The organism is Streptomyces sp. NPDC003697, from assembly GCF_053587115.1.
On sequence record NZ_JBSFNN010000015.1, the window covers coordinates 54,409 to 110,016 of the forward strand.

Annotated in this window: 47 protein-coding genes and 6 pseudogenes (1 of these 53 only partly in view); 24 read left to right on the plus strand and 29 right to left on the minus strand. The window is 71.5% G+C overall.

The window, feature by feature from the left end:
• The 4 genes from ACWDNY_RS08935 to ACWDNY_RS08950 all read right to left on the minus strand — a co-directional run.
• Positions 1–100, minus strand: the 5' portion of a protein-coding gene (locus ACWDNY_RS08935; RefSeq protein WP_451645047.1) for a CGNR zinc finger domain-containing protein. 551 nt of this gene lie to the left of the window's left edge; 100 of the gene's 651 nt are visible here — the first part of the coding sequence; its start codon is at positions 98–100; its stop codon lies beyond the left edge, outside the window.
• Between the two features lie 345 nt (positions 101–445).
• Positions 446–1,249, minus strand: coding sequence for an amino acid ABC transporter ATP-binding protein (locus ACWDNY_RS08940; RefSeq protein WP_451645048.1), 804 nt, complete (start codon positions 1,247–1,249; stop codon positions 446–448).
• Positions 1,246–2,175, minus strand: a complete 930-nt coding sequence (locus ACWDNY_RS08945) for an amino acid ABC transporter permease (RefSeq protein WP_451645049.1) — start codon at positions 2,173–2,175, stop codon at positions 1,246–1,248. The genes ACWDNY_RS08940 and ACWDNY_RS08945 overlap by 4 nt, the downstream gene beginning before the upstream one ends.
• A gap of 27 nt (positions 2,176–2,202) precedes the next feature.
• Entirely contained in the window at positions 2,203–3,168 is a 966-nt protein-coding gene (locus tag ACWDNY_RS08950; RefSeq protein WP_451645050.1) for an ABC transporter substrate-binding protein, read from the minus strand.
• 551 nt (positions 3,169–3,719) lie between these two features.
• On the opposite strand from ACWDNY_RS08950, the gene ACWDNY_RS08955 reads away from it, so the two are divergent.
• From ACWDNY_RS08955 to ACWDNY_RS08970, 4 genes are all read left to right on the plus strand, one after another.
• Positions 3,720–4,943 carry an NAD(P)-dependent malic enzyme gene (locus ACWDNY_RS08955; RefSeq protein WP_451645051.1) on the plus strand — a complete coding sequence of 408 codons (1,224 nt, stop codon included), beginning with the start codon at positions 3,720–3,722 and terminating at the stop codon, positions 4,941–4,943.
• Positions 4,944–5,153: 210 nt separating this feature from the next.
• Positions 5,154–6,119 (plus strand): zinc-binding dehydrogenase, encoded by a 966-nt coding sequence (locus tag ACWDNY_RS08960; RefSeq protein WP_451645052.1) that lies wholly within the window; start codon positions 5,154–5,156, stop codon positions 6,117–6,119.
• Between the two features lie 111 nt (positions 6,120–6,230).
• Positions 6,231–6,440 carry a helix-turn-helix domain-containing protein gene (locus ACWDNY_RS08965; RefSeq protein ID WP_360973430.1) on the plus strand — a complete coding sequence of 70 codons (210 nt, stop codon included), beginning with the start codon at positions 6,231–6,233 and terminating at the stop codon, positions 6,438–6,440.
• Positions 6,440–7,003 carry a Clp protease N-terminal domain-containing protein gene (locus tag ACWDNY_RS08970; RefSeq protein ID WP_451645053.1) on the plus strand — a complete coding sequence of 188 codons (564 nt, stop codon included), beginning with the start codon at positions 6,440–6,442 and terminating at the stop codon, positions 7,001–7,003. The genes ACWDNY_RS08965 and ACWDNY_RS08970 overlap by 1 nt, the downstream gene beginning before the upstream one ends.
• Positions 7,004–7,040: 37 nt before the next feature.
• On the opposite strand, the gene ACWDNY_RS08975 is transcribed toward ACWDNY_RS08970, so the two are convergent.
• Together ACWDNY_RS08975 and ACWDNY_RS08980 are read right to left on the minus strand one after the other, a co-directional pair.
• The gene (locus ACWDNY_RS08975; protein WP_451645054.1) at positions 7,041–8,021 is read right to left on the minus strand and encodes a helix-turn-helix transcriptional regulator; all 981 of its coding nucleotides are present in this window, start codon (positions 8,019–8,021) and stop codon (positions 7,041–7,043) included.
• A gap of 1 nt (position 8,022) precedes the next feature.
• Positions 8,023–8,934 (minus strand): DUF4097 family beta strand repeat-containing protein, encoded by a 912-nt coding sequence (locus ACWDNY_RS08980; RefSeq protein WP_451645055.1) that lies wholly within the window; start codon positions 8,932–8,934, stop codon positions 8,023–8,025.
• A gap of 252 nt (positions 8,935–9,186) precedes the next feature.
• Here ACWDNY_RS08980 and ACWDNY_RS08985 point away from each other — a divergent pair, with 252 nt between their 5' ends.
• A complete protein-coding gene (locus ACWDNY_RS08985) occupies positions 9,187–9,369 on the plus strand; it encodes a DUF6104 family protein (protein ID WP_019075209.1) in 183 nt (60 codons plus the stop codon).
• Positions 9,370–9,535: 166 nt separating this feature from the next.
• On the opposite strand, the gene ACWDNY_RS08990 is transcribed toward ACWDNY_RS08985, so the two are convergent.
• The 4 genes from ACWDNY_RS08990 to ACWDNY_RS09005 form a co-directional block, all read right to left on the minus strand.
• The gene (locus ACWDNY_RS08990) at positions 9,536–13,369 is read right to left on the minus strand and encodes a multifunctional oxoglutarate decarboxylase/oxoglutarate dehydrogenase thiamine pyrophosphate-binding subunit/dihydrolipoyllysine-residue succinyltransferase subunit (protein WP_451645056.1); all 3,834 of its coding nucleotides are present in this window, start codon (positions 13,367–13,369) and stop codon (positions 9,536–9,538) included.
• Positions 13,370–13,650: 281 nt separating this feature from the next.
• Entirely contained in the window at positions 13,651–14,757 is a 1,107-nt protein-coding gene (locus ACWDNY_RS08995; protein ID WP_451645057.1) for a sensor histidine kinase, read from the minus strand.
• Positions 14,754–15,491 (minus strand): response regulator transcription factor, encoded by a 738-nt coding sequence (locus ACWDNY_RS09000; protein ID WP_451645058.1) that lies wholly within the window; start codon positions 15,489–15,491, stop codon positions 14,754–14,756. The genes ACWDNY_RS08995 and ACWDNY_RS09000 overlap by 4 nt, the downstream gene beginning before the upstream one ends.
• Positions 15,492–15,612: 121 nt before the next feature.
• On the minus strand, positions 15,613–16,326 hold the full coding sequence (locus tag ACWDNY_RS09005; RefSeq protein WP_451645059.1) for a spermidine synthase: 714 nt from the start codon (positions 16,324–16,326) through the stop codon (positions 15,613–15,615).
• Between the two features lie 143 nt (positions 16,327–16,469).
• Here ACWDNY_RS09005 and ACWDNY_RS09010 point away from each other — a divergent pair, with 143 nt between their 5' ends.
• Both ACWDNY_RS09010 and lon read left to right on the plus strand, forming a co-directional pair.
• The gene (locus ACWDNY_RS09010) at positions 16,470–16,823 is read left to right on the plus strand and encodes a DoxX family protein (RefSeq protein ID WP_451645060.1); all 354 of its coding nucleotides are present in this window, start codon (positions 16,470–16,472) and stop codon (positions 16,821–16,823) included.
• Between the two features lie 295 nt (positions 16,824–17,118).
• Positions 17,119–19,560, plus strand: a complete 2,442-nt coding sequence (lon, locus tag ACWDNY_RS09015) for an endopeptidase La (protein ID WP_451645061.1) — start codon at positions 17,119–17,121, stop codon at positions 19,558–19,560.
• Between the two features lie 206 nt (positions 19,561–19,766).
• On the opposite strand, the gene ACWDNY_RS09020 is transcribed toward lon, so the two are convergent.
• Entirely contained in the window at positions 19,767–20,585 is an 819-nt protein-coding gene (locus tag ACWDNY_RS09020; protein WP_451645062.1) for a lysozyme, read from the minus strand.
• A gap of 282 nt (positions 20,586–20,867) precedes the next feature.
• On the opposite strand from ACWDNY_RS09020, the gene ACWDNY_RS09025 reads away from it, so the two are divergent.
• On the plus strand, positions 20,868–21,359 hold the full coding sequence (locus tag ACWDNY_RS09025; protein WP_451645091.1) for a MarR family winged helix-turn-helix transcriptional regulator: 492 nt from the start codon (positions 20,868–20,870) through the stop codon (positions 21,357–21,359).
• A 26-nt stretch (positions 21,360–21,385) separates the two neighbouring features.
• On the opposite strand, the gene ACWDNY_RS09030 is transcribed toward ACWDNY_RS09025, so the two are convergent.
• Entirely contained in the window at positions 21,386–22,174 is a 789-nt protein-coding gene (locus ACWDNY_RS09030) for a hypothetical protein (protein ID WP_451645063.1), read from the minus strand.
• Between the two features lie 422 nt (positions 22,175–22,596).
• On the opposite strand from ACWDNY_RS09030, the gene ACWDNY_RS09035 reads away from it, so the two are divergent.
• The 5 genes from ACWDNY_RS09035 to ACWDNY_RS09055 are packed head-to-tail and all read left to right on the plus strand — an operon-like array spanning position 22,597 to position 28,300.
• On the plus strand, positions 22,597–25,476 hold the full coding sequence (locus ACWDNY_RS09035; protein ID WP_451645064.1) for a sensor histidine kinase: 2,880 nt from the start codon (positions 22,597–22,599) through the stop codon (positions 25,474–25,476).
• Complete coding sequence (locus ACWDNY_RS09040; protein WP_451645065.1) at positions 25,473–25,979, plus strand: roadblock/LC7 domain-containing protein; 507 nt, start codon at positions 25,473–25,475, stop codon at positions 25,977–25,979. Before ACWDNY_RS09035 ends, ACWDNY_RS09040 begins: the two co-directional genes overlap by 4 nt.
• Entirely contained in the window at positions 25,976–26,389 is a 414-nt protein-coding gene (locus ACWDNY_RS09045; RefSeq protein ID WP_451645066.1) for a DUF742 domain-containing protein, read from the plus strand. The genes ACWDNY_RS09040 and ACWDNY_RS09045 overlap by 4 nt, the downstream gene beginning before the upstream one ends.
• On the plus strand, positions 26,370–27,008 hold the full coding sequence (locus ACWDNY_RS09050; RefSeq protein WP_451645067.1) for a GTP-binding protein: 639 nt from the start codon (positions 26,370–26,372) through the stop codon (positions 27,006–27,008). The genes ACWDNY_RS09045 and ACWDNY_RS09050 overlap by 20 nt, the downstream gene beginning before the upstream one ends.
• A gap of 29 nt (positions 27,009–27,037) precedes the next feature.
• Positions 27,038–28,300: a styrene monooxygenase/indole monooxygenase family protein gene (locus ACWDNY_RS09055; protein WP_451645068.1), complete on the plus strand. Its 1,263-nt coding sequence runs from the start codon at positions 27,038–27,040 to the stop codon at positions 28,298–28,300.
• A gap of 858 nt (positions 28,301–29,158) precedes the next feature.
• Here the strand turns inward: ACWDNY_RS09055 and ACWDNY_RS09060 are convergent.
• From ACWDNY_RS09060 to ACWDNY_RS09095, 8 genes and pseudogenes are all read right to left on the minus strand, one after another.
• Positions 29,159–29,791: pseudogene (locus ACWDNY_RS09060) on the minus strand (coiled-coil domain-containing protein); the annotation flags it as partial.
• A 102-nt stretch (positions 29,792–29,893) separates the two neighbouring features.
• The gene (locus ACWDNY_RS09065) at positions 29,894–30,232 is read right to left on the minus strand and encodes a hypothetical protein (RefSeq protein WP_451645069.1); all 339 of its coding nucleotides are present in this window, start codon (positions 30,230–30,232) and stop codon (positions 29,894–29,896) included.
• A 10-nt stretch (positions 30,233–30,242) separates the two neighbouring features.
• Complete coding sequence (locus ACWDNY_RS09070; RefSeq protein WP_451645070.1) at positions 30,243–30,899, minus strand: TetR/AcrR family transcriptional regulator; 657 nt, start codon at positions 30,897–30,899, stop codon at positions 30,243–30,245.
• Between the two features lie 294 nt (positions 30,900–31,193).
• Positions 31,194–32,132: an AurF N-oxygenase family protein gene (locus ACWDNY_RS09075; protein WP_451645071.1), complete on the minus strand. Its 939-nt coding sequence runs from the start codon at positions 32,130–32,132 to the stop codon at positions 31,194–31,196.
• Positions 32,133–32,397: 265 nt separating this feature from the next.
• Positions 32,398–33,855: a penicillin-binding transpeptidase domain-containing protein gene (locus ACWDNY_RS09080; protein WP_451645072.1), complete on the minus strand. Its 1,458-nt coding sequence runs from the start codon at positions 33,853–33,855 to the stop codon at positions 32,398–32,400.
• A gap of 199 nt (positions 33,856–34,054) precedes the next feature.
• Complete coding sequence (locus ACWDNY_RS09085; protein WP_451645073.1) at positions 34,055–35,428, minus strand: FtsW/RodA/SpoVE family cell cycle protein; 1,374 nt, start codon at positions 35,426–35,428, stop codon at positions 34,055–34,057.
• Positions 35,425–35,592 (minus strand): hypothetical protein, encoded by a 168-nt coding sequence (locus ACWDNY_RS09090; RefSeq protein WP_451645074.1) that lies wholly within the window; start codon positions 35,590–35,592, stop codon positions 35,425–35,427. The genes ACWDNY_RS09085 and ACWDNY_RS09090 overlap by 4 nt, the downstream gene beginning before the upstream one ends.
• A 217-nt stretch (positions 35,593–35,809) precedes the next feature.
• Positions 35,810–36,316, minus strand: coding sequence for a protein-tyrosine phosphatase family protein (locus ACWDNY_RS09095; RefSeq protein ID WP_451645075.1), 507 nt, complete (start codon positions 36,314–36,316; stop codon positions 35,810–35,812).
• A gap of 99 nt (positions 36,317–36,415) precedes the next feature.
• On the opposite strand from ACWDNY_RS09095, the gene ACWDNY_RS09100 reads away from it, so the two are divergent.
• A complete protein-coding gene (locus ACWDNY_RS09100) occupies positions 36,416–37,219 on the plus strand; it encodes a nuclease-related domain-containing protein (protein WP_451645076.1) in 804 nt (267 codons plus the stop codon).
• Positions 37,220–37,716: 497 nt separating this feature from the next.
• On the opposite strand, the gene ligD is transcribed toward ACWDNY_RS09100, so the two are convergent.
• The gene (ligD, locus tag ACWDNY_RS09105) at positions 37,717–38,598 is read right to left on the minus strand and encodes a non-homologous end-joining DNA ligase (protein ID WP_451645077.1); all 882 of its coding nucleotides are present in this window, start codon (positions 38,596–38,598) and stop codon (positions 37,717–37,719) included.
• Positions 38,599–38,667: 69 nt separating this feature from the next.
• Here ligD and ku point away from each other — a divergent pair, with 69 nt between their 5' ends.
• Together ku and ACWDNY_RS09115 are read left to right on the plus strand one after the other, a co-directional pair.
• The gene (ku, locus tag ACWDNY_RS09110) at positions 38,668–39,717 is read left to right on the plus strand and encodes a non-homologous end joining protein Ku (protein ID WP_451645078.1); all 1,050 of its coding nucleotides are present in this window, start codon (positions 38,668–38,670) and stop codon (positions 39,715–39,717) included.
• Between the two features lie 150 nt (positions 39,718–39,867).
• Positions 39,868–40,143 (plus strand): hypothetical protein, encoded by a 276-nt coding sequence (locus tag ACWDNY_RS09115; RefSeq protein WP_451645079.1) that lies wholly within the window; start codon positions 39,868–39,870, stop codon positions 40,141–40,143.
• 113 nt (positions 40,144–40,256) lie between these two features.
• Here the strand turns inward: ACWDNY_RS09115 and ACWDNY_RS09120 are convergent, their stop codons facing one another.
• Entirely contained in the window at positions 40,257–40,958 is a 702-nt protein-coding gene (locus ACWDNY_RS09120) for a TetR/AcrR family transcriptional regulator (RefSeq protein WP_451645080.1), read from the minus strand.
• 233 nt (positions 40,959–41,191) lie between these two features.
• Between ACWDNY_RS09120 and ACWDNY_RS09125 the strand changes: the two genes are divergently transcribed.
• Both ACWDNY_RS09125 and ACWDNY_RS09130 read left to right on the plus strand, forming a co-directional pair.
• A complete protein-coding gene (locus ACWDNY_RS09125) occupies positions 41,192–42,670 on the plus strand; it encodes an APC family permease (RefSeq protein ID WP_451645092.1) in 1,479 nt (492 codons plus the stop codon).
• Positions 42,671–42,753: 83 nt separating this feature from the next.
• Positions 42,754–44,403 (plus strand): amidohydrolase, encoded by a 1,650-nt coding sequence (locus tag ACWDNY_RS09130; RefSeq protein ID WP_451645093.1) that lies wholly within the window; start codon positions 42,754–42,756, stop codon positions 44,401–44,403.
• 18 nt (positions 44,404–44,421) lie between these two features.
• Here ACWDNY_RS09130 and ACWDNY_RS09135 read toward each other — a convergent pair.
• Positions 44,422–44,755 (minus strand): annotated as a pseudogene (locus tag ACWDNY_RS09135) (helix-turn-helix domain-containing protein); the annotation flags it as partial.
• Between the two features lie 274 nt (positions 44,756–45,029).
• Between ACWDNY_RS09135 and ACWDNY_RS09140 the strand changes: the two are divergent.
• Complete coding sequence (locus ACWDNY_RS09140; protein WP_451645081.1) at positions 45,030–45,836, plus strand: SCO2400 family protein; 807 nt, start codon at positions 45,030–45,032, stop codon at positions 45,834–45,836.
• Between the two features lie 371 nt (positions 45,837–46,207).
• On the opposite strand, the gene ACWDNY_RS09145 is transcribed toward ACWDNY_RS09140, so the two are convergent.
• The 3 genes from ACWDNY_RS09145 to ACWDNY_RS09155 form a co-directional block, all read right to left on the minus strand.
• Positions 46,208–47,473, minus strand: a complete 1,266-nt coding sequence (locus ACWDNY_RS09145) for an MFS transporter (protein ID WP_451645082.1) — start codon at positions 47,471–47,473, stop codon at positions 46,208–46,210.
• Between the two features lie 191 nt (positions 47,474–47,664).
• A complete protein-coding gene (locus tag ACWDNY_RS09150) occupies positions 47,665–49,455 on the minus strand; it encodes a caspase family protein (protein ID WP_451645083.1) in 1,791 nt (596 codons plus the stop codon).
• A 3-nt stretch (positions 49,456–49,458) separates the two neighbouring features.
• Positions 49,459–49,800: an effector-associated constant component EACC1 gene (locus tag ACWDNY_RS09155; RefSeq protein ID WP_451645084.1), complete on the minus strand. Its 342-nt coding sequence runs from the start codon at positions 49,798–49,800 to the stop codon at positions 49,459–49,461.
• A gap of 553 nt (positions 49,801–50,353) precedes the next feature.
• Between ACWDNY_RS09155 and ACWDNY_RS09160 the strand changes: the two genes are divergently transcribed.
• The 3 genes from ACWDNY_RS09160 (at position 50,354) to ACWDNY_RS09170 (ending at position 52,776) form a co-directional block, all read left to right on the plus strand.
• A complete protein-coding gene (locus tag ACWDNY_RS09160; protein WP_451645085.1) occupies positions 50,354–51,124 on the plus strand; it encodes a hypothetical protein in 771 nt (256 codons plus the stop codon).
• 33 nt (positions 51,125–51,157) lie between these two features.
• Positions 51,158–52,221, plus strand: a protein-coding gene (locus tag ACWDNY_RS09165; protein WP_451645086.1) for an IS630 family transposase whose coding sequence is annotated in 2 segments (ribosomal slippage) — positions 51,158–51,614 and positions 51,614–52,221 — 1,065 coding nt in all. Because the reading frame shifts where the segments join, the coding sequence is not laid out codon by codon here.
• 87 nt (positions 52,222–52,308) lie between these two features.
• Positions 52,309–52,776 (plus strand): hypothetical protein, encoded by a 468-nt coding sequence (locus tag ACWDNY_RS09170; RefSeq protein WP_451645087.1) that lies wholly within the window; start codon positions 52,309–52,311, stop codon positions 52,774–52,776.
• A 142-nt stretch (positions 52,777–52,918) separates the two neighbouring features.
• Here ACWDNY_RS09170 and ACWDNY_RS09175 read toward each other — a convergent pair whose 3' ends face one another.
• Complete coding sequence (locus ACWDNY_RS09175) at positions 52,919–53,434, minus strand: VUT family protein (RefSeq protein ID WP_451645088.1); 516 nt, start codon at positions 53,432–53,434, stop codon at positions 52,919–52,921.
• Positions 53,435–53,904: 470 nt separating this feature from the next.
• On the opposite strand from ACWDNY_RS09175, the pseudogene ACWDNY_RS09180 reads away from it, so the two are divergent.
• Both ACWDNY_RS09180 and ACWDNY_RS09185 read left to right on the plus strand, forming a co-directional pair.
• A pseudogene (locus ACWDNY_RS09180) lies at positions 53,905–54,042 on the plus strand (transposase); the annotation flags it as partial.
• A 54-nt stretch (positions 54,043–54,096) separates the two neighbouring features.
• Positions 54,097–54,222, plus strand: a pseudogene (locus tag ACWDNY_RS09185) (transposase); the annotation flags it as partial.
• A gap of 17 nt (positions 54,223–54,239) precedes the next feature.
• On the opposite strand, the pseudogene ACWDNY_RS09190 reads toward ACWDNY_RS09185, so the two are convergent.
• A pseudogene (locus tag ACWDNY_RS09190) lies at positions 54,240–54,577 on the minus strand (transposase); the annotation flags it as partial.
• Between the two features lie 59 nt (positions 54,578–54,636).
• Positions 54,637–55,470: pseudogene (locus ACWDNY_RS09195) on the minus strand (IS5 family transposase).
• Positions 55,471–55,608: the final 138 nt, after the last annotated feature.

Here is a 55,608-nt window from a genome sequence, read left to right on the forward strand (position 1 = left end):
CGCGGACGGCCTCGACCGAGGTCAGCGCGTCCTTGCCGCGCGCCGGTTCCTCGCTGTTGACGAGACGTACCGCGTAATCCGAGTAATAGGCCAGTTCCACTTGTAATCCTTACGGAGGCGCTCTGTGGTCAGGGATGCGGTCGGTAACAGCCGGTCATTGCTCCAGCCTATTACGTGTGACGTGACACCCTGCTGTGCCGGCCCTGAAGGAGACCGGGCGCCGACCGTGAGGCGGGCCGGGGGCCGACTGCGAGGCAGGCCGGACGCAGGCCCTCGGGCGGTTCGGGTGCAGGCCCTGAGCCAGGCCGGGGGCCGATCCTGAGGCGGCCGGCGCCCGGACACGGCGCGCGAAAGGGGCGGTACGGGTCCTCCGTACCGCCCCTCCCGCTGTCATCCGGTGCCGCCGGGACGCCGGCTGCATCCCGCCAGGTGCTGACGACGGGGCCTAGAGCACCTTGGACAGGAACGACTTCGTCCGCTCGTGCTGCGGGTTCGTCAGGACCTCGCGCGGATGGCCGGACTCGACCACCACACCGTCGTCCATGAACACCAGCGAGTCGCCGACCTCGCGGGCGAAGCCCATCTCGTGGGTGACGACGATCATCGTCATGCCGTCCTCCGCCAGGTCCCGCATGACGTCGAGGACCTCGCCGACGAGCTCCGGGTCGAGAGCCGAGGTCGGCTCGTCGAAGAGCATCAGCTTCGGCTGCATCGCCAGCGCGCGGGCGATGGCGACACGCTGCTGCTGACCGCCGGAGAGCTGGGCGGGGTAGTGGCCCGTGCGGTCGCCGAGGCCGACCCGGTCCAGCAGGGTCTGCGCGCGCTCGCGGGCCACCGCCTTCGACTCGCGCTTGACCTGGACCGGCGCCTCCATGACGTTCTCCAGCGCCGTCATGTGCGGGAAGAGGTTGAAGCGCTGGAACACCATGCCGATGTCCCGCCGCTGCGCCGCGACCTCCTTCTCCTTCAGCTCGTGGAGCCGGTCGCCCTTCTGCCGGTAGCCGACCAGTTCGCCGTCGACCCACAGCCGGCCGGCGCTGATCTTCTCCAGGTGGTTGATGCACCGCAGGAAGGTGGACTTGCCGGAACCGGACGGGCCGATCAGACAGAACACCTCACGCGGGTTCACCTCCAGGTCGATGCCCTTGAGGATGTGCGCGAGCCCGAAGGACTTGTGCACCCCCTCGGCCCTGACCATGGGCCCGCCGCCGGTGCCGCCGACGACGTCCTTGCTGAGGCTGCTGCTCATCGGGCCACCTCCGGGCGGCGGAACGAACCGAACAGGCGGAGGTTCCTCTTCAGGCGCTGGAACGGGGTCGGCGGCAGGTTGCGCGTCGAACCGCGGGCGTAGCGGCGCTCCAGGTAGTACTGGCCCACGGAGAAGACGCTGGTGAGGACCAGGTACCAGATCGACGCCACGAAGTAGAGCTCCACCACCGCCAGCGAGGTGCTGGAGATGTCCGTGGACCGCTTGATCAGTTCGTTGAACTGCACCGCGGACGCCAGCGACGAGGTCTTCAGCATGTTGATGAACTCGTTGCCGGTCGGCGGCACGATGACCCGCATGGCCTGCGGGAGGACCACGCGCCGCAGCGTCTTGCCCTGGGTCATGCCCAGCGCGTGCGAGGCCTCCGTCTGCCCCAGGTCGACGGACTGGATGCCCGCCCGGACGATCTCCGACATGTACGCGGCCTCGTTCAGGCCGAGACCGAGCAGAGCCGCCAGGAACGGGGTCATCACCTGGTTCATCTCGTCCTTGTAGAACCCCAGGTTGAGGATGGGGAAGACGAGGGAGATGTTGTACCAGAGCAGGAGCTGCACCAGTACCGGCGTGCCGCGGAAGAACCAGATGTACAGCCAGGCCACGCTGCTGGTGACCGGGTTCGACGACATCCGCATCACGGCGAGGACCACACCCAGGGCGAGACCCAGCACCATGGCGAGCACGGAGATGTACAGCGTGTGCCAGAGGCCGGACAGGATGGTCCCGTCGGTGAGGTAGTCCGGGATGATGCCGTAGTTGATCTCCGCGTTGGAGAACGCGAGCACGATCAGCGCCAGGATCGCGACGACCGCGGCTCCGGCCATCCAGCGGCCGTAGTGGCGCACGGGGACGGCCTTGATCTGCTCGGGCGGCACCGGCGGTGCCGGCACCTTGTCGACAGTGTCAGTCACGGTGACTGCCCTTCCGTTGCGCGAGGCTCAGGAGCCGCCGTTGATCTTGACCTCGGTGACGCCGCCGTCCGTGACGTTCCACTTCTGCAGGATCTTCTGGTACTCGCCGTTCTTGATGATCGCGGTCATCGCGGCCTGCAGCGCGTCGCGGAGCTGGGTGTTCTCCTTGGAGACGGCGATGCCGTAGGGACCGGCCTCGATCTGCTCGCCGACGACCTGGAAGTCCTTGCCGCCGCCGGAGGTCTTGGCGTTGTAGGCCGCGACCGGGAAGTCGTTGAGGTCCGCGACGGACGCGCCCTGCTTGAGGCGGAGCAGCGCCTCGGGGTCGGTGCCGAAGGTCTGCAGCGTGATGGCCTTCTTGCCGTCCTTGGTGCACTTCTGGCTCTGCGCCTTGGCGACGCCCTCGGACGTGGTGCCCTTCTGCAGGGCCACGACCTTGCCGCACAGGTCGTCCAGCGAGGCGATGCCCTTGGGGTTGCCCTTCTGGACGAGGATCGACGTACCGGCCGTGAAGTAGTCGACGAAGTCGACGCCCTTGCCGACCTTCTTGCCGTTGCTGGAGTCGATGCCGTTCTGGCGGTCCTTCGTGTCGTTCATCGCCGACATGACGACGTTGAACCGCTTGGACTGCAGACCGACGATGAGCTGGTCGAACTTGCCGTTCTGGAAGTCGAACCGGACACCGAGCTGCTTGCCCAGGGCCGCCGCAACATCCGGATCGATGCCGGCGGGCTTGCCGCTCTGCATGAACTCGACGGGCGCGTAGGAGATGTCGGAGCCCACCTTGACGACGCCGGCGTCGCGGATGTCCTTGGGCAGCTTGCCGGCGAGCGGCGCGGAGGCCGAGGACGCGTTCGCGCCGCCGGTGTCGCCACCCTTGTCCGTCTGGTCACCGCAGCCGGTGAGTATCAGGGCGCCTGCGACCGCGAGCGCACCCACCGCAGCTAGCCGGGAGTGCGCAGCGGTCGGACGACGGGTGGAGCGTGCGGTCATGGTGGTTCCTCCGGCGGATGGGTGGCGTGCCGATGGGTCGACGAGTACACACACCTTCGGGTGTCGCGACCTCGTGTGAATGACCGCATCTTGCCATTTGCGCTGCGCCATTCAGGGCGCTGCCTATGTCAAAATCGGATAACGGGTGAACCCCGAACCGCGGTGAAGTGACCCTTGAGGGCCGGACCATCTGCGGGAATGCTCGCTCGACGCCGGAAGATCTTCGGCGAATCCCACGACGCGGTCGGCGACGGCGCGTTTTTTGCCTCCTCTTGGCGTGTTTCTCAGGGCTTGCCGACGGCGTGTCCCCATATTGAGCTACTTGTCGGGTGGTCGTCATGTGACCTTGGCGTTATGGACTCGTCGTCGGTGCTGTCCGTCGGGTAAGAAGGTTCTTTACACCCCTCATCCGGGGCTCAGGGCGCGTGTGCGGCGCGCCCGTCGCGTAGGTGCCCGTCACGATCACCGACCTGGGCCGTACGCGGTGCCCGCCCACCCCTCAACCAGGAGTGGCCACCCTCAAACCATGAACACTTAAGGGGTAAAACCAAGTGGCAGCGGAGATCGTCAATCCTCGCAGCGACAGCGGCACGGACGGGGAGAGCGGGGCCGAGCCCCTCGATTCCTTCGATCCGGCGTTCGCGCTGCACCGCGGCGGCAAGATGGCCGTGCAGGCCACCGTGCCCGTCCGCGACAAGGACGACCTGTCCCTGGCGTACACGCCCGGCGTCGCGCGGGTGTGCACCGCCATCGCCGAGCAGCCGGAGCTGGTCGACGAGTACACGTGGAAGTCGTCCGTCGTCGCCGTCGTGACCGACGGCACGGCCGTCCTCGGCCTCGGGGACATCGGACCCCAGGCATCCCTCCCGGTGATGGAGGGGAAGGCCATCCTGTTCAAGCAGTTCGGAGGCGTCGACGCGGTGCCGATCGCGCTCGACTGCACGGACGTCGACGACATCGTCGAGACCGTGGTGCGGCTGGCGCCGTCCTTCGGCGGCGTGAACCTGGAGGACATCTCGGCGCCCCGGTGCTTCGAGATCGAGCGCCGGCTGCAGGAGCGGCTGGACATCCCCGTCTTCCACGACGACCAGCACGGCACGGCGGTCGTCACGCTCGCGGCGCTGCGGAACGCGGCGCGGCTGAGCGGCAGGGCGCTCGGCGATCTGCGGGCGGTCATCTCCGGGGCGGGCGCGGCGGGTGTCGCGATCGCCAGGATGCTGGTGGAGGCCGGCATCGGCGACGTCGCGGTGGCCGACCGCAAGGGCGTCGTCTCGGCGGACCGGGACGACCTGACGCCGGTCAAGCGCGAGCTGGCCTCCTTCACGAACAAGGCGGGCGTCGGCGGTTCCCTGGAGGATGCGCTGGCCGGCGCCGACGTGTTCATCGGCGTCTCCGGCGGCACGGTCGCCGAGGCGGCGGTGGCGTCGATGGCCGAGGGCGCGTTCGTCTTCGCCATGGCCAACCCGAACCCGGAGGTGCACCCCGACGTCGCGCACAAGTACGCGGCCGTCGTGGCGACCGGGCGGTCGGACTTCCCGAACCAGATCAACAACGTGCTCGCCTTCCCCGGCATCTTCGCGGGAGCCCTGCAGGTGAGGGCCTCGCGGATCACCGAGGGGATGAAGATCGCGGCCGCGGAGGCGCTGGCCGGGGTCGTCGGTGACGACCTGGCCGCGGACTACGTGATCCCGTCGCCGTTCGACGAGCGGGTCGCCCCCGCGGTCACCGCCGCGGTGGCCGCCGCGGCCCGCGCGGAGGGCGTCGCCCGCCGCTGACCCCGGCACCCGGACTGTCGTAAGGGCCCCGCCCGGGCGGGGCCCTTACGCTGCCGGTGGGCGCCCCGGGCGGGCCCGGCGGCTTCGCCCGGTGGGTGGCGCCGGGTGTGTTTCCGGTGGTCGCCCCCGCCGCGCGCCCGTTGGCAAGAAGACGTGTGTCACAGGTGCCCCTGGTTCCGCCGGCCGGGCGCCCGGCCTATCGTCAAGGTCATGTTCGCTGTCTACGCCGCCCGAATCGACCGCGACCAGCCGCTGACCGGCCTTGAGTCGGGGGAGCGCCCGGCCCCGCAGGCCCGTCCCGGCTGGAGCACGATCAACGTCAAGGCCGCTTCCCTGAACCACCACGACCTCTGGTCGCTGCGGGGCGTGGGACTGCCCGAGGACGCCCTGCCCATGATCCTCGGCTGCGACGCCGCCGGCGTCGACGAGGACGGCAACGAGGTCGTCCTGCACTCCGTCATCGGCCAGACCGGCCACGGCGTCGGCCCGAAGGAGCCCCGCTCCATCCTCACCGAGCGCTACCAGGGCACCTTCGCCGAGCAGGTCGCCGTGCCGACGTGGAACGTCCTGCCCAAGCCCAGGGAGCTCTCCTTCGAGGAGGCCGCCTGTCTGCCCACGGCCTGGCTCACCGCGTACCGCATGCTGTTCACCAACGCGGGTGTGCGCCCCGGTGACTCGGTGCTGGTGCAGGGCGCCGGCGGCGGTGTCGCCACGGCCGCCATCGTGCTCGGCAAGGCGGCCGGCCTGCGCGTCTTCGCCACCAGCCGCGACGAGGCCAAGCGCAAGCGGGCCCTGGAGCTCGGTGCCGTGGAGGCGCTGGAGTCCGGTGCGCGGCTGCCGCAGCGGGTGGACGCCGTCATCGAGACCGTGGGCGCGGCGACCTGGTCGCACTCGGTCAAGTCGCTCAGGCCCGGCGGGACGCTCGTCATCTCCGGCGCGACGAGCGGTGACCGGCCCTCCCACGCCGAGCTCACCCGGATCTTCTTCCTCGAACTGAAGGTCGTCGGCTCGACGATGGGCACCAAGGACGAACTGGAGGACCTGCTGTCCTTCTGCGCGGCCACCGGCGTCCGTCCCGTCATCGACGAGGTGCTGCCGCTGGACCGTGCGCGCGACGGCTTCGAACGTCTCGCGGCGGGCGACCAGTTCGGGAAGATCGTGCTCACCACCTCCTGATCGTTCCCCGTCCTGCGGCGGGTCTGGCTGCCGGTGCCAGGCCCGCCGTTCGCGTGTCCGGCATGTCAACAAGGGTTGACAGAGGCGCCGACGTCAACATAGGTTGACACCATGACCAAAGCAACGGATCTCGCCGAGCGCGCGGGCGACCGCGATCCGCGGGTCGGGCTGCGGGCCGTCGCCGCGCTGCGCCGGCTGCTGGAGCAGCTGGAGGCGGTGCAGGTGCGCAGCGCGCGCAACCAGGGCTGGTCGTGGCAGGAGATCGCCGCTGAACTCGGCGTCAGCAGGCAGGCCGTGCACAAGAAGTACGGGAGGCAGTGATGTTCGAACGGTTCACCAAGGACGCCCGGGCGGTCGTGCAGGAGGCGGCCCGGCACGCGGAGCAGGCGGGCGCGCAGTCCGTGGACGCCGGGCACCTGCTGCTCGCGCTGCTCGACCGCAGGGCGAGCCGGGCCTCGTTCGCGCTGGCGGCGCTCGGCCTCGACGAGCGCAGGGAGTCCGTACGGCGGGAGCTGGCCGAGGCGCGGCGGCGCGCGGGCCTCTCCCGGGCCGATGCCGAAGCCCTCGCCGGTCTGGGCATCGACGTCTGCGAGATCGTCTCCCGCGTGGAGGAGGCGCACGGACCCGGGGCGATGTCCGAGGACCGCAACGGCGGGGGGCCGCCGCCCGGCCGACGCCCGTTCAGGCGCGGTGCGAAGGAGATCCTGCAGCGGGCGCTGCGCACCGCCGTGGGCCGCCGTGACCGCCGCATCGGTGACGAGCACCTCCTGCTCGCGCTGACGGCCCGTCCCGGTGTGATCGCCGAGATCCTCGCCGATCACGGGGTGACCTACGCGTCGGTGACCCGTGTGCTGCACGGCGGGGCCGGGACGCAGGCCGGCTGACGGCCCCGCGGCTCATCTCTTCCGCCGATGAGCCCCCTCACCCCTTCGGTCCGCGCAGGACCGCCCCGATGTGGGCCGCCGCCGTCGACAGATGACGGCGGGCGTCGCGGAGCTGGCCGGCCGTGACGCCGTGGTCGCGGGCCGCGTCGCGGATGTCGTCGCGGAAACGGTCGAGGAGCCGGTCCAGGTCGCGGGCCGGGTCGCCGGTGAAGTCCTCGTGGGCCCAGGCCGGCTCGTAGTCGGCGGGGAAGTCCTGCGGAGTCTGTGTGTACTCGGCGCCCGCCCCGGGCGTGCCGGCCGCACGGCCGAAGGCGTCCTTGCCGAAGTCGCCGAACTCCTTGGCCAGCTCGGTCAGCCCCTCGCGGACACCCGTCGGCCAGTCGCCGCGGGTGAAGTGGTCCTGCACCTGCTCCTGGACCCGCCGGGCGATGCGCTGCAGCTCCTCCTGGGCCCGGTCCTGGGCCTCCTTCGCCTGCCGCCGGGCCCGCTGTGCCTCTTCCCGGGCCCGCCGGCTCTCGTCCTTGGCCCGCCGGGCCTGCTCCTTCCACTCCAGCTTGACCCGGCGCAACTCCTCCTTGGCCGCGCGCCAGCCCTCCCTGTCACCGGCCTCGCCCTGCTCCCCGGCGCCCTGACGCGTCTGGGACGCGGCGGCCCGCATCTCGCGCCGCAGGTCGCCGGCGGCACCGCGCACGTCGGCGCGGATCTCGGCGGCGAGCTCGGCGACCGACTCCCGGATCTCCAGCTCGAGATCGGCCAGCTCACCGCTGCGGTCGGCCAGCTCGGCGCGGCCCGCGTCCGTGATGGCGTACACCTTGCGGCCGCCCTCGGTGGTGTGCGTGACCAGGCCCTCGGCCTCCAGCTTGGCCAGCCGGGGGTAGACGGTGCCCGCCGAAGGCGCGTAGAGCCCGTGGAAGCGCTCCTCCAGCAGCCGGATCACCTCGTAGCCGTGGCGCGGCGCCTCGTCGAGCAGCTTCAGCAGGTACAGGCGGAGACGGCCGTGGGCGAAGACGGGGGGCATGTCAGAGCACCTTCTTGTCGGTCGTGCCGTCGGCCGGGGCGCCGGAGGAGGGGCCCTCGCCCGGACCGGGAACGGAATGGCCCCCGACGTCCCAGGGCCCGTCCTCGGCCGGTGGGCGGCGCAGCAGGGCGATCGAGCCGGAGACGGTCGTGGCCTTCAGGCGGCCGCTGCCTGTGCCGAGCCGGCCCGTGATCCGCTTGGCGCCCCACTGCCCGCCGACCCGGAGGTCCTCGAAGGCGTTGGACACCGTCCCGCTGGCCGTGTTCGCCTCGACCTCCGCGTCCGCCGGATGGGGTAGCCGGATGGCGATCTCACCCGAGACGCTCGTCAGGGCGACGTCGGTGGGGCCGTCGGCCGGGTCGAGGTCGACGATCATCGCCCCGCTCACCGAGTCCGCCCGCACCGAGGAGCCCGTGCCCTCGACGACCGTGAGGTCGCCCGAGACCGACTGGAAGCGCAGGTCGCCGGAGAGGGCCTGCGCCTCGAGGCTCCCGGACACGGTGTCCGCGCGGACCGGCCCCGTGAGTCGCACCAGGGTGGTGTCCCCGGAGACGCCCCTCACCTCCGTGCGTCCGTCGATCCCGGAGACCGTCGCCGCGGCGCCGACCACCCCCAGTTCGACGCGGGTGTGCGCCGGGACGGCCAGGGACACCACGGCGCCGCGCCGCCAGCCCTTGCGGTCGAGCCATTTGAGGAAGCCCTTCCAGGGCAGGTCGTCGTAGGCCACCGTCAGAGTGCCCCCGTGCTGGGTGACCACCAGGGGCGGGCCGTCGATCTCGGAGACCTCCAGACGCGCCGGACCCTTGTCCGTGCCCACGACGTTCACCGTGCCGTTGACGATGCGGACGTGGAGTTCGGTCACGGGCTCGTCGAAGGTGAGCTTCGCGGGCTCGGCGACGGACCACTCGGGCATGGTGGGGACCTCCTGGGGGAGCCGGACGCGCGGGACCACGGGACGGGGTACGGGCCGGACGGCCGACGCACACGCCATATCGCGTCTTTATGAGATTCACGATATATCGCAGGCGGCGGAAGTCAAGGCACCCGATCGGGTGGCCGGCCGCCGCCAGGGCTGCCCGCCCGGGCCCTACGGCGCCACCGGTCACTCCGTAGGCTTGTGGGCACGGCCGCACGGCCACCCGTACGAACGCAGGAGAACAACCCCATGTACTTCACCGACCGCGGCATCGAGGAGCTGGAGAAGCGGCGAGGCGAGGAGGAGGTCACCTTCGAGTGGCTCGCCGAGCAGCTGCGGACGTTCGTCGATCTGAACCCGGACTTCGAGGTGCCGGTGGAGCGGCTGGCTACCTGGCTGGCCCGCCTCGACGACGAGGACGACGACGAGTAGGCCGAGCGGGCCGGCCGGGCGAGTAGCGAGCAGCCGGGCAGGCCGAGGGGGACACGGTGGGTCGAGCCTCCGCGCATCGGCCTCGCGCACGCGCGCAGACGGCAAGGGCCCGGCCCCGGAGATCTCCGGGGCCGGGCCCTTGCCGTCGGGCGGGTCGGTCAGAGGCTCAGGCCTCGAACACCTCGCGCACCAGCTGCTCCTGCTCCGCCTGGTGCCGCTTGGCGGAACCGACGGCCGGCGACGAGCCGTGCGGGCGGGAGATGCGGCGCAGACGCTCGCCCGCCGGGATGTCCGCACCGACCGCCAGGTCCAGGTGGTCGATGAGGTTCAGGGCGATGAACGGCCAGGCGCCCTGGTTGGCCGGCTCCTCCTGGGCCCACAGGTACTTCTCGGCGTTGGGGTACTTCTTGATCTCCGCCTGGAGCTCGGCACCCGCCAGCGGGTACAGGCGCTCGATGCGGATGATCGCGGTGTCCGTCGCGCCGCGCTTCCTCCGCTCGGCGTCGAGGTCGTAGTACACCTTGCCGGCGCAGAAGACGACCTTGCGCACCGCGGCCGGGTCCACCGACGCGTCGCCGATGACCGGGCGGAACTGGCCCGTGGTGAACTCCTCCGCCTTCGACGCCGCGGCCTTCAGACGCAGCATCGACTTCGGCGTGAAGACCACCAGCGGCTTGTGGTGCGGGTTGTGCACCTGCCACCGCAGGAGGTGGAAGTAGTTCGCCGGCGAGGTCGGCATGGCGACCGTCATGTTGTTCTGGGCGCAGAGCTGGAGGAACCGCTCCGGGCGGGCCGAGGAGTGGTCCGGGCCCTGGCCCTCGTAGCCGTGCGGCAGGAGCAGTGTGACGCCGGACGTCTGGCCCCACTTCTGCTCGGCGGAGGACACGAACTCGTCCACGACCGTCTGCGCGCCGTTGACGAAGTCGCCGAACTGGGCCTCCCACATCACCAGCGCGTCCGGCCGGGCCAGCGAGTAGCCGTACTCGAAGCCCATCGCCGCGTACTCACTGAGCAGCGAGTCGTAGACGTTGTAGCGGGCCTGGTCCTCGGACAGGTACAGCAGCGGCGTGAAGTCCTCGCCGGTGTTCCGGTCGATGATCACCGCGTGGCGCTGGCCGAAGGTGCCGCGGCGGGAGTCCTGGCCGGACAGCCGCACCGGGACGCCCTCCAGGAGCAGCGAGCCGATGGCGAGGGTCTCGCCCATGCCCCAGTCGATGGTGCCGTCCTCGACCATGGCCGCCCGGCGCTGCAGCTGCGGCAGCAGACGCGGGTGGACGGTGATGTGGTCGGGGATGTTGACCTGGGACTCGGCGATCCGCTTGACGACCTCGGTGGAGACGGCCGTGCCGACGCTGACCGGGAAGTCCTCCTGCGTGTCGGGGGACTGGCCGGCGGCAGGCTGCGAGGTGGCCTCGCGGACCTCGGTGAAGACCTTCTCCAGCTGGCCCTGGTAGTCCTGCAGGGCCTGCTCGGCCTCCTCCAGGGTGATGTCACCGCGACCGATCAGCGACTCGGTGTACAGCTTGCGCACCGAGCGCTTCTTGTCGATCAGGTCGTACATCAGCGGCTGGGTGAAGGCCGGGTTGTCCGACTCGTTGTGACCGCGGCGGCGGTAGCAGATGAGGTCGATCACCACGTCCTTGTTGAACGCCTGGCGGAACTCGAAGGCGAGCCGCGCGACGCGGACGACGGCCTCGGGGTCGTCGCCGTTGACGTGGAAGATCGGGGCCTCGATCATGCGGGCCACGTCCGTCGCGTACATCGACGAACGCGAGGACTCGGGGGCCGCGGTGAAGCCGACCTGGTTGTTGATGACGACGTGGACCGTGCCGCCGGTGCGGTAGCCGCGCAGTTGCGACATGTTCAGGGTCTCGGCGACCACGCCCTGGCCCGCGAAGGCCGCGTCGCCGTGGATCGCCACCGGCAGGACCGTGAAGTCCGTGCCGCCCTTGTTGATGATGTCCTGCTTGGCGCGGGCGACGCCCTCGAGGACCGGGTCGACGGCCTCCAGGTGGGAGGGGTTGGCGACCAGCGAGACCTTGATCTGCTCGCCGTCCAGGCCGGTGAAGGTGCCCTCGGCGCCCAGGTGGTACTTCACGTCGCCGGAGCCGTGCATCGACTTCGGGTCGAGGTTGCCCTCGAACTCCCGGAAGATCTGCGCGTAGGACTTGCCGACGATGTTGGCGAGGACGTTCAGGCGGCCGCGGTGGGCCATGCCGACGACGACCTCGTCCAGGCGGGACTCGGCCGCGGAGTCGAGCACCGCGTCCAGCAGCGGGATGACGGACTCGCCGCCCTCCAGGGAGAACCGCTTCTGGCCGACGTACTTCGTCTGCAGGAAGGTCTCGAAGGCCTCCGCCGCGTTCAGACGGCGCAGGATGCGCAGCTGCTCCTCGCGCTCCGGCTTGGAGTGCGGGCGCTCCACCCGGTCCTGGATCCACTTGCGCTGCTTGGGGTCCTGGATGTGCATGTACTCGATGCCGGTGGTGCGGCAGTACGAGTCGCGCAGCACGCCGAGGATGTCGCGCAGCTTCATCATCGCCTTGCCGGCGAAGCCGCCGACGGCGAACTCGCGCTCCAGGTCCCACAGGGTGAGGCCGTGCTCGGTGATGTCCAGGTCGGGGTGCTTGCGCTGCTGGTACTCCAGCGGGTCGGTGTCGGCCATGACGTGGCCGCGGACCCGGTAGGAGTGGATCAGCTCGAAGACGCGGGCGGCCTTGGTGACGTCGTCGTCGTGGCTGGCGTCGATGTCCCGCAGCCAGCGAACCGGCTCGTAGGGGATGCGCAGCGCCTCGAAGATGTCGTCGTAGAAGCCGTTCTCGCCGAGCAGCAGGTTGGCGACCTGGCGCAGGAACTCGCCGGAGGCGGCGCCCTGGATGACCCGGTGGTCGTAGGTCGACGTGAGCGTCATGACCTTCGAGACGCCGAGCTTGTTCAGGGTGTCCTGGCTGGTGCCCTGGAACTCCGCCGGGTAGTCCATGGAGCCGACGCCCATGATCACCGACTGGCCGGGCATCAGACGCGGCACCGAGTGGACGGTGCCGAGGCCGCCGGGGTTGGTCAGGGAGACGGTGACGCCGGTGAAGTCGTCCATCGTCAGCTTGCCGTCGCGGGCGCGGCGGACGATGTCCTCGTAGGCCTGCCAGAACTCGAAGAAGTTCAGCGTCTCGGCCTTCTTGATGGCCGCGACGACCAGCTGGCGGTCGCCGTTGGGCTTCACCAGGTCGATGGCCAGGCCGAGGTTGACGTGGTCCGGCTTGACCAGGGTCGGCTTGCCGTCCTTCTTGGCGTAGTGCCAGTTCATCGACGGCATCGCCTTGATGGCCTGGACCATCGCGTAGCCGATGATGTGCGTGAAGGAGATCTTCCCGCCGCGCGCCCGCTTCAGGTGGTTGTTGATGACGATGCGGTTGTCGAACAGCAGCTTCACCGGGACCGCGCGCACGGACGTGGCCGTGGGCAGCTCCAGGGAGGCGTCCATGTTCTTCGCGACCGCGGCGGACGGACCACGCAGCGTGACGAGCTCGGGACCCTCCTTCGCCGCGGCGGCGGGCTCCGTCTTCGCGGCGGCCGGCTTGGCGGCGGCCGGCTTCGCGGGCGCCGCGGCCGGGGCGGCGGCGGGCTTCGCGGGCGCCGGGGCGGGCGCGGCGGCGGGCTGCGCGGGCGCGGGCTGCGCGGGCGCGGCGGGGGCCGCCGGGGCGGCCTGAGCCGGGGCGGCCTGGGCCGCCGGAGCCGTGGTGGTGGTGGTCTCTGCGGCCCCCGCGGCCGAAGTGCCCGCCGGAGCCGAGGCTGCGGCCCCGGGCTTGTAGTCGGCGAAGAAGTCCCACCAGGCCCGGTCCACGGAGTTCGGGTCCTGGAGGTACTGCTGGTAGATCTCGTCGACGAGCCACTCGTTCGGACCGAACGCGGCTGCGGGGTTCTTCCCGGCTTGGTCGTCGGTCGTAGGGGCGCCTCCCGGCCGAAGGCTGGGAGAGCTCGAGTTACTGGACTGTGGCGACACGGCGGCAACCGCCCTCTTCCGCTTCACAAGGCAATGGACAGCGGGGATACAGGCTACGCCTCCCCAGGGGGGAAGGTCAGGTCGGGCCCGTTCATCGTCGTGTAAGTCACATTGGGAGTTGTGTTTTGGGGCCTGGAATGGCGGGAAACAAGCGTGGATGCCCAGCGGAAGGTAAGCCTCGGCAGGGGCCTGGCCTGAGAAAACGGCGGTCCCGTGCCTGATCACACGTGTCCGCCTGCGGGAACGCTCGTGGATCTTGTGGCTCCGATTCGAACCCTACGTCAATCAGACGTAGAGGAAGACCCCGGCAGGGTGATGAGGATCCGGCAACCGCGCTCGGATTCGGCCACGCCGATCCGGCCGCCGTGCAGGTCCACCGCCCAGCGGGCGATCGCCAGACCCAGACCGGTGCCGCCGTCGCTGCCGGGGCCGTGCGGACGCCGTACCGCGCCCCGGTTGAACCGCTCGAACACGCGGTGCCACTCCGACTTCGGGATGCCGGGCCCTTCGTCCAGGACCTCCAGCTCCAGGGAGTCCGGCTGCGGCCCGCGCCGCGCCTTCACCGTCACCCGGCCGTGCGGCGGGCTGTGCTTGACCGCGTTGTCGATGAGGTTGGCGACCACCTGGTGGATGCGCTCGGGGTCCGCGTGCGCGGTCAGCTCCGGCGGGGAGACGTCGAGGTGCAGATGGACGTCGGTGCGCGTGTGGCTGCCGGACCCGGAGGCGATGCCGGCGCGCGCCGAGGCGACCATGTTGGCCTCCTTCAGCACGCCCGACAGATACGGCCACACCTCGAAGCGCCGCATCTTCAGCGGCACGACGCCGTTGTCCAGCCGGGACAGGTCCAGCAGCGTCTCCACCAGCCGGCCGAGCCGCTCGGTCTGCTTCAGGGCGGTGCGCATGGTCTCCGGGTCGGCCTCGGTGAACCCGTCGACGATGTTCTCCAGCACCGCGCGCAGGCCCGCGATGGGGGTGCGCAGCTCGTGCGAGACGTTCGCGACCAGTTCCTTGCGCTGGCGGTCCTGCGCCTCCAGCTCGTCGGCCATGACGTTGATCGTCTGGGCGAGGTCGCCGAGCTCGTCACGGCGCCTCTCGCTCACCCGGCGCGTGTAGTCGCCGTGCGAGATGGACCGGGCCACCGTGTTCATCTCGTCCAGCGGCGCGGTCAGCGAGTGGGCGACGAACTGCGTGATGAGCAGGGTGGCGATCATCGAGAAGACCGTGATGAACCGCAGCTCGGTGTCGGTCCGCACCGCGATCATCAGCAGACCCGTGGTGATCAGAACCGAGATGACGACGAGCGCGCCCAGCTTCGTCTTGATCGAGAACGGGCGGACACCACCCCAGGGCTCGCCCGGGTCCCTCCGTGTGGCCTGCCCCTCGCTCATGGCGTCGGGGTCTCCAGGGCGTACCCGACGCCGTGCACCGTGCGGATCCGCTCGGCGCCGATCTTCCGGCGCAGTGCCTTGATGTGGCTGTCGACGGTCCGGGTCCCGGAGGCGTCCGCCCAGTCCCACACCTCCGCCAGCAGCTGCTCGCGGGAGAGCACCGCGCGCGGGGTGTTCGCCAGGCAGACCAGCAGGTCGAACTCGGTGGGCGTGAGGTGGACGTCCTCGCTGCGCACCCGCACCCGCCGCTGCGCGTGGTCGATCTCCAGCTCGCCCAGGCGCAGGATGCCCGAGCGCGGGGTGGCCGCGGCCAGCGCGGCCCGCTCCACGCGGCGCAGCAGCACGTGCACCCGCGCGGCCAGCTCCCGCATCGAGAACGGCTTGGTCATGTAGTCGTCGGCGCCGACCCCGAGCCCGACCAGCATGTCGGTCTCGTCGTCCCGCGCGGTGAGCATCAGCACCGGCACCGGCCGCTGCGCCTGGACCCGGCGGCAGACCTCCAGGCCGTCGAAGCCGGGCAGCATGATGTCGAGGATCAGCAGGTCGGGCTGCCAGGCCTCGGCGGTGTCCACGGCGGACGGCCCGTCCCCGGCCGTCTGCACGAGGAATCCCTCGGCGCGCAGGCGGGTGGCGATGGCCTCCACGATGGTCGGGTCGTCCTCGACCACCAGGACCCGGCGCTGCGCGCCCGGGCTGGCCGTCGTACCGCTGTGGGAGGTGTGTGTCTGCTCCATCGCCCGCCCCTGAAGTGCTCTCCGGAATCCGTGGGGTGATCCCTTGACTGCGCATGACTGCGATTGACGCTTGAATGATCGGCGTCAGGCAAGCAGGGTACGGGGAGTGGCCGCGCCTTTGCTATCCAGGTCGAACGCCGAGGTGCACGACGTCGGGTACGCCCCGGGCAACGGGGATCTCATCGGTGCGGACCTGCTGGAATCCGACATTCCGCAAGGTTCCTTCGAATACCGGAGACGGCTGCGCCGACCACACCGCGAGGACTCCGCCCGGCCTCAACACCCTTGCGCAGCTTGCCAGTCCGGCCGGCGTGTAGAGGCTCTCGTTGTCCTCGGTGACCGTCCAGCCAGGCCCGTTGTCGATGTCGAGGCACAGGGCGTCGTACGTGTCGGATGTCTCATTGACGTGGGCGACCAGGTCGGCCTCGACGATGCGGGTGCGCGGATCGGCGAGGGCCGCGGCGGTCAACTCGCCGAGCGGGCCGGTCAGATGCCAGTCGATGACGGCGGGCTCGCGCTCGACGACCGTGATGCGTCCCCAGCGCGGATCGGCCGCAGCGTGGGCGAGCGAGAAGCCGACGCCCAGGCCGCCGATCAGCAGGTCCGGCGCCGTACGTCCGGGCGGCGCGCCGAGCGTGGCGAGTGCGGCGGCCGCCGCGGCCGCGGCGGCCGCGGCGTCGATGAGGTGGCGTTCCGAGCGGCCGTCGGAGGTGTCCATCAGGAAACAGCCGTTGGCGATGATCTGCAGCAGCGGCCCGTGCCGGCGCAGCGCGACCTCGCCGTAGGGCCCCTCGCGACGGTCCAGCACCACAGGAGTGTCGTAGGAGGCGGTCATGAGGGCATCCTGCCGCAACGGAGCGGGACCGCCACGTGTAATACGGGTGACGGACCGGGCGGGGGGATGTCACGTCGCGGGATCCCGATCCGTCCGGTGTGTGAAGGGACAGTCGTCGCCCACCCGAGGAGGAGGGGATCCCCATGCGCGCCGCCTACGTCACCGTCACGCTCCTCGCCGCGCTCGCCACCGGCCTGGCCGCCGCCGCGGACTTCGCCGGCCACCCCTGTGCCGCGGGCCAGGCCGACCGGCTCGGCGTGCCCCGGTCCTGGATGCGTCCGCTGGGCGCGTGCCTGGCGGCCGGCGCGCTGGGCCTGCTCGCCGGTCCGGTGGCGCCGGTGCTGGGGGCACTGGCCGCGGCCGGCCTCGTGCTGTACTTCCTCGGCGCCCTCGCCGTGCACCTGCGGGCCGGTGATCGCCACCTGGGCGCGTGGTGCGTGTTCTTCGTCCTGGCGGTGGCCGCGCTGGGCCTGAACCCGGTCTGCCACGCCGGCTGAGCGGGCCGGCGGGCGGCCCGGCGAGGCCCGCCGGAGCGCGGACGCGTGCGGGAACAGACCCGCGGCGCCGGTGGCTGAGCCGGGCGACGGGATCGGGCCGGCGCCCACCTCCCGGGGTGGCCCGGCGGCCTCCCAGGGGGTCCCGGCCGGCCCTTCCCCCGCCTTGTGGCCTTCTCGGGCCCTGTGTGCTCGATGTCCGCGCCCGATCGCTCAGAGCGAACACCGGTCTGGGAACATCGGAGGACTCCGGAGCATTGAGTCGGCATAACTCAACTTGACTGCTGAAGGGGAGATCATGGCTGCTGAGTCCGCAGCGTTCACATCGCTCACCCTGCCCGTGCTGCCGCTCGACGACGAGGTCGTGCTGCCCGGGATGGTCGTCCCGCTGGACCTGAGCGACTCCGAGGTGCGGGCCGCGGTGGAGGCCGCCCAGGCCGCCGCCCGCTCGGAACCCGGCAAGCCCAAGGTGCTGCTGGTGCCACGGGTCGAGGGAACCTATGCGAAGACCGGTGTGCTGGGCACCGTCGAGCAGGTCGGCCGGCTCGCCGACGGCGACCCGGGCGCCCTGGTCCGCGGCCGCGGCCGCGTCCGGATCGGCGCGGGGACCACCGGCCCGGGCGCGGCGCTGTGGGTCGAGGGGACGACGATCGACGCGAGCGTGCCCGACCCGCTGCCCGGCCAGGTCGTGGAGCTGGTCAAGGAGTACAAGGCCCTCGCGACCAGCTGGCTGAAGAAGCGCGGCGCCTGGCAGGTCGTCGACCGCGTGCAGGCCATCGACGACGTCTCCGCACTCGCCGACAACTCCGGCTACTCGCCGTTCCTGACCACAGAGCAGAAGGTGGAGCTGCTGGAGACCGCCGACCCGGTGGCCCGCCTCAGGCTCGCCACCCAGCAGCTGCGGGACCACCTCGCCGAGCAGGAGGTGGCCGAGACGATCGCCAAGGACGTCCAGGAGGGCGTCGACAAGCAGCAGCGCGAGTTCCTGCTCCGCCGCCAGCTGGAGGCGGTCCGCAAGGAGCTCCGCGACCTCAACGGCGACCAGGACGGCGAGGAGTCCGACGACTACCGGGCCCGCGTCGAGGCCGCCGACCTGCCCGAGAAGGTCCGCGAGGCGGCCCTGAAGGAGGTCGACAAGCTGGAGCGCGCCTCCGACCAGTCGCCGGAGGGCTCCTGGATCCGCACCTGGCTGGACACGGTCCTGGAGATGCCGTGGAACGAGCGGACCGAGGACGCCTACGACATCCGGGGCGCGAAGGCGGTCCTGGACGCCGACCACGCCGGCCTGGACGACGTGAAGGAACGGATCACCGAGTACCTGGCGGTGCGCAAGCGCCGCAGCGACCGCGGCCTCGGGGCGGTCGGCGGGCGTGACGGCGGCGGGCGACGAGGAGGCGGCGCCGTGCTCGCGCTCGTCGGCCCGCCCGGCGTCGGCAAGACCTCGCTCGGCGAGTCCGTGGCGCACGCCATGGGCCGCAAGTTCGTCCGCGTCGCCCTCGGCGGCGTCCGCGACGAGGCGGAGATCCGCGGCCACCGGCGCACCTACGTCGGCGCGCTGCCCGGCCGCATCGTGCGCGCCGTCAAGGAGGCCGGGTCCATGAACCCGGTCGTGCTCCTCGACGAGATCGACAAGGTCGGCTCCGACTTCCGCGGCGACCCGGCCGCTGCCCTGCTGGAGGTCCTGGACCCCGCGCAGAACCACACCTTCCGCGACCACTACCTGGAGGTCGAGCTCGACCTCTCGGACGTGGTCTTCCTCGCTACGGCCAACGTGCTGGAGGCGATCCCGGAGGCGCTGGCCGACCGCATGGACGTCGTCCGCCTGGACGGCTACACGGAGGACGAGAAGGTCGTCATCGCCCGTGACCACCTGCTCCCGCGCCAGCTGGAGCGGGCGGGCCTGAGCGCGGACGAGGTCGTGATCGAGGAGGGCGCGCTGCGCCGGCTCGCCGGCGAGTACACGCGTGAGGCGGGCGTCCGCACCCTGGAGCGGTCCATCACGCGGGTGCTGCGCAAGGTGGCGGCCCAGCACGAGCTGGGGGAGCGGGAGCTTCCGCTCACCGTCACCGCGGGCGACCTGCGCGACCTGATCGGGCGGCCGCACCACGTGCCCGAGTCCGCGCAGGACCCGGCCGAGCGGCGCACGGCGGTGCCGGGCGTGGCGACGGGCCTCGCGGTCACCGGAGCCGGGGGCGACGTGCTCTTCGTGGAGGCGTCGCTGGCCGACCCGGAGACGGGCGCGGCCGGGCTGACCCTGACCGGCCAGCTGGGCGACGTGATGAAGGAGTCGGCGCAGATCGCGCTGAGCTTCCTGCGCAGCCACGGCGCCGAGCTGGAGCTGCCGGTCGGCGACCTGAAGGACCGGGGCGTGCACATCCACTTCCCGGCGGGCGCGGTGCCCAAGGACGGGCCGAGCGCGGGCATCACGATGACGACGGCGCTCGCCTCGCTGCTCTCGGGCCGCCCGGTGCGCACGGACGTGGCGATGACCGGCGAGGTGTCGCTGACCGGCCGGGTGCTGCCCATCGGCGGTGTGAAGCAGAAGCTGCTGGCGGCCCACCGTGCCGGGGTGACGACCGTGATCATCCCCAAGCGCAACGAGCCCGACCTGGACGACGTCCCGGCGGAGGTGCTGGACAAGCTCGACGTCCACCCCGTCACCGACGTCCGCCAGGTCCTCCAGCTGGCGCTCGCGCCCGCCACGAGCGGCGCGGCGCCGGAGGTTCCCGTGGCGGCGTGACGGACGCCGTGGACGGCGCGAGGGCCCGGTTCCCCGAAAGGGGGGCCGGGCCCCGTCCTGTGCGCCTGACACCGCGCGGCCGGCCGGCGGACGGCACGCCCTCGCGGTGCGGGCGCCCGCACCCGGCCGGGCGCGGGGGCTCCGTCGCCGCGCCGGTCCGGGGCGACCCTCCAAGCTCCCGGCCGGCGGAGGCCACGGGAGGGCCCTCAGCCGAGGGCGAGCGCCTGCACCCGGTCGAGCGCTCCGTTGAACTTGTCGTGGTCACCGACCGTCGGGCCCGACGAGGTGTACTGCCACATCGTGTAGAAGCCCCAGCCCGCCGGCAGGGTCCCCGGATCGGTGGAGTAGCGGGCGATCCACAGCGGGTTGTTCGCGGCGAAGCCGCCGTAGTCGCCGGTGCACTGGGTCCACCAGCTGGTGGCCGTGTAGATGACCGCGTCCCGGCCCGTGCGCGCCCGGTAGGTGTTCAGGAAGTCGGCGATCCAGCCGACCATGGCGCTCTGCGTCTTGCCGTAGCAGGCGGCGCCGTAGGGGTTCCACTCGATGTCGAGCGTGCCCGGCAGCGTCCTGCCGTCGCGGGACCAGCCGCCGCCGTGGTCGACGAAGTAGTTGGCCTGGGCGGCTCCGCCGGCGGTGTCCGGGGTCGCGAAGTGGTACGCGCCGCGGATCATGCCGACGTCGTACGAGCCGTTGTACTGCTGGGCGAAGTAGGGGTTCGTGTAGTACGTCCCCTCGGTCGCCTTCGTGTACGCCCACCGCACGCCGCTGTTCCACAGCGTCGGCCAGGCCACGTCGCCCTGGTGGCCACTGACGTCGACCCCCTCGGTCTGGGTGGCGGCACCGCCGGCGAGCGTGCCGCCGCCGCCGTCGTGCGCCACGACGCCCATGCCCATGGAGGCGGTGCCGCGGGCGGGAGCGGTGGCTGCGGAGGAGGGGAGCGCGGAGAGGAGGGAGAGCGCGGCGAGCAGGGTCCCCGTGACGGCGGGGCGTCGTACGCGGGCCGTTCCGGATCTGTGCACGGGCATGACGTGCCTCCGATGGCTCGGTGGTGCTCGGTGGGGGAAACGCGCGGGCGTGCCCGGTGCGGGGAGAGCGGCCGGCGCGGACCGGCCGGCGTGCTGGGCGTGGGCATGCCATTCAGTGCCTGGGCATGAAGCTACGCACGTAGACATCGCCGTGGGAAGAGGGTCCGGAGGCTGCCGTTGGTCTAAGCCTGCGAAATACTGACGGAGCTGCGGCGATGGCGGCGCAGGGCGGAAACTTTCAGCACCGGGAAACCGGACGACGACATGCAGGGGCTGACTGACGTGCGGGAAGACGGAAACGGCGAGGGGCGCCGAGTCGCGTCCGGGGCGTCGCCGCACGGGACGGACCCGGAGTTCCTGTCCCTGGAGCGCGAGCTGACCGTGCTGCTGCGGCGGGCCCGCGCCAACCAGGGAGAGATGGCCCGGGAGGTCCACCCGGACCTGGAGTCCGCCGCGTACGGACTGCTCGTCCGGCTGGAGGAGCACGGCGGCCAGCGCGCCACGGACCTCGCCGCGTACATCGGCGTCGGCAAGGCCACGATGTCCCGGCAGTTGCGTGCCCTGGAGGAACTCGGCCTGGTCGCCCGGGAACCCGACCCCGCGGACGGCAGGGCCTGGCTGGTGGCCCTCACCGAGGACGGACGCCGCCGCGTCGGCCAGGTGCGCGACGCCCGCCGGGCCCGGTACGTCAGCCAGCTGGCCCACTGGGACCGCCGCGAGGTGGCCGAACTGGCCCGCCTGCTGCACGAGCTGAACCTCGGCATGGAGAAGTGACCGCCCGGCCCGGCGGCCGGCCCACGTCACGGCTCCACGAACACCACCGTCGCGTCGTCGTGCGTCTTCGCCCGGCCCAGGTACCGGCGCTCCTCGCGGTCGGCCCGCTCCAGGGCCCGCACCCGCTCCACCAGTGACCGCGCCCCCCGCGCGCGGACGAGAGCGGCACAGTCCGCCCAGTCGCCCGCGCCGAACGTCTCCACCCAGCGCGCGGCCCCGTCCGTGAGGGCGGTCAGGGAGCGGACCTCCTGGCGCGGGACGCTGCCCGTCACCGCGCGGGCCGCCACCGAGGGGTCCGCCGCGGCGGTGAAGAAGCCGCCCTCCCGGTTGCGGAGCGTGGTGTCGACGAGTGCCACGTCGGCGAGCGAGGCCCGCGGGATGCGGGCGAGCCGGTCGTCGAGGACGGCGGTGACCGCTCCGCCGGGTGCCTCCACCAGCAGCGCCGTGTCCGACAGCACCAGGTACTCCACCGTCGTGGCCGACCAGCGGGCGAGTGCCACCGTCGCCTGAGGGGTGCGCGGGTGAGAAAGGTCACAAGTGATCATATGGGCCTCGGCGGTTCGCGCGACCGCTCGCTCCAGGACCTCCGTCAGCGTCAGATCTCCACCGGAAACGGTCAGTTCGGTCAGGGCGCCACCGAGTCGCGCGGTGAACCAGGGGACCGTATGCAGACACCCCGTGCCGGCCCGCGGCGGCGTCACCCCGTCCAGCACGACAAGGCAACCACCCTGCCCACAGGCCGGTAGCGCGACGCTCGCGAAGTCCTCGTTGGGGCGCTTTTCGCCGCCGGGATCGGAAACAGCCTCAGTGCGCATCCAGCCAGTCTGCACGAGCCCTTCACAAACACCTCGAAAGGCTGGCGACGGTCGGCGAATTGATGCAGCCGCGCAGGTCAGACGCCTGGTTTGGGAGTAATTGGCGGGCTCCGGGAAAGCGTGGCGGCGAATATTGCCAAAGGCTGCCCGCCGTCGTCCAACCGGCGCCCCGGGCAAGGCCGTCGCGGGTGCCAGGAGAACTTGCCCGCCAACTCCCCTCCGATGTTCACTCCTTCGGGTGGCGGCTCCGATGATGCGGGGCCACCGCCCACCGACACTGGGAGGGTCGGGAACCGATGATGGGGGTCGCCCCTGCTCGAGCAGTGGTCGAGTGCTGGGGGAGGGCCAACGCACCAGTCGGCACCAGTTGACGGGGCGCCGCCCGGGCCCATGAGTACACGAGTACAGGAATGCGAGCACCGGTGCAGATGACGCGGCCTCGGCGCACAGGCAAGCAGACGGCCTCCGTGGGGGGTTCGGAGCACACGCCCGTCCCGCCCCCCGTCGGCAAGGGCCGTCCCACCCACGTCCGCAACCGGCTCGTCGCCGCCGTCGCGGTCGTGGCCGCGGCCATAGCCGGGGCCGGCGCGCCCTCGGTGCTCGCCGCCTCCGGGCAGTTGAGCGACTCCCAGGAGCTGGTGACGCTCGCCGAGCAGACCCAGAGCGCCCTCGCCCTCGCCCACGCGCTGGCCGACGAGCGCGACGAGGTCACCTCCTACGTCGCCGCCGGCCGTCCCAAGTCCAAGGCGCCCAGCGAGCAGCGCGGCACCCGCGTCGACCGCGAGGTCGAGGAGCTGCGCGCCGACACCGGCACCCCGGCCTGGCTGCGGACGGACCTCGACGGCATCGCGTCCGTGCGCCGGTCGGCGCTCACCGGCAAGAGCACCGCCCTGCAGACCCACCAGGCGTACTCGCAGACCATCGCCGAACTGCACCGGCTCGCCGAACAGCTGGCCGAACGGATGCCCCCGCGCGCGGGCTCCGGCGCCCACGCCCTCGCGGAGCTGGACACCGCCGTCCAGCAGGCGGCGGCGGCCCGTGGACTGCTCCTCGCGGCCCTCAGCGTGCCGGGCTCGGCAGGGACGGCCGTCGACCCCGTCACCGGCCTGCCCACCTCCTCGGACGACGGCGCCGAGGAGCGCGACGCCCTCAGCGCCGCCGCGCAGCAGGCCCGGGTGCGCTCCGACGCCGCCCTCGCCGGCTTCCGCGACTCCGCCCCGGAGGCGGCCCGCACGTCCTACGACTCCACCGTCACCGGACCGGAGACCGACGCGGCGCAGAAGTACCTCTCCTCGCTCACCGACGAGCCGACGCTCTCCGGCAAGGACCAGCGCACCAGCACCAAGAAGGCCGACGCCGCGCTCACCGCCCGCGTCGAGCTCATGCGCGGCGTGGAGTCCTCCCTCTACGACCACCGCACCAAGGACCTCGCCGCGCTCCGCGACGACGACGTCACCGCACTGGAGATCCGCGTCGCCCTCCTCGGCGGGCTGCTGCTCGTCGCCGTCGGCATCGCCACGGCGATGGCCCGCACGCTGACCCGCCCGCTCGCCGTGCTGCGCATCGGCTCCGCCCGGCTGGCCGGCGCCGAGGACCCGGCCGCGCAGGAGCCGGTCACCTTCACGGGCCGCAACGACGAGTTCGCGCAGGTCGTGCGATCCGTCAACGCCCTGCACGCGCACGCCGCCGCCCTGGCCGAACGTGTCGCCACCCTGGAGGCCGACCGCAAGCACCTGGTCGGCCAGCGCCAGAAGATGGCGGACGCCCGCGAGGAACTGCGCGCCCAGCTCGCGGAGTCCACCGCCCATCTGGACCGGCTGCGCACCAGCATCGGCGGGACCTTCGTCAACCTCGCGCTGCGCACCCTCGGCCTGGTCGAGCGGCAGCTGTCCGTCATCGAGGGCCTGGAGGAGCGCGAGCAGGACCCGGACCGCCTGTCCACCCTGTTCAAGCTCGACCACTTCGCCACGGTCATGCGCCGGCACAGCGAGAACCTCCTCGTCCTCGCCGGCACCGCGCACGTCCAGCAGAGCGCCGGCCCCGTCCCGCTCGTGGACGTCGTCCGCGCCGCGGTCAGCGAGATCGAGCGGTACGAGCGGGTCCGCATCGCCGCCCTGCCGCCGCACGTGCACGTGGCCGGATTCGTCGCGGACGACCTCAGCCACCTGCTGGCGGAGCTGATGGAGAACGCGACCGCCTTCTCGCCGCCCGAGCAGCCCGTCGAGGTCTCCGGCTGGCTGCTGGAGAGCGGCGAGGTCATGCTGTCCGTCCAGGACGAGGGCATCGGCATGACCGCAGAACGGATGACCCGTCTCAACGGGCGCCTCGCCGACTTCGACCCGGAGACCCCTTACGACCAGGAGGGCGAGGAGGGCCTCGGCCTCGGCCTGTACGTGGTGGCCCGCCTCGCCCACCGGCACGGCGTGCGCGTGCAGTTGCGGGAGCAGAAGCAGGGCGGCGTCGCGGCGGTCGTCGTCGTGCCGCAGTCGCTGCTCGCCGCCGCGCCCGACCCCGCCGCTCCGGTGTCCGGGCCGGTCGCCGGGGGCGCGCAGGCCTTCTCCCTGCCCGGCGCGGACGCAGAGGTCAACTCCAACGTCCTGTACGGGCGCGGCAAGGGCCCGGACCCGCTGGTGGCGCTGGCGGAGAAGGCCGTGGAGCGGTCGGAGGCCGCGGCCGAGCCGCAGCGTGAGCGCTCGGAGCCCGCGGCCGGCCCGCAGCGGGACACCTCCCGCACCCCGGGCGTGCCCGCCGCGCGACAGCCGGTCCCGGAGCGGGAGCCGCAGGCCGACCCCGAGTCCCCGGCCGAGACCACGATGGAGCTGCTGATCCCGGCGCCCTCCACCGAGACGCCCGCCGCGGACCACGCCGGCGCGCCCCCGGCGCCCGCCGGCGCGCCGGACACCACCGGCACCACCGACGTCCCGCCGGCGGCCGGGCCCATGGACCCCACCCGCCCCCGGGACACGGCCCCGCCGCAGACCACCGCCGACGCCTACGCCATCGGTCCCGACGCGCACCAGCGGGCCGACGACGAGTCGGAGGAGCCGGTCACCGCCAAGGGGCTGCCCAAGCGCACACCGAAGATCACCGCACCGACGTCGGCACCGCGCCAGCGCACCGGCTCCGTCGACGCCGAGGCACTGCGCAGGCGCCTCGGCGGCTTCCGCAAGGGGGCCCAGGCCGGTTACCGCGAGGTAGAAGCGGAGATCGCCGAGAAGACGGCCCAGCACCGGGTGCCCGCCGCCGGGTCGGCAGACGTCGAAGAAGCCACGGGGGGCACAGTCGAGGAGGCAAGCAGTTGACCGCGCCCAGTACCTTCGGACTGAGCAGTGAGGCCCGCAACCTGCACTGGCTGCTGACCAACCTGGTCGAGGAGGTGCCCGGCATCCTCTCGGTCGCGGTGGTCTCCTCCGACGGCCTGCTCCTGCTCTCCTCGGACCCCGGACACCACTCCCTCGCGCGGGAGGCCGCCGGCGGCCAACGGCGCAGAGGCCCGCGCGGCTCCTCCGCGGACCTCGCCACCATCGTCTCCGGCATCGGGAGCCTGACCGTGGGCGCCGCCAAGCTGATGGCCTTCGGCGGGGTCAAGCACACGATGGTCGCGATGGACGAGGGCAGCCTGTTCGTCATGTCCATCAGCGACGGCTCGCTGCTCGGCGTGCACGGCTCCGCCGAGTGCGACATGAGCGTCGTGGCGTACCACATGGCGCTGTTCGTCGGCCGTGCCGGACACGTGCTGACGCCGGAGCTCCGCAGCGAGCTGAGGAAGTCCCTGGAGTCCGATTCGGGGGAGAGCGCCCGATGAGCAGTACGCCCAGACAACACCTCCCGGTCCGCGGCGGCGGCCGCAAACCCGCCCGCGTCCGCCCCTACTCGCTCACCGGCGGCCGCACCCGCTTCGGCCACGTCCTCCTCGTGGAGACGTTCGTCGCGGCGCTGGAGGCCCCCGAGGAGCGCAAGGAACTGACGAACGGTTCCCTCAGCACCCGGGTCATGCCGGAGATGCGGGCCATCGTCGAACTCTGCCGCCGGATGCGTACGGTGGCCGAGATCGCCGCGCTGCTGAAGATGCCGCTCGGCGTGGTCCGCGTCCTCCTCAGCGACCTCGCGGACCAGGGAAAGATCCGTGTGTACGGAACCGGTACCGGCCATGGCGTGGGCCGGCCGGACCGCGCTCTGCTGGAAAGGGTGCTGAGTGGACTCCGCCGTCTCTGACGCCGCTCGCGACGTCTCCCCGCTCCTCGACGAAGAGGAGCACCTGCTGCCCTGGCAGACGGACAGCACCCGCGCCCCGATCGCCACGAAGATAGTGGTGGCCGGCGGCTTCGGCGTCGGCAAGACCACGCTGGTCACCTCCGTCTCGGAGATCACGCCCCTGCAGACGGAGGCGCTGATGACCGAGGCGAGCGAGGACACCGACGACCTCACCGCCACGCCGGGCAAGCTGACCACCACCGTGGCCATGGACTTCGGCCGCATCACGCTCGACGACGACCTGGTGCTCTACCTGTTCGGCACGCCGGGCCAGCAGCGGTTCTGGTTCATGTGGGACGACCTGGTGCGCGGCGCGATCGGCGCCGTCGTGCTGGCCGACACCCGCCGCCTGAAGGACTGCTTCCCGGCGCTCGACTACTTCGAGAGCTGCCGGCTGCCGTACGTCGTGGCCGTCAACCACTTCGACGGCAGCGAGCGGTACGAGCCGGGGGACGTGCGCGAGGCCCTCACGATCCCCGCGCACATACCTGTCATGATCATGGACGCGCGGCGCAGGATGTCGGTGATCGAGGTCCTGCTGTCCCTCGTGGGCCACGCACTCGAGGAAACCCCCGAGTAGTCCAGCACTCCCTAGGAGACACCACCCGCATGCGGAAGATACTCGTCGTGGGGGCCGGCCAGTCCGGCCTCCAGCTCGCCCTCGGCCTTCAGTCGCACGGGTACGAGGTCACCCTGATGTCCAACCGGACGGCGGACGAGATCCGCTCCGGCCGGGTCATGTCGACGCAGTGCATGTTCCACACGGCACTGCAGCACGAACGCGACCTGGGGCTGAACTTCTGGGAGTCGCAGGCCCCGAGGATCGAGGGACTCGGCGTCTCGGTCGCCGCCCCGGGCTCCTTCGACCCGGGCCCCTCCCAGCGCGCGATCGACTGGGTGGGCAAGCTCGACGAGTACGCGCAGTCGGTCGACCAGCGCGTGAAGATGGCCGGCTGGATGGAGACGTTCGCCCAGCGCGGCGGCCAGCTCGTCATCCACGGCGCGGCGGTCGGCGACCTCGACTACTTCGCCCGCACCTACGACCTCGTCCTCGTCTCCGCGGGCAAGGGCGAACTGGTGTCGATGTTCGAGCGCGACGCCTCCCGCTCCCCGTACAGCGAGCCGCAGCGCGCCCTCGCGGTGGCGTACGTGCACGGCCTCGGCCCGCGCCCGGAGCACCCGGAGTTCGACGCGGTCCGCTGCAACCTCGTCCCCGGCGTCGGCGAGATGTTCGTCATGCCGACCTACACCCTCTCCGGCCGCGCCGACATCCTGTTCTGGGAGGGCATCCCCGGCGGCCCGCTCGACGTCTTCAACGGCGTCAAGGACCCCTCCGAGCACCTGGCCCTGACCCTGGAGCTCATGGAGAAGTTCCTGCCCTGGGAGTACGCGCGGGCCACCAAGGTGGAGCTGACCGACGCGGGTGGCACGCTCGCCGGCCGTTACGCCCCGACCGTCCGCAACCCGATCGGCCGCCTGCCCAGCGGCGGTCTGGTCCTCGGCGTCGCGGACGTCGTCGTCGCCAACGACCCGATCACCGGCCAGGGCTCCAACTCGGCGTCCAAGTGCGCCGCCGCCTACCTCGCCTCCATCCTCGAGCGCGGCGACCAGCCCTTCGACGAGGCGTGGATGCGGCAGACGTTCGAGCGCTACTGGGCCACCGCCCAGCACGTCACCAAGTGGACGAACGCGATGCTCGCGCCGCCGCCGGAGCACGTGCTGAACCTGATCGGCGCCGCGGGCCAGCTCCAGCCGGTCGCCGACCGCTTCGCCAACGCCTTCAACGACCCGGGCGACTTCGAGGGCTTCTTCTACGACCCGGCCAAGACGCAGGCCTACCTGGCCGAGGTGTCCGGCGCGGGCGCCGCGTAGGAGTCCGTGTCCGGCCCTGGAAGGGCACCCGCGGGGAGGCCCCGGCGGCGCCTACCGCCGCGGGGGCTCCCCGCCCGGTCCGGGCCGCACCGCCCCCGGCACCGGGTTCGCCGCGGAGGGCGGCACCGTGCCCGCCGGTTGCCCGGCGCGCGGGCCTTGTGCCACCGGTCCGGGTTGCGGGCCCCACGGCATGGGTCCTGGTTGCGGGCCCCGTGGCGTCGGCGCGAGCTCCGGGCCCTGTGCCACCGGTCCGGGTTGCGTGCCTTGTGCCGTCGGCCCCGGTAGCGGGCCCCGCGCCGTCGGTCCGGGCAGCGTGCCCTGCGCCGGTGATCCGTCGCCGAGGCGTAGCGCGACCTGCCTCGCGTCGGGGAAGTACACGACCAGATAGCCGGGCCCCAGCTCGCCGAGCGGCATGCGCCGAGCCGGCTTCTCCTGGCCCGTCCCGGGACCGGGGACGCCCGCCCGGCCCCCCGCCTGCCAGATCAGCCCCGGGCAGTCGTACGCCGTCGGGCCACCGGCCCCCCACTGGTACGGCTCGCCGACCTGGGGCAGGGCGTAGCGCACGACCTGGATGCCGCCCGGGGCCCCCGGGGTGGGCGCCCCGCCAGGCGCCGTGGAGGTGACGGGTCCGGGCTGCGGGGCCGGGGTGGGTGTACCGGCGGGCGCGGCGGAGGTGGCGGGTCCGGGCTGCGGGGCCGGGGCGGGCGCCCCGCCGGGAGCTCCGGAGGCGACGGGCCCGGGCTGCGCAGCCGAGGTGGGCACCCCGGCGGGCGCCGGGGAGGTGACGGGTCCGGGCTGCGGGGCCGGGGTGGGTGTACCGGCGGGCGCCGCGGAGGTGACGGGTCCGGGGTGTCCCCCGGCGGCTCCGTTCCGCTCGAACGCGGCGAGGGCCGACAGCTGCGCGGGACCGAGCGAGGCCAGCAGTCTCTCCAGGTCGCCGAGGCGGGCGCGCACCTCGTCGCGGGCCTTGCGTGCCTGGCCGGCGAGGGCGAGCTGCCCGTCGAGGACCGTGCGCGCCCGTCGGACCAGTCCGTTCGCCGTCCGCTCGTCGCCGGTCAGCCGCCGCACCGTGTCGGCCCGCCGGCGCGCGAGCTGCGCGATGACGTGCCCCTCGTCCAGCGCGTGCTGCGGGTCGCGGGCCAGCAGCAGCCGGACGTACGGGGAGATACCGGTGCTGCCCTGGTACTGCTGCCGGGCGAGCCGTCCCGCCGCCGCGCGGCTGTCGTCCAGGGAGAGCCGGGCGCGGGTCAGCGCGGCGTCCAGCCGGCCCGTCTCGGCGCACTGCCTGACCAGCCGGCCCGCGACGGCGTCGTAGGTCCTGGTGGCCTGCTCGGCCTGGCGGTACAGCCGCTGAAGGTCCGTCAGCAGAGCGGTCACCGAGCGCCGTGCGGGCGCGGGGGGCTCCGGTGCGGCCGTGGCGGACACGGGCGCGAGGGCGGCCTGCGCCGCCACCGCCGCCGTACACACCAGGCGCAGCATCCTTCCTGACACGTCTTCACCTCCGGTGCGCAGCGGTCCTTCCGCTCCACACCGTGAATTTCGACGTATCAACCGACTGTGTGCGCCGAATGTGGGCCGGGTGGCGCAACGCGGTCACTCTCCGGTGTCACCCGGCTTGCCGTCCGGCGCGGTACACGGTCCGCTGCCGGGCCCGCGGCCCCTCCCCGGCTCCCGCTTCGACCACGGCCACCTCAGCCCGCCGCCCGGCTTGCCGCCGGGGTCGAACGCGTACTTCCAGCCCCGGTGCAGCCCGAGCTTCCCGCCGTGGCCGCGCGGCACCCGGCGGTAGACCAGGACGGTGGGCGGGCCGCCCGCGGCGTCCGGCACCGGGATGCGGTAGGTCTTGGGCGGATGCCCGGTGGGCCCCAGCAGCACGGGCAGCACCCGGCCGTCCATGGGCCCGCCCTCGAAGGGGATGTCTTCGCTCTTCACGCCACCAGTGTCAGCCATCCGCCGACGGCAGGGCCTCCACGACCGCGGCGGTCTGCTCGTCCCGCCCCGCGGTCACCGTCAGGACGGCTACGAACTGCTCCACCAGCCAGTCCCGCAGTTCGTCGGCGGGCGGCTGCTTGCCCTCGTCGAGCCAGATCAGGGAGGCCGCCTCCACGGCAGTGATCCACATCCGCACGGTCATACGGAGGCGCGGACCGGGGTCGGTGACCTCCAGGTGGCTGAGGATGTGCTCGGCCGCGGCCCGGCGCACGCCGTCCACGATGGCGGTGGTCCGCGACGTCTCGACGACGCTGCCGCCCTGCAGGAGCGCCGCGAAACCGGCGTCGTGTCCGGCGACGAAGGCGAGGTAGCGGTCCAGGGCGCGGGTGAGGCGGGGCACCAGCGGGCCGTCGCGCGGCTCGTCGAAGCAGTGCCGCAGCTCGTCGGCGGCCGAGCGCAGCGCGGCCTCGTACAACTGCTGCTTGCCGCCGGGGAAGTACCGGTACACCAGCGGGCGCGAGACCCCGGCCGCCTCCGCGACGTCGTCCAGGGAGACCTCCTCGGGCGCGTGGTGCGCGAAGAGTGACAGGGCCGCGTCGAGGAGCTGGGCCCGGCGTTCCTCGACGCTCAGCCTCCGGTAGGCGGGAGTGGGGGCCTGAGGGGTCATGACCGGCAGCGTAATCGGTGACTCCCGGAGCGTGCGGTGCGCGGCCGCGGCGGGACCGGCGCCCGCCGGGGGCATCGGCGCGGGTCGGGCCGCGCGCGTCGGGCGCACGGCGCCGGTCCGGCCGGGGGACGGGCCCCGGCCCCGCACGGCCGCCGGAGCGGGGACCGGCGCCGGTCCGGTCACCGGCACGGGGCCGGCACCGGCGGGGGCGCGGGGGCCGGCACCTCGCGCCGGGCCGCCGCCGCGGTACGTGCCCGCCGCGGTACGTGCCCGCGGTGGGGTGGCTTCCCGTCGTCAGGCCAGCAGTCCGGACGACCGCCACAGCCGCCGGCCGACCCCGCGCAGCACGCCGATGTCGTCGAGGAAGTCGGTCAGGCGCTTGGCGCCGGTCTGCATGACCTCGCGGCGGTGCCCGCTCGCCTTGACCTGCGCCATGGCCTCCCGCTTGTCCAGGCCGACGTTCGTGTAGACGTCCGGATTGACGAAGGCGACGGAGAACACCCGGGCGAACTCGCCGGAGGTGACCCGTGTGAACTCCTGCGACCACCTCGGCGCCGTCATCATCTGCCGCCGCAGTTCCTCGCGGGCGTACCGCACGTGGCGGGCCTCCTCCACGACGTGGATCCGCGTGACCCCCCGGATCAGCGTCTGCACCCGCTCGTCGGGGAAGGTCAGCCGCTGCATCCAGTCGAGGACCTCCTCACCGAGCAGCGTGGCGGTGAAGGAGCCCGGCGTCGTGGAGATCGTCTTGAACAGCCGCCCCAGGTTCTGGTGGACCCGGCTCACCGGGTACCACGGCGTCCCGCCGTGCGAGATCAGCCGGGCGAACATCTTCGAGTGCCGGCACTCGTCCTCGATCTCCGTCAGGGCGTACCGCACGTGCGCGCTCGTGGCCGACTTGTCGTAGATGTGCCGGACGAGCAGCTGCATCAGGATGATCTCGAACCAGATGCCCAGCGAGGCGAGCGCCGCGGCCTCGTGCTGGGAGAGCAGGATGCGCTGCTCCTCGCTCATCCTCTTCCACATCGGCGTGCCGTAGAGCGACACCAGCTCCGGCGGCCAGAACCACTTGCCCTCCTCGAAGGGCGCGTCCCAGTCCAGCTCCTTGTCCGGATCGAAGGAGTGCTTGGCGGAAGAGACGAGCAGCCGCTCGGCCACCTGCTCCCGGTCCTTGAGCAGGCCGAGCGCGTCGCGCAGGCCTGCGAGCGCGTCGGCTTCCGTCACGGTCGTCATGGCTGTCCACCTCGTCGTACGGGGATGAGTCCGGGCGCCGCGCCTGTTGTCACCCGGCGGTTCCTTTATGAGACTGCCTGTCAGCAAGCTCGTCAATCCCCTGCGCACGACTTGTTGACTCCGCGTCTACCCGAAGCCTGCACGGTCCGCCCGCGCTGCGCCCGTACGGCACGACCGCGAAGACCGGCAGGGCACAGGCCGGGGGGACCCGCCGCCTGACGGACGCCGGCGCGCCGCGGCCCGCCGACGCACGGGGCGGTACCGGCTACGACCGCAGCACCGCCGTCATCACCGCCCTCGCGATCGGCGCCGCCGTCCCGCCGCCGCTGATGTCGCCCCGCCGCGCCGACGCGTCCTCCACCACCACGGCGACCGCGACCCTCGCATCCGTGTCCTCCTCGCCCTGCGCCCAGGAGACGAACCAGGCGTACGGCGTACCCGAGTTGCCGACTCCGTGCTGGGCGGTACCGGTCTTGCCGCCCACCAGCGCGCCCGGGATCGCGGCGTTCATCCCGGTCCCCTCGGCGACCACGTCGGCCATCAGCTCCCGCAGCCGCACGGCCGTCGTGGGGCGCATCACCTGACGCGCCGGCGGGGAGCCGGCCGTCGCCACCGTGCCGCCGTCACCGCGGGTCGTCCGCTCCACCAGGTAGGGCGTGCGCACCTGGCCGTCGTCGGCGACCGCCGCCGCCACCATCGCCATCTGCAGCGGCGTGGCCCGCGTGTTGTACTGCCCGATGGACGACAGCGCCAACTGCGCCCGGTCCACCCGCGAGTCGAAGGTGCTGGGCGCGACCGGGAAGGGGATGTCCAGCCCCTTGTCGTTGAAGCCGAACCGCTGTGCCGTCCGCCTCATGTCGTGGACGCCCACGTGCACGGCCAGCTTCGCGAACACCGTGTTGCACGACCACTCGAAGGCGTGGCGCAGCGAGGCGTTCTCACAGCCGTCGGCCTCGTTCGCCAGGCGCGTGGTCGTCCCGGGCAGGGTGTACGGGTCCGGCGAGTCGGTGGGCGCGTCCACATCCGTGACGACGCCGGTGTCCAGCGCGGCCGCCGCGGTGACCACCTTGAACGTCGAACCCGGCGGATACGTCTGCCGCACCGCCCGGTTGAGCATCGGCTGCTCCGGATCGCCGTTGAGCCGGTTCCACGCGGCCACCACCGCGGGCCCGTTCCCCGACAGCTCCGCCGGGTCGTACGACGGGGTGGACACCAGCGCCAGGACCCGGCCCGTCGACGGCTCGATCGCGGCCACCGCTCCCTTGCGCCCGCCCAGTCCCTCGAACGCCGCCCGCTGCGCCGCCGGGTCGATGGTCGTGACGACGTGGCCGCCCGGGGGCCGCGCGCGGGTGAGGCCGTCGAACAGCCGGAACGCCGACAGCGCCGGCTCGGCGCCGGAGAGCACGCCGTCCTCGGCGTTCTCCAGGAACGTCGTGCCGTACCGCTGCGAGGCGAACCCGGTGACCGGCGCGTACAACGGCCCGTCCGGATAGGTCCGTTCGTAGCGGAGCTGCTCGCCGGTGTCCCGGGACCCGGTGACCGGCCGGTCGCCGGCCAGGATCTCGCCGCGCGGCTGTGCGTAACGCGCGATGGCGGGCCGGCGGTTGGCCGGGTTGGCGCCGTACGCAGGGGCCTGGACGACCTGGAGCCAGGCGGTGTGCACCAGCAGCGCCACCAGCAGCAGCAGGCAGAAGGCGGTGGCGTGTCGGATGTACCGGGTCACGGCACGGTCTCCTCGCATGTCACGCGGTCACCGGTCCGGAGGCCGCTGGTAGCGGAGCCCCTGGTCCCGGAGCCCCCGGCCCCTGAGCCCCCGGCCGCGGAGCCGCAGGTGGGGCGGCCGCCCGCCGGAGCGCCACCGCTCGCACGGGCACTGCTCGCAGAGCCACCGCTCGCAAGGTCACCGACGGCGAAGTGCCCGCTCACGGCGCCATGTGCCCGTCGTACTGCCGGCGGGCCACGTGGCTCACCCGGATCAGCAGCGCCACGATCGCCCAGTTGGTGACGACCGAGGAGCCGCCCTGGGCCAGGAACGGCATCGCCATGCCGGTCAGCGGGATCAGCCCCGTCACCCCGCCCGCGATCACGAACACCTGGAGCGCCACGATCGAGGCGAGACCGACCGCGAGGAGCCGGCCGAAGGGATCGCGCAGGGCGAGACCGGTCCGGTAGCCGCGCTCGACGAGCAGGGCGTACAGCAGGAACACCGCGGACAGCCCGGCCAGTCCCAGCTCCTCGCCGGCCGTCGCCAGGATGAAGTCCGACTTGGTCGCGAACCCGATGAGGGGGGAGTGGCCGAGGCCGAGCCCGGTGCCGAGCAGGCCGCCCGCCGCGAAGGCGAACAGTGACTGGGCCACCTGGTTGGGGCCCTGTCCCGCCTCGATCGACGCCAGGGGGTGCAGCCAGTCCTCGATGCGGCTGTGCACGTGCGGCTCCAGCCGGCCGACGGCCACCGCGCCCACCGCGGCCAGCAGCAGCCCGACCGCGACCCAGCCGGTGCGGCCGGTGGCGACGTACAGCAGGACGACGAACAGGGCGAAGAACAGCAGGGACGTGCCGAGGTCCCGCTCCAGCACCAGGACCCCGACGCTGAGCAGCCAGATCGTCACGATCGGGCCGAGCACGCGGCCCGTGGGCAGCCGCAGCGGCCCCACCCTGCGGCCCGCGAAGGCCAGCGCGTTGCGGTTGGCGGCCAGGTAGGCGGCGAAGAACACCGCCAGCAGCACCTTCGCGAACTCGCCCGGCTGGATGGAGAAGCCGCCGAGCCGGATCCAGATGCGGGCGCCGTTCACCGCCGGGAAGAAGATGGGCAGCGTCAGCAGCGCGAGCGCGGCGGCGACGCAGAGGTAGGAGTAGCGCTGCAGCCACCGGTAGTCGCGCAGCACCAGCACGACCAGCATGAACAGGCCGACGCCGAGCGTGGACCACACGAGCTGGACCGGCGCCGCCCGGTCGCCCGGCGTGCCCAGGTCCAGCCGGTAGATCAGCACCAGGCCCAGGCCGTTGAGCAGCACGCCGATGGGCAGCAGCAGCGGATCGGCGTACGGTGCCCGCAGCCGCACCGCGAGGTGCGCGAGCAGCGCGAGGCCGCCGAGCCCGGCGCCGTACCCGGCCGCCCCGGGCGGCACCCTGCCGTACTGCGCCAGACCGACGGCGCAGTAGCCGTACACGGGCAGCAGGACGGCCGGCACGATGAGGGCGAGCTCGACGCCACGGCGCCGGGGGAGACGGGCAGCGGCCGGCCGGGGCGGGTCCGCGGCCGGCACGGTCACACCGGCGGTTCCGGTCTCGGTCATATCGGGCACCCGCCGGGAGACGCACCCGAGGCGGTCGTCGCGTCCGCCGTGTCCGTCCCGTCCCGGCCGCCGTCGGCCACGGCGGGCGTGACGACGGCCGCGGTGACCAGGCCACCGCCGGCGGCCGCGACGGCCGGACGGGTGAGGGGGGAGCGCGGTGACATGGGGGCACCTCCACCAGAGGCGGGCGAACCTGGCCGATCGCCAGATTAAGGGCGCGACAGGGCGCAAGGCCGTGATGCCCCGCCATTGGGGCGTCGTCGTCCGCCGGTGGGAGGGAACGGCTGCGCCTTTCGAGCGAGCACGGAAGGCCGCGGGGCCGGCGGTGCGGCTGCCGCCCGGGTGCGGGAAGGAAGCGTGGGGGAGTGCGGCGAACGGGGCTCAGTCGCCGAGCTCCTCCAGCAGCCGGGTGGTCGGCAGTCCGGCGCGCAGGTAGTCGACGAAGAGGTCGTTGTGCAGGGCCCACGGCGAGCGCCGGGAGCGGATGAGCCCGATCGCGTCGTCGAAGGAACACCCCTGCCGGACCAGGATGTGCGCGACGACGAGGCCCGAGCGGTTGTACCCGTGGTAGCAGCGCACGAGCACCCGGCGGCCCTGCGCCAGCGCGTCGCACGCGGCGCGGGCCAGCCGCATCACCCCGGCCAGCTGCGTGCCGTCCAGGGGGCCGTCGGGAATGGGCCACACCTGGTGCTCGACGCCGGGGCCGGGTCCATGGCCCGGCAGCCTGAGCAGGGTCTGCACGAGATCGAACTCACTGCCCACGACGGCGAACTCCAGGTGCCCCGAGCGGCCCCTGAACTCGTGCCCGCCCATCCACAGGCCGGGCACGATCTCGTTCCACGCGCTGTCCGGAACCGGTACGTCGGGTTGCTTGCTGCGGGTACGCAACGGCGCCTCCCGTGAGTGCCCCCCGGACTGCCTCAAAGGTAACCGGGTCCTTGCCCCTGGAGCACCCCGCCTGTTCCCATGGTCGTGGGGTGATGATGCATGAACGGGCTGCGCGTCATACCGACCTGGCGTCACGGTCAGGAGCGTCTGTACGTCTGCCGGGCGGACGGCAGGAACGTCGCCTGGTACGACCGTGAGGCGGCCCGGGTGAACCTGCTCGGCGAGGACGCCCGGGACGAGGTCCTGGAGGTGCTCGGCCCCTTCCTGACGGGCCCGGTCGAGGTCGGCCCGCCCCCGGTGCCGAACCCGGCGGAACTCGCGCGGCTGACCCTCCACCCCGACGACGACCTGGCGCCCAACCGCCCCGGCGAGGCCCTGCTGATCGCCCTCGAACGGGAGCCGGCTCCCGTCCGCCGCCTGCGGCCGGACCCGCGCCGGCGGGCGCTCCTGGCCGAGCAGACGGTCGGCGAGGCCCTGGACCGCCTGGACGGCGCCGGCTGGCACACCCTGCACTCGGTCCCGCTGCCCGGCGGCGGCCGCATCCACCACCTGGTGATCGGCCCCGGCGGCCTGTTCGCCGTCCACACGGTGTACGCGCGCAGGCAGCGGGTCCTCGTCGCCGACCCGATGGTCACGCCCGGCCGCCGCCCGGCGGAACCGCTGCTCCGCCGGGTCCGCGCCGACGCCGACCGGGCCTCCTACGCCCTGACGGCCGAGGTCCGCCCGGTCCTGGCCCTGGCAGGCCCGGCGGACCTGCGGGTGACCACGCCGCCGCGCGGAGTCCGCATCCTCACGGACACGGACCTGCCGAACCTGTCCCGCCTGGGCGGCGTACTGAAACCGGCGGACGTGGGAGCCCTGCACGCCCTGGCCCGAGACCGCCGCACCTGGCTGCACGTCTGAGCGCACCCTTGGACCCGCGGGGGGGGGGCCTGCCCCGCACACCACGGGCAGCGGCAGGCAGCCGCTCTCCGCGGACAACCCTCAGCCCCCACCCCGCGACCGGCCTGCGAGCGCCGCCGCACCGCACAGCGCAGACAGCCGTGAACGCCGCCCCCCGCGCCCGGTCACATGCACCGCACACCGCGGGCAGCCGCGGGCACCGCTCTGCGCGGCCGGTCGCGCGCGCCGCACCGCGGGGCAGCCGCGGGCACGCTCTCCGCAGAGGCGGTCGCGTGCACCGCACACCGCGGAAGCGGTCGCGTGCACCGCACACCGCGGGCAGTCGTGCCGCCAGGGCGGCACGGGTGGGCGCGGCGGCACCCCGTCAACGCCGGGCCGCGCACCCCACGCGACGTCCAGGCGGGCAGGGGGGACTGTCACCCCCGGCTCGGCGTTCCCCCGCAGGCATCACCCGAGGCGGGGGACGCCCCCTCACGGCACCCCCTCAAGGCACTCCCTCACGGCAACGCCCCCGCCCGCCGCCCGTCCAGCAGCCCCCCCAGCAGATCCCCCCGCTCCCGCACCCGCGCAGCGACATCCTCCGCCCGGAACTCCAGCGCCCCCGCCCCCCTGCAGCCCTCCACCTCCTCCCATGTCACCGGCGCGGAAACCCACGGCTGCGCCCGCGCCCGCAGCGTGTACGGCGCCGCCGTCGTCTTGCGCGCCGCGTTCTGCGACCAGTCCACGAACACCTTCCCCGGCCGCAGACTCCGCGTCATCCGGTGCAGCACCAGCTCCGGCATCGCCCGCTCCGCCTCCACGGCCAGCCCCTTCGCGTACTCGGACGTCCGTTCACTGGACGCCCCCCGTACCGCGGCCAGCAGATGCAGCCCCTTCGACCCCGACGTCTTCGCGTACGCCTCGATGCCGTCCCGCGCCAGCCGCTCCCGCAGCCACAGGGCCACCTGGCAGCACTCCAGCACCGTCGCCGGCGGCCCGGGGTCGAGGTCGAACACCAGCCGGTCCGCCACCTCCGGCGAGTCGACGGTCCACTGCGGGGTGTGGAACTCCGTCACCAGGTTGGCGGCCCACATCAGACTCGGCAGGTCCTGCACGAGCACCATCCGCGCCGGCCCCTCCGCCCGGGGCACCTCCGCCGTCGTCACCCACTCGGGCGTACCCGCCGGCACGTTCTTGGCGAAGAACTGCTGTCCGTCGGGCCCGTCCGGATAGCGCAGGAAGGACAGCGGCCGGTCGCGCAGATGGGGCAGCAGGACGTCGGCGACCGTCGCGTAGTAGTGCAGTACCTCGCCCTTGGTGAACCCGGTCGCGGGATAGAGCACCTTGTCCAGATTGCTGAGCGCGAGCCGTCGCCCCTCCACCACTGTGATCGGCGCCATACGATAAGAAAACCACGAAATGGCGACATATCTGCCAAGCCGCCCCCATCGATGCGGAAGGTGCTGCACGTGCGATCCATCTGGAACGGCGCGATCTCGTTCGGCCTGGTCAGCATCCCGATCAAGCTGGTGAACGCGACCGAGAGCCACTCCATCTCCTTCCGGCAGATCCACACGGAGGACGGCGGCCGCATCCGCTACCGCAAGTTCTGCGAGCTGGAGGACCGCGAGGTCACCCAGGGCGAGATCGGCAAGGGCTACGAGGACGCGGACGGCGACATCGTCCCGATCACCGACGAGGACCTGTCCCACCTGCCGCTCCCGACCGCGAAGACGATCGAGATCGTGGCCTTCGTCCCGGCCGACCGGATCGACCCGCTCCAGATGGAGAACGCGTACTACCTGGCCGCGAGCGGCGCCCCCGCCGCCAAGCCGTACACGCTGCTGCGGGAGGCGCTCAAACGCAGCCAGAAGGTGGCGATCGCCAAGTTCGCCCTGCGCGGGAGGGAGCGCCTGGGCATGCTGCGCGTGGTCGGCGACGCCATCGCCATGCACGGCCTGCTGTGGCCGGACGAGGTCCGCGCCCCCGAGGGCATCGCCCCGGACACCAACGTCTCGGTCCGCGACAAGGAACTCGACCTCGCGGACGCCCTCATGGACACCCTCGGCGAGGTCGACCTGGAGGACCTGCACGACGAGTACCGCCAGGCCGTCGAGGAGGTCATCGCGGCGAAGACGACCGGTGAGGCGCTGCCCGGGACCGCCGAACCCGCCGCGGGCGGCAAGGTCCTCGATCTGATGGCGGCCCTGGAGAACAGCGTCCGGGCGGCGAAGCAGTCCAGGGGCGAGGACGTGGGGGAGACGGCCGCCGAGGAGGCGGAGCACGCCGAGGTCCGACACCTCCCGCAACGCAAGACCACCCGCGCGAGGCCGAAGGAGACGGCGGCCAAGAAGGCGGCGGCGTCCACGGCCAAGAAGACGACGGCGAAAAAGGCGGCGTCGACGAAGAAGTCGGCGTCCGCGTCGGCCCAGACCTCGAAGAAGACGGCGTCGTCCGACAAGACGGCGGCCAAGAAGACCACGGCGAAGAAGACGGCGGCCCGCAAGCGCACGGCATGACGGAGCCGACGGCGCACCGCTGGTGGCGGCCGGGACACCGGATGCGGTTGTATCTGCGGGGACGCGTGGCTCGCGCGCCGGCCGGCCATGGGAGGCACGGCGGGACAGCGGCCGTGCGGCATCGCGTTCCCGTGACACCCCGGAGAAGCCATGACCCTGCTCACCACCCTCGACGAGGCGGTGACGGCCCTCAAGACCCCCTTGACCGAAGAGGACCGCGCGCAGGGCTGGACGGACGACCTCCGCAGGGAGGTGCAGGAGGAGATCTCCGTCAGGCGCTCGGTGCTGCGCCGCCACGGCACGCACATGACCCGGTACCTGCGCCCCCGCTTCGACGAGTGGATGCAGACCGAGGGCATACGCCAAGGCCGGCTCCTGGGCCTCGTCCTGCAGGTGCAGCAGCGGCTGCTCGACCCGGAGGCGTGAACTCCGGCGCTTCAACATGATCGCGTTGCAGCCCTCGCGCCGGCCCGGGAAGACGCGGTCGGCCTCCGTGGGGAAGGACGGACCGGCGTCGGTCCGGTGAGGTCCTGGCGGCGTCACCGCGACGACGGGCGCAGTCGCGCCAGATGCGCCAGCTGCACGTCGAGCACGTCGTCGAACGCGGAGCCGGTCAACAGCCGGAGATGGCCGCGCACCTGGTGCAGATGGGGGTACGCGTCGTCCGATAGGGCGTCGCAGGCGGCCTGCCAGGCCCGCTCCTCCTCGACCCGCAGACGCGCGTCGCGCTCCTGGACGGTGGCGTCGACGGCCGCGTGCGCGAGCACGGTGTCGATGAACGCGCGGTAGTGCCGCACCGCGTCGGCGGCGGGGAAGCCGGCGCGCAGCAGGATTCCCACCCCCGTGTCGACGGCGCGCAGTTCGCCGGGGCGGGTGGTGAGGCGGGAGGCCCGCAGCACCGCGAGGCGCGGATGGCGCAGCATCGAGCGGTGGACGCGGACGCCGAACTCGCGCAGAGATGCCTGCCAGTTGGCGCTGGGGGTGAAGCCGGCGACGGACTCCTCGATGAGCCGGTCGGCCACCGCCAGGAGGATCGCGTCCGTGCCGGCGAAGTACCGGTAGACGGCGCTCGGGTCGCAGCCGAGGGCCTGGCCCAGGCGGCGGACGTTCAGCGCGCTGCCGCCCGGCGCCTCGATCAGCTCCAGGGCGGTGGTGACGATGCGCTCGTCGGTCAGCACCGTGCCGCTTCCGGTGACACGGCGCCGTCGGCGGGTGACCGGGATCCGGTCGTGTGCGGTCATGGCGCGCTCCGTGGAGTGGTGGCAGGGGACGTCGTGTCGTCGCCGATCCTTATGACAACTTATTGACGTAAGGATGGCAGCGCTGTTTCATCGGCGCAATCCATTCATCGGGCGGCAACGCGCCGCCTGGTCGCCGACGCGCGGAGCGCATGCCCCCGCGTCGTGCCGGCCCCTCCGCGAAGGAGCGCACCTTGGCCTCCGTCATCGGTGAGAACAGCACAGAGAACACCTCCATGCGCCGCACTCTCGGGGTGCGCGACGGAGTCGCCATCGCTGCGTCCAGTACGGCGGCGACCACCAGCATCGGCATCGGGATCGGCGCGCTGGCCGTGTACGCGGGTCGGCAGACCCCGGCGCTGCTGGTCGTCGCGGTGCTACCGATCCTCGGCATCGCGATGTCGTACGCCCGGCTGAACCGCACCGAGCCGAACTGCGGCAACGGCTACACCTGGGTGGGACGGTCCATCGGGCCCTGGCCCGGCTTCCTGACCGGCTGGGTGGTGCTGGTGGCCAACGTAGTGTTCATGGCCTACACGAGCACCATCACGGGATCGGTGATCCTGCAGTTCGCCAACAAGGCCGGCCTGCACAGCGTGCTCGGCATCGGCCTGGACCCGCGGGCGACCGCGGTCAGCGCGGCGGTCGGCCTCGTCGCCCTGGTCACCGTGACCGTCACCGCGGTGACGGGCGTCCGCTCCGCGACCCGGCTGCAGTGGTGGCTGCTGCTGTTCGAGTACGCCGTGCTGCTGGTGTTCTGCACCTGGGCCATGATCGTGGGCGACCAGCCGTTCTCGTTCGACTGGCTCAACCCGTTCGCGATCGGCTCCGTCCAGTCCCTCGCCCAGGGGCTCGTCCTCGCCGTGTTCATCTACTGGGGCTGGGACGCGGCCTTCACCGTCAACGAGGAGACCCGCAACGCCTCGGACGCCGCGCGCGGCGGCATCATCGCCCTGCTCTGCGTCCTGGGCCTGTTCATCTTCGCGTCGATCTCCTTCCAGCGGGTCATGTCGCAGGGCGAACTCGTCCAGGAGGGCCCGCAGGCCCTGACCTACCTCGGCTCACGCCTCTCACCGGAACCCTGGGCCTCGCTGCCGCTCGCGGCCCTGATGTGCTCGGCCTTCGCCTCGCTGCAGTCCAGCGTCATCCCCACGGCCCGCGGCGCGCTCGCGATGGGGCGCGACCAGGTGCTCGGGCGGCTGTGGACGCGGGTGCACCCGCGCTACGGATCGCCCGCAGCGGGCACCCTGCTGATCATGGCTCTCGCGGCGGCCGTGGCGATCCTCGCCGTGGGCATCCACCAGATCAACGAGATGATCCTGACCGCGGTCGACTCCATCGGGCTGATCGTCGCCCTCTACTACGGACTGACGGCGCTGGCCTGCGCCGTGCGGTTCCGCGGCGACCTGCGGCCCGGCGGTCGCGGGGCGGTGCGCAGCGTCGTCGTCCCCGCGGCGAGCGCGCTGTCCCTGTTCGCGCTCGGCGGCTACCTCGTGTACCAGTACGCGACCGGCGCCGACCACTTCGAGGTCAGCCCGGACAACGGCTGGTTCATGCTCACGCTCGTCTCGGCATTCGTCGTCTCGGGTCTGTGCGTTGCCGCCTTCGCCAAGTGGCACCGCCGTTCGCCCTACTTCACCACCGGCCGCAGCACCGACGCCGAACGGCTCACCCTGGCACCCGACGGCAGGGGCGCGCCCGCCGCCGCGGACTGACACCCCACCCGCCCACCACGGGGCGGGGCACCCGGCCTGCCCCGCCCCGACCCGCCCTCCTCACACCAGCGGAGACACCCTTGCTGCACCACGACAACCCCGCCGACCTCGTCTTCACCGGCGGCCCGGTGCACACCGTGGACCCCGCCCGGCCCCGAGCCGGCGCCGTCGCGGTGCGCGGCGACCGGATCGTCGCCGTGGGAGGGGACGAGGTGCGCGACCTGATCGGCCCGGACACCGAAGTCGTCGACCTGAAGGGCCGGCTGCTGCTGCCCGGCTTCCAGGACGCGCACGTCCACCCGGTCGGGGCGGGCGTGGAGATCGGCCAGTGCGACCTGTCCGGCGTCTCCACCGCCGACGCGTACGCCGCACGTATCCGTTCCTGGGCGGACGCCCACCCCGAGCGACCGTGGATCGTCGGCGGCGGCTGGTCCATGGAGGCGTTCGACGGTGGCGTGCCGCACCGCGACCTGCTCGACACGCTCGTACCCGACCGGCCCGTATACCTCGTCAACCGCGACCACCACGGGGCGTGGGTCAACAGCGTTGCTCTGGAACGGGCCGGGCTCACCGCCGGCAGCCGGGACCCCGAGCACGGCCGCATCGAACGCGACCCGGACGGCCGGCCCAGCGGCGTGCTCCAGGAATCCGCGATGGCGCTCGTGGCCGATCACGCCCCCGCCGTCACCGCACAGGAGCAGCTCCAGGGGCTGCTGCGGGCGCAGGAGATCCTGCACGGGTACGGGATCACGGCCTGGCAGGACGCCCTGCTGGGCGACCACGCCTCCACCGCCGATGCCTCGGGCGCCTATCTGCGGGCGGCGCGGGAGGGCCTGCTGACGGCTCGGGTCCGCGGCGCGCTGTGGTGGGAGCCGGCGCAGAACCTGGAGCAGATCGACGGTCTGCTGCGCCGACGCGAGGAGCTGACGTGCGGCCGGTTCCGTCCGGGCACCGTGAAGATCATGCAGGACGGCATCGCGGAGAGCGGCACCGCCGCGATGCTGGAGCCCTACCTCACGCGCTGCGGCTGCGCCTCCACGAACACCGGCCTCTCCTTCGTCGACCCGGCCGAACTGCGCCGGATCGTCGCCGAGTTGGACGCGCGCGACTTCCAGGTGCACTTCCACGCACTGGGGGACCGGGCGGTCCGCGAGGCGCTGGACGCCCTCGCCCACGCCCGGCGGGTCAACGGCCCGTCCGCGGGCCGCCACCACCTCGCCCATCTGCAGGTGGTGGACAGGGCCGACATCGGCCGGTTCCGCGCGCTGGACGCGACCGCCAACATCCAGGCGCTGTGGGCCGCGCACGAGCCGCAGATGGACGAGCTGACGATCCCCTTCCTCGGCGAGCGCCGGGCCGCGCGCCAGTACCCCTTCGCCGAACTGCTGGCGAGCGGCGCCGTGCTGGCCGCCGGCAGCGACTGGCCTGTCTCCAGCCCGGACCCGATCGCCGCGTTGCACACCGCCGTCAACCGGCAGGCCCCGCACTCCGACCGCCCCGTCTTCCTGCCCGAGCAGCGCATCCCGCTGGACGCCGCGGTACGCGCGTACACGGCCGGCAGCGCCTTCGTGAACCACCTCGACGACACCGGCACCATCGCGCCCGGCAAGCTGGCCGACCTCACCGTCCTCGACCGGGACGTCTTCGCCCTGCCGGCCGAGGAGATCGCGTCCGCCGCGGTGTCCCAGACCTTCGTCGGCGGCCGGCGGGTGTACGCGGCCTCCGACGCCTGACGTAGGCCGCCGCGACGGCCGCTCGGCGATGGTCCGGTCGCGGGTGGCGGCCTCCACGATGAGTACGGTGTCTTCAACGAACCTCTTGCGGGGCTGAACCGCGAGCATCGGCCCGAGGCGGTACATGATCCGGTCTGCCGCCGACTTTGAGACCCCGATCGGCGAGGCGAGCCGCCGCATGGTCAGGTTTGTGCGCCAATCGGCGTCGACCAGCAGGGCCTGGTCCTCGAGCGGAAGACTCCACGGCCCCCGGCCCTCGCGAACAGCATCCGCGCCCTGGCGCCGCAGAACGATCACCAGCTTCCCGAAACTGCGTCGGGCTCAGCCCGGCCAACGGGGCTGTCCAGGACAGTTCCGACGCACCGCCGGCGCTGCGAGTCCACCCTGGCCGGTTGCTCCCTCAGCGCGAAGTTACCTACCCCACGTTTCAGCCGTTGGCTGAGCGCTGCCTCTTTCCGAACCGTTGACCTCAGTAACCGATGACCCACCTGCACACCGGTGAGTGAGGTTCACACATGGCAGGCATCACCCCGAACGAAACCACGTGGCATCTCCCGTCCGCCGCCCGATCAGGCCCGCCGGCCCACGCAGTCCCCGGCGGACCGACGCGCTGAACTGTCTGGCCCATGGACTACTGCATCCCGTGCAGCCGCACCCTCAACGGCACTGTGACGTGCCCGGAGTGCGGGGCATACGACTCCGAACTCGCGCAGACCATCGACTGCGCCAACAGCGCCCCAACGGTGAACGCCACGGTGCCGAAGGCCCGCTTCGGTCAGGAACCGGGCTCCCGACCCGCGCAGCCGATCGACCGCGACAACAGCGCCCCAGCCGTGAACACCGCCGTGCCGGAGGTCCACTTCGGTCAGGAACCGGGCTCCCATGAGGTACCCGACGTGTCGTGGCCCCCGGACCTCCCGCAAGCTGCACCGAGTGCCGGGCGCAACCGCCCGGGGAGGCTGAAGAGGCACGCCGGCCTGGCGCTTGTCGCGGCGGCCTTCACCCTGTTCGGCGGCGTGGCCACTGCGTCGCTGCTGCCCGAGCAGACAAGCCCGCGAGCGGCGCGGATACCGGAACATCCGATCCCCGACGAGTCCCGGTTCCAGGCCGCCCAATCACCGACTCCACCGGAGCCCACGGCCACACACTCGTCCCGAGCAGGTCGCCGGGGCACGATCGGTGACCGTCCTTCGCGCCCGCGACCGACGGCGTCCCACCGGGAATCACCGACTGTCCGGACTCCCGCTGCCACCACCAGTTCGCCTCCACCTGTGAAGGCCGACCCGACACCCCGGCCTCCCAGCAGCCGCCCCGGTTCGACGTCGCGGACGGCGACGCCCTCCAGGTCACCGTCCGTGAGGCCTTCCGGCGGAGTCAGCGCTTCCCCCACAGTCAGTGCCTCACCAAGCACCGAAGGCGGCGCCCGTGGCTGATCCAGGGTGCGGGTTCCGGATTCGTCTGCCGGCAGCCGAGCCTCAGGGAGACCGGCCGTCTCGGCGCCACGCCCCACGCGTGATGGGGCAGGGCGGTCTCGATCCGCCTGCGGACTTCGGCCTCGGATCAAGGGCCCGGTCGCGAACAACGCGCGCACCCGCACCTCGTCTCCAGAGCGTTCGGCAGAGGTGTGGCCGGGTGCCGGCGGGCACGGAGGCCGGTGATCCCCATGCCCGCGGAGTGCGACCGTGCTGCCTGCTCCAGAGGCCCCCTGACATCACCGCCGGTTTCCATGAGGAGGATCGCGTCATGGGCAAATGCCTCGCGCACCGGTTCGGTATGACCTGGCTGGCCCCGTCGGGTCGGGAGGTCAGTGCCCGGGCCGGGACCGCCGGCGGTCACCCGGGCGGTGGCGGGTGAGCAGACAGGCCGGTACGGCCACGGCCGCCCCCAGGTACAGCAGCCGCGGATAGCCGTAGGCGTGCACGACCGGTCCGCCGATCGCACCGGCCAGCGACAACCCGACGAACAGGGCGCTGTTGTTCCACGACAGCATCCCTGTCGCCCGCTCGGGAAAGGTGTCCACCAGATGCCGCTGCTGAGCGGGGAAGAAGGCGTAAGCGACCAGCGCGAACAGGGCCAGCGCGACCGTCAGCGCCCAGGTGGACGGGAGGACCAGAGCGACTGCGGTCTCGGCCGCGGCCATGAGGGCGAGAGCCGCGCCGGTGACGCGCACCGCACCGGCCCGGTCGGCGAGCCGGCCTCCCGCCTGCCCGCCCACGACAGCGGCGACGCCGTACGCCACCAGCAGCCACGACACGTCGGCCGCCCTGCCGTCGGCATGCAAGGCGACGGCCAGGAAGGTGTAGAGGCTGTAGACGGAGAACGCCCACAGAGCAGTGACCGCGACCGCGAAGGCCGCCGTACCCGCACCCTGCTGCCCACTGGGCACCTGCTTGCCGACAACCGCCTCACCGGCACCCGGCGTGCTGCCGGCACCCCCGCTGCCCGCGGCGGCCCTACTGCCGGCGGTCGGGGCAGGGGTCGGGCCGGAGCGCCAGACGAAGGCGTGCGGGACGGCCAGTACGCAGGTGCCGGCGGCGAGGATCACGAACGCCGCCTGCCAGCCCGTGTGCCGACTCAGCAGTGCACCCGCCGGGGCACCCACCCACAACGCGGTCAGCAGACCCGATCCCACGACCGCCAGGACCTGAGCCCGCGCCGTTGCCTGCGCACGAGTACTGACCAGCGCGTACACCGTGGGTCCGGTGGCCGCCGCCGCCACACCGGCGACCACTCGGGTGGCCAGCAGCAGCCCGAAGGAGGGAGCCGACGCGGTGGCGACATTGGCCAGCGAGAACAACACCAACCCACCCGCCAGGATCCGGGCGCGGTCATAGCGGTCGCTCAGCCAGCCCGCGAACGGCGATGCCACCACGTACGCCAGGGAGAACGCCGTGATCAGCAGACCGGTACTGGCCGGAGCGACATGCAGGGAGGCGGCGATGTCGGGCAGCAGCGGCGCCACCACGAAGAGGTCGGTCCCCACCAGGAACTGAGTCACCCAGGCCAGGGCGACAAGGCCGGCCGACAGGCGGGCCGTCGCCGGCTCTGGCCCGCTGCTCGTCGAGTCCATGATCCGAAGCTAGGTCCGCCGCCGCACACCCGCCACCGGCCCGCGCCAGGTCGCACACGCTGCGCGCGGTGGGGTGGGCGGCCACCGGCCGGGCCCGGCCCGGGGCGCTGCTCACCGTCGTACGGGACGGCCCTTGTCAGGGTCGAGGGTGGAGTCACGTAGCCGCAGCACAGTGCACGCGGCGGCGTGGATCAACCGCATTCGTCCATGTCGGGAGGTGAGTAACCCTCGCCCTGCAGAGGTTTGTAGATGGCGTCCCTTTTCGCCTCTGTGGCTTTCATCGCTTTACAGATCTCACGTTTGACGCGGGTGTCGCTGACGTTCAGTCCGATTCCGTATTCCTCGGGCTCGGTGAAGGCGTAGTCGGCGATGAAATATTTGCCGCCTTTTTTGAAATTTTGCAGGATTACTTCGTCTGTCAGTACCGCATCGAAAATGCTGTCGAGCCCGTTGATGCACAGGTCGTAGTCGGTTCGATGCTCGATGTACGGCAACCTTGCCTTGTCGTGTTGCAGGTACTCTTCTGCGCTGGACCCCTTGACCACGCACAGCCGAGCGTTATTGGGGATGTCGGAGATTCCGCGCACCAGCTCGCGCTTTCCCCGGATTCTCGCCTCGTTTAGCTTCTTGGACCCTGGGTAATGCTCCAGCATAATTTTTTGGTCCGTTTTGAAGTATGGTCCGGCGAAAATCACGGCAGGATTCCCGGGCGTGCCTAATTTCCGAGCAGGTGATATTCCGTAGGTCCCGACGAACATGTCGACCCCTCTGCTGTTCAGCTCCTCTGCTCGCATGGATGTGTCTACGCCCTTGAAGTAATATTTTTTGATACCCAATGCGCCGAGGATGACCTTCGCGTAGTCGATCTCCTTACCGCTCCACTTTCCTCCTCCCCGCTGGCTCAGGCCTGGCTGGCCCACCTTTACGCCGACTCTCCATATCTTTGTGCCGGCTTGCGCAGCTCTGAGTCGCGCAAAGCTTTCCCTGTCCTCGTCGTCGTCAGGTGGAGGGGAAGGGGTGGGACTGGAAGAGGCGGTGGGAGGGTTGCCCTCAGGTGGTTCACTCCAGATGGGCGGGATGCCTCCAGTGGCGGCGAGGAGGGTGAGGCAGGCGATGATCACGAACGCGATGCTCATGAACGCGATGCCGCGACGGATTCGAAGGGGATGGGGCTGGTCCTTGCGCTCGTCGCCGTGGCGTCCACCGTCGTCCCCGCCGGCATCTCCGTTGGCGGACTGAGGCGGCAGTCCAGGCCGCAGCAGGACGTCCATGCCCGGTTCCCACGCCCCCTGAGGCTCCTGCCGGTCCCCTCCCTCGACCGTCAATATCTGTAGACACCCCTGCAGCTCCCTGTACAGAGCGAGAAGTGTCGACTGTTGCTGCTGTTCGAGCAGTTGTACGAGTTCACGAGTGAAGGGTGTGCCATCGCCGCCGTCCTCGCTGATGGGGCGGTTGGACTGAACGCTCATCAGCAGCAGGATCTTGCGCTTCTTGCGCGGGTCCCGCATCTTCTGCCAGGCCTCAGCCGCATTGCCCGCGTAGCAGCAGTCGAGGATCACTACGATCCGCTCGGCTTTGCTGTTGGCGAGTTTGTTGAGCACATCAGTTATGGGAGCGGCACCCGGGAACGTGTCGTTTCCTCCGGGCTCTACCTGTGCGTTCCGCATCTGTAGGAACAGTTTGCTGCCGTCTACGGACAGGATTCCATGCCCGGCGAAGTAGAGCAGTAGCAACCCCTCGGCCTCTTGGGCGGCCCGTTGCAAAGCGTCCCAGAAGCCGTCGTACGTAGGCGAGGCGCACACGGTGATCTGTCCCTCGTCGAACATCGCACCGCGGTGCAACGCGTCCTTGAGTCCGGTGCGGTTGGTCTGCACTGTCGGCAGATTCCCAGGCACGCCGCTGAAAGGGTCGGGGTTGTCGTACTCGGACACGCCGACGATCAGTGCTCTGTTTTCTTTCCCGCGCGGATCGAAAAGATTCACTGGCTATTCCTCGTCGGAGCCCCGTGGCGGTTCGACCTGGGGATTGGGCGGTTCATCCTGTCCCGCCCTGCGACGGTTGGCGCGCCAGGCGTTGATCGCGCGCTCTGTCTGTTCTGCCAGGGCCACGGCGGCGGTGAAGGTCTCGGCGACGTGGAGGACGATTTCCCAGCCGGACCCCATCTGGCCCGTGGGCGTGTCCTTCCTGACCTGCTCCTCAATGTGCAAGTGGCCGCTACGCACAAGCTCTTCCAGCGGCTTCTCACGTTCCAGCCAGGCTTTCAGAGCCATGACCTCGTTTTCGTCGGCGCTCCCGTCCAACCGGACCCGTATGACCTGACCAGCCACTGCGTCTCCCTTGCTGTGTGGCCGGGATCATATTGGGTTCTTTTCACGCCTGCGCAGTAGATAAGGAAGTTGAGCGGCTGTACCGGCCGCCGTGGTATGAGCGGACAATGCCGGCCAGGTGACGCCGGAAGTCCGGGTGGTGGCCGAGAAAGCGGAAGCCACGGGTCAGCAGGCCGAGATCGTGAGGGAGTGCGCGCCTTGCACCGCGACTACTGCTGTCGATCTTCCCCGCCGCCGGCATGGTGCGGCTGAAGAGTGTGTCGGAGGTGTGTCGCGAAGGCTGAGAGACAACGAGAGAGGGCGGGAGTCAGTGAGACTGACTTCCACCCTCTACTTTCGGCATCCGTACTGGTCAGCGCTTGATCTAGAGGGATTCGTTCCGGCCGAAACCGATACCTCTGTGCTGCTGGTGAGCTGGCAGGTGAGCGTGGCGACACCGGACCACTGCCGTGAGAACCCGCAACAGCAGCGTTGGTCGGCGCTCGCCATCGGGCGTACTACTCGGGGTGGCCCCAGGCGCAGGGGGCATACAACCGCGGCGAATAATACGCGGGTGACGACGAGTTCAGTGCCGGATGCGGATGTCTCGGCTCGCCCCTGGTTGTTCGCCGATGCCAGGCGGTGGGCGGACGTCCGGGTGCCCGCGTGGGCGCGGCCGGTGGGGCCGGCCGTGGTGCTGCTGGTGGCCGTGGTCATGGCGGCCTGGATGTTCTTGCCCGACCCGATGTGCACGGTGGCAGCGCCCTGTGGGGCGGACTGGCTCGATGCGGCCGGATCGATGCTCTTCCTGCCGCACCTGGTGTGGTTGTTTGTGCTACCGGAACTCGCGCTCGTGTCCGCTCCGTTGCTGCTGATCTGGATGAGCAGTCCCGATGTCTGGCTGGGCGGGCCGGCCGAGAAGATCGCGGACGCCGTCGTTGTGGCGGCGCTGTGCTGGGGCTGGGCGGCCGTCGTGGCGCGGCTGCGGGCGCGCGGCCGCCAACGCTCGCTCGTGCCCGACGCGGCCGGCGGCATCACGCTGCCGGCTCCGGCGACGGACGACGTCCGCCCTTGGCGCCGGGGCCTGGTCCGCGGAATTGCGGGGGTGATCCTGTGCGCGGTGGCCGGTGCCCTGATCACGACTGTCGTCGTGGACGACCGGACAGACGACCGCCTGGCCCGTACGGCCACGTCGGAGAACGCCCGAGTCGTGGACTACAACACCGACGACTACACCGTCACCGTCCGCCTCTCCGACAAGACACGGCACAGGTTCGACGCGCAGGGCAGCTATCGGGTCGGCAGTACTGAACTTGAACGGGTGATGTCGGGGCGGTTTGCCTGACGGGTGCTGTTCGGCGCTGGTAGCCATCTGGGCGTGAGGTATGCGCAGGGCGGCGGGTTGACCGCCGCGGGGAGGGCCGCCCGGGAGCGGGTCAGGCTGCAGGCCGTGGAGCGCTTTGAACGCGAGGAAAAGAACCGGGAGATCGTGGCCGCGCTGCGGGTCAGTGAGCGGTCGGTCGAGCGATGGCGCCGGGCTTGGCGGGAGCGAGGCGAGGCGGGATTGCTATCCGCAGGCTCGCCGGGACGGCCCAAGCTCAGCGCGGCCCGCGTCAACAGGCTGGAACGTGAGTTGGAGCGGGGACCGCTGGTCCACGGCTGGGCAGATCAGCGCTGGACGCTGGCGCGGGTGAAGACCCTGATCGGTCGCCTCTTCCATGTCTCATACACCGTGGAGGGCACCTGGCAGTTGCTGAAGCGGCACGGCTGGTCATGGCAGCAGCCCGCTCGGCGGGCGATCGAGCGGGATGACGAAGCGGTCGAGCTGTGGAAGAAGGAGGTCTGGCCGCGGGTAAGAGCACCGCGGCGGCGCTCGGAGCCTGGATCGTCTTTCAGGACGAGGCCGGGCAGTCGATGATGCCGCCGCGTGCCAGGACCTGGGGCCGGGTCGGCCGCACTCCGGTGGTGCGGGTCCGCGGGCGGGGATCCGGACGGGTCTCGATGGCAGGCATGGTCTGCTATAGGTGCGGGGAACGATCGCGGCTGATCTACGCCGTCCGCGAGTACCGCGGTCGCAAAGACGAGCCGAAGGGCTTCGGCTGGCGCGATCTGCGGGATCTGCTTGTCCGAGCTCGCATCCAGCTTGGCGGCCCGATCGTGCCCGTCTGGGACAACGTTCGGCTGCACCTGACCGCCGGGATGAGGGAGTGGGCCGCTGCGAACGTGCACTGGCTCACCATCTTCCAACTGCCCGCGTACGCACCTGACCTCAACCCGCAAGAAGGCATCTGGTCGCTGGTCAAGCGAGAGGTCGGCAAGCTCGCCGCGGCCCACCTGGCCCAGATCACCAAGGCCGTCAATCGCAGGCTCAAGCAGATCCAGTATCGACCGGACATAGTCGACGGCTGCCTCGCCGGCACTGGCCTTGCCATTCACGAGTAACGAACCCAGGGAACGGCCGGCCTGCCACGTGGCCCTACGATCGCGACACCCCGCCGAACACTTGTGCCCGACGAATTGAGTGAGCCCGTGAGCGACGACGTCCTGTCGATCATTCCGACCGATCCCCAGTGGCAGCCCGACCGGGCGGCGGCCGAGCGGACTGCCGCGCTTGCCGCGGACCTGGCTCCCGGCCTGCCCGATGGCGTGGAAGTCGAGATCGACGTCACCTGGCACGACGGCCTCACACCCGTCGACTGCGGCGACAACCTGGAACGGATCGGCTGCCCGCACTCCGGTGCTTCGATCGATTCCGAGTGGTACGCCGACCTGCTGGAAAGCCACTGTGAGGACGGCTTCGACACCTTGGCCGTGGAAGTGCCCTGCTGCGGCACTGCCACGTCGCTGGACGTGTTGGACTACGACTGGCCGTGCGGCTTCGCCCGCTTCGAGATAGCCATCTGGAACCCCGAACGTGACTGGTTCGGCGACGAGGAACTGGCCACTATCGGCGACACCCTCGGGCACCCGGTGAAGCAGATCAGAGCCCACATCTGACTCAAGTCTCAGCAGGAACCAAGTGCAGCCGTCCAGCCCGACATCACCCATTCAAGTTCAGTAGCGGCCAGTTGAGCCCTGCCCACGGCCTTAGCGCAGGCCATGGCGGTACCTGCCATGCGTGAATGGCAGGCTGGAAGCCTTAGGCGATAACGCGGTAACGGCGCCGCAGTAGCGCCAGGACTATGACGGCCGCGAAAGTCATCCACGTTTTGCCGAGGATTTGTCCAGGCAGGTAATTAAGGGAGCCGAAGGCAAGGTGGAGGAACAGGAGGCTGTCGACGATAAGCCCGACGGCGTTCGAGGCAAGTATCGCAACCAGAAGTCCTCTCCGGCGCAGGGGTTCGTAAACGACGAAGTCCATGGTCTCAGCTACGGCGAAGGCAACCGCTGAGGCAGTGGCGAGGCCGGGGTCGGCGAGGAGGTAGGAGAGGACGGTGCCGATGGCTATGGCGGCAAGAATGGCGCCTCTGCCGGTCGCCTCGCGTGCAAGGTCGCGCAGGACGAGCGCCAGGCCGACGAGGTAGACGCCAGCAGGCGCGACGTAACCGAGGCCGACGGGTACCGCGCCGAAATGGGTGACGGCCAAGTTGGCGGCCGGGATAGTGGCGATGTAGGCGATAAGTGTGGCGATACCGGCAGGAGCGGGGGCCTTCACGATCTACTTTCTGTCTCGGTGGTGAGGTGCTGCGCTCGGCTTTAACGGCGGACGGGCGGTGAGACGAACGTGCAGACAGTACAGCGCATGGCACTGACATCCACAAGGCGTCAGTCCGTGCTGTGGTGTTGGGGGAATGCTTGGTTCCGGGGGTGTTTAACTGACCGTTCTCTATCCGTCCGTGTGGTCGGAGGGGTTCGAACAAGGGCCTGGTTCGGGTGAGTCGGCCGGTGCAGATGCATGGAAGAAGGGCCTCTTGGTAGCTCGCGGTTGTCGAATCCAGCGAGAAGCAAGAGGCCCTGTTGTCGAAGTGTCGCGTGGTCTTGGTCGCCGAGTCCAGTTCGTCCACTCCTGGGTGTGACTGCCTCGCCCATCGGTTCGGGAACGCGGCCGACCGGCCGGAGCGCCGGCCCCGGTACGACTCGGACAAGAGCGACGCGCAGTGAGCACTGGAGCGCGATCTGCTACCGGTGCCCCGATGGCTGACAGGCCGGGGCGGCCGGCCGGAGAGCTACTGCCACCGGCAGATGATCGACACGGTGCGCTACCTCATGGACAATGGCATCAAGTGGCGGGCAATGGCCGCCCACTTCCCGCCGTGGGACCGGGTCTACGAGCACCTCGGAGTCGTCCTCGACATCGTCCGCCGCAGCGACGGCGCCCGCGGCATTAAGGTCCTGCCCCGCCGCTGGGTCCTCGAAAGATCCTTCGCCTGGCTCCTGCGCAGCCGGCGCCTGGTTCGTGACTACGAACGGCGCGCCGACACCAGCGAGAGCGTCGTCCTGTGGTCGATGACCATGCTCATCACGATCTTCGGCTCGAACGAGCCATCCCGATCGCGAGGCACGACGATCTCTACCGGCCCCACGTCGGTCAGCACGGTCTTGGAGCGTGTGCCGTTGCGCGAGTTGCCGCCGTTCTTGCCCGCCGGATCACGAATGTCATAGCCGAGATGGTCGGTGATCTCGCCTTCAGGGCGGACTCCAGCAACCGCTTGGTCAGCTGCTGCAACAGCCCGCCCTCGCCGGTCAGCTGCAGGCCCTCGGCCTGGGCCCGGCCCACCAGCTCGTCGTCCACAGCCTTCGCCGACACAGTCACTGCCGCATCGCCGACCTCGTCCTCGGCCACGTTCTCACTGGTCATCGATGCATCCTCCATGATCGGGAGTTACACCGAACGATTTACAGTCCCGGCAATCCGCGCTAAGAACTCCTATATGACTTCCGGCGTCGCCAGCAGATCAGCGCACAGGCCAGAGTGAGGAAGGCTTCGTGGATGTCGTTGCGTATCTCCCAGGGGATCCGCAGTCGGCGGAACCAGTGAAGGTGGGCGAATGCGCGCTCCACGACCCAGCGTTGGGTGCCGAGGCCGGAGCCGTGGTCGGTGCCGCGGCGGGCGATCAACGGCTTCACACCGAGGTCCCAGACCAGTCGGCGGTACTTGTCGTGGTCGTAGCCGCGGTCGCCCAGCACCACGTCCGGGCGGCGTCGGGGCCGACCGCGCTTGCCTCGCACGGGCGGCACGGCCTGGAGCAGAGGGATCAGTTGGGTGACGTCGTTCCGGTTACCGCCGGTCAGTGCGGCGGCGAGCGGTATGCCGGTGGCGTCGGTGATCAGGTGATGCTTGCTGCCGGTTCTGCCTCGGTCGACGGGACTTCGTCCGGTCTTGGCTCCCCCTTTAACGCGCGGATGTGGGAGCCGTCGACCGCAGCCCGGGAGAAGTCCAGGGCGTTCGCGCTGCGGAGTTCGGCGAGGAGGACCTCGTGCAGCCGGGGCCACACCCCCGCGTCGGACCACTCGACCAAGCGGCGCCAGCAGGTCATGCCGGAGCCGAAACCGAGTTCCTGCGGCAGGTGCTCCCAGGCGATCCCGGTGTGGAGCAAGGATGCCCTGGAACACCAGCCGGTCCGGATGCCGCTTGCGACCGGGATGCCGAGTCCGGCGCTCCACCCTTAGCAGCAGCGGCTCGACCACGGCCCACAGCTCGTCGTCGACTTTCCACGGCTTCGGCCGCGCCACCCCGCACCTCCGGATCATCGGTCCCGGAGTGATCCAACCACCTCGAAGATCGTTAGGAGTTCTAACTGGCCGTTCTCTATCCGGTCGTGCGCTCGGTCTGGTTCGAACGGGGTCCTGGATCGGGTGACTTGTGGGCTGATGGGGCATAGAGGAAGG

What these genes read in the sequence shown, in the direction of transcription:
- ACWDNY_RS09125 (WP_451645092.1), top strand. Translation starts at nt 41,192, where the DNA reads ATGCGCCGCACTCTCGGGGTGCGCGACGGAGTCGCCATCGCTGCGTCC.
- ACWDNY_RS09055 (WP_451645068.1), top strand. Translation starts at nt 27,038, where the DNA reads ATGCGGAAGATACTCGTCGTGGGGGCCGGCCAGTCCGGCCTCCAGCTC.
- ACWDNY_RS09145 (WP_451645082.1), bottom strand. Translation starts at nt 47,473, where the DNA reads ATGGACTCGACGAGCAGCGGGCCAGAGCCGGCGACGGCCCGCCTGTCG.
- ACWDNY_RS09140 (WP_451645081.1), top strand. Translation starts at nt 45,030, where the DNA reads ATGGACTACTGCATCCCGTGCAGCCGCACCCTCAACGGCACTGTGACG.
- ACWDNY_RS08950 (WP_451645050.1), bottom strand. Translation starts at nt 3,168, where the DNA reads ATGACCGCACGCTCCACCCGTCGTCCGACCGCTGCGCACTCCCGGCTA.
- ACWDNY_RS09090 (WP_451645074.1), bottom strand. Translation starts at nt 35,592, where the DNA reads ATGTCACCGCGCTCCCCCCTCACCCGTCCGGCCGTCGCGGCCGCCGGC.
- ACWDNY_RS09020 (WP_451645062.1), bottom strand. Translation starts at nt 20,585, where the DNA reads ATGCCCGTGCACAGATCCGGAACGGCCCGCGTACGACGCCCCGCCGTC.
- ACWDNY_RS08985 (WP_019075209.1), top strand. Translation starts at nt 9,187, where the DNA reads ATGTACTTCACCGACCGCGGCATCGAGGAGCTGGAGAAGCGGCGAGGC.
- ACWDNY_RS08965 (WP_360973430.1), top strand. Translation starts at nt 6,231, where the DNA reads ATGACCAAAGCAACGGATCTCGCCGAGCGCGCGGGCGACCGCGATCCG.
- ACWDNY_RS08995 (WP_451645057.1), bottom strand. Translation starts at nt 14,757, where the DNA reads ATGAGCGAGGGGCAGGCCACACGGAGGGACCCGGGCGAGCCCTGGGGT.
- ACWDNY_RS09030 (WP_451645063.1), bottom strand. Translation starts at nt 22,174, where the DNA reads ATGCGCACTGAGGCTGTTTCCGATCCCGGCGGCGAAAAGCGCCCCAAC.
- ACWDNY_RS08940 (WP_451645048.1), bottom strand. Translation starts at nt 1,249, where the DNA reads ATGAGCAGCAGCCTCAGCAAGGACGTCGTCGGCGGCACCGGCGGCGGG.
- ACWDNY_RS09120 (WP_451645080.1), bottom strand. Translation starts at nt 40,958, where the DNA reads ATGACCGCACACGACCGGATCCCGGTCACCCGCCGACGGCGCCGTGTC.
- ACWDNY_RS08960 (WP_451645052.1), top strand. Translation starts at nt 5,154, where the DNA reads ATGTTCGCTGTCTACGCCGCCCGAATCGACCGCGACCAGCCGCTGACC.
- ACWDNY_RS09005 (WP_451645059.1), bottom strand. Translation starts at nt 16,326, where the DNA reads ATGACCGCCTCCTACGACACTCCTGTGGTGCTGGACCGTCGCGAGGGG.
- lon (WP_451645061.1), top strand. Translation starts at nt 17,119, where the DNA reads ATGGCTGCTGAGTCCGCAGCGTTCACATCGCTCACCCTGCCCGTGCTG.
- ACWDNY_RS09075 (WP_451645071.1), bottom strand. Translation starts at nt 32,132, where the DNA reads ATGACGACCGTGACGGAAGCCGACGCGCTCGCAGGCCTGCGCGACGCG.
- ACWDNY_RS09070 (WP_451645070.1), bottom strand. Translation starts at nt 30,899, where the DNA reads ATGACCCCTCAGGCCCCCACTCCCGCCTACCGGAGGCTGAGCGTCGAG.
- ACWDNY_RS09045 (WP_451645066.1), top strand. Translation starts at nt 25,976, where the DNA reads ATGAGCAGTACGCCCAGACAACACCTCCCGGTCCGCGGCGGCGGCCGC.
- ACWDNY_RS09010 (WP_451645060.1), top strand. Translation starts at nt 16,470, where the DNA reads ATGCGCGCCGCCTACGTCACCGTCACGCTCCTCGCCGCGCTCGCCACC.
- ACWDNY_RS09085 (WP_451645073.1), bottom strand. Translation starts at nt 35,428, where the DNA reads ATGACCGAGACCGGAACCGCCGGTGTGACCGTGCCGGCCGCGGACCCG.
- ACWDNY_RS09100 (WP_451645076.1), top strand. Translation starts at nt 36,416, where the DNA reads ATGAACGGGCTGCGCGTCATACCGACCTGGCGTCACGGTCAGGAGCGT.
- ACWDNY_RS09115 (WP_451645079.1), top strand. Translation starts at nt 39,868, where the DNA reads ATGACCCTGCTCACCACCCTCGACGAGGCGGTGACGGCCCTCAAGACC.
- ACWDNY_RS08970 (WP_451645053.1), top strand. Translation starts at nt 6,440, where the DNA reads ATGTTCGAACGGTTCACCAAGGACGCCCGGGCGGTCGTGCAGGAGGCG.
- ligD (WP_451645077.1), bottom strand. Translation starts at nt 38,598, where the DNA reads ATGGCGCCGATCACAGTGGTGGAGGGGCGACGGCTCGCGCTCAGCAAT.
- ACWDNY_RS09000 (WP_451645058.1), bottom strand. Translation starts at nt 15,491, where the DNA reads ATGGAGCAGACACACACCTCCCACAGCGGTACGACGGCCAGCCCGGGC.
- ACWDNY_RS08980 (WP_451645055.1), bottom strand. Translation starts at nt 8,934, where the DNA reads ATGCCCGAGTGGTCCGTCGCCGAGCCCGCGAAGCTCACCTTCGACGAG.
- ACWDNY_RS08975 (WP_451645054.1), bottom strand. Translation starts at nt 8,021, where the DNA reads ATGCCCCCCGTCTTCGCCCACGGCCGTCTCCGCCTGTACCTGCTGAAG.